Below are 57,671 nucleotides of genomic sequence, written 5' to 3' on the forward strand. Positions count from 1 at the left end.
CATGTACTCGGCCGGGTAGTTCGCCTTGAGGTACGCAGTCCAGTACGACACGAGTCCGTAGCCGGCGGAGTGCGACTTGTTGAACGCGTAGCCGGCGAAGGGAAGGACCGTGTCCCACAGCGCCTTGATGGCGGCTTCGCTGAAGTTGTTGTCCAACATGCCCTGCCGGAAGCCGGCGTAGGCCTTTTCCAGCTCGGACAGCTTCTTCTTACCCATCGCGCGACGCAGCAAGTCGGCCTGACCCAGGGTGTACCCGGCCACCTTCTGCGCCAGTTGCATGATCTGCTCCTGGTAGATGATCAGGCCGTAGGTCTCGGAGAGGATCTCCGCGAGCGGCTCCTCCAGTTCGGGGTGAATCGGCTTGACGTCTTCCAAGGCGTTCTTGCGCTTGGCGTACGAGATGTGGGCGTCCACACCCATCGGTCCCGGTCGATACAGCGCCAAGGCGGCGACGATGTCGCCGAATCCGGTGGGCTGCATCAGTTTCAGCAACTCGCGCATACCGCCGCCGTCGAGCTGGAACACACCGAGAGTGTCACCGCGGGCGAGCAGTTCGTATGTTGCCGCATCGTCCATCGGCAAAGTGTCGAGGTCGAGGTCGATGCCGCGGTTGGCTTTGATGTTCTCGAGCGTGTCGCCGATGACCGTGAGGTTTCGCAGACCGAGGAAGTCCATCTTGAGCAGGCCGATGGCTTCACACGAAGGGTAGTCCCACCCGGTGATGATTGCGCCGTCCTGGGCGCGCTTCCAGACCGGGATTGCGTCGGTGAGCGGTTCGGACGACATGATGACCGCGCAGGCGTGCACACCGGCGTTACGGATCAGCCCCTCCAGACCCACCGCAGTCTTGTAGATCTTCGCGACGTCCGGGCTGGAGTCGATGAGTGCTCGAACCTCGACGGCCTCCTTGTACCGCTCGTGCTTCGGATCGGTGATACCGGAGACAGAGATGTCCTTGGCCATGATGGGCGGCGGGAGTGCCTTGGTGATCTGATCGGCGATGGCGAAGCCCGGCTTGCCGAACTGGACGCGTGCCGAGTCCTTGATGGCAGCCTTGGTCTTGATGGTGCCGAAGGTGATGACCTGGGCGACCTTGTCGTTGCCCCACTTGTCCGTCGCGTAGCGAACCATCTCGCCGCGACGGCGATCATCGAAGTCGATATCGATATCGGGCATGGACACACGCTCGGGGTTGAGGAATCGCTCGAACAGCAACCCGTACGGGATGGGGTCGATGTTGGTGATACCCATCGCGTAGGCCACCAACGAACCGGCAGCCGATCCACGGCCGGGCCCGACACGGATCCCGACGTCCTTGGCGTGGTTGATCAGGTCGCCGACCACGAGGAAGTAGGCCGGGAAGCCCATTTCGTTGATGACGCCGATCTCGTAGTCGGCGCGGGCGAGGTACTCCTGCGGCGGTCCGCTCGGGAATCGGCGATCGAGTCCGCGCATCACCTCGGCGCGCAGGAAGGTCTGCTGCGTGTGTCCCTCCGGGACCGGGAAGATCGGCATGCGGTCGTGGAACGCCCACACGTCCTCGTACGACTGCACACGCTCGCCGATTGCAACGGTGTTGTCGCATGCCCCCGGTACCTCGTTGTCCCAGATGGCGCGCATCTCGGCAGCGGACTTGAGGTAGTAGCCGTCGCCGTCGAACTTGAAGCGAGTGGGGTCGGAGAGCGTCTTGCCGGTCTGAATGCAGAGCAGCGCCTCGTGATTCTCGGCGGCGTCCTTGGTGACGTAATGGCAGTCATTGGTGGCAAGTGGCGGAATACCGAGTTGCTTGCCGATGTCGAGCAGACCCTCTCGCACACGGCGCTCGATCGAGAGACCGTGATCCATCAGTTCGAGGAAGAAGTTGTCCGGGCCCCAGATCTCCTGCCACTTCGCGGCAGCTTCGAGAGCCTCGCGATCGTGACCGAGACGAAGGCGGGTCTGGATCTCACCGGACGGGCAACCCGTGGTCGCGATGATGCCCTCGGCGTGCGCGGCGATGAGCTCCTCGTCCATCCGTGGCCATTTACCGAGCTGGCCCTCGATGGACGCGAGCGACGACAGCTTGAAGAGGTTGCGGAGTCCGGTCGCGTTCTCGGCCACCATCGTCATGTGGGTGTACGCACCGCTACCGGAGACGTCGTCGGACTTCTGGCTGCGATCGCCCCACAGAACTCGCTTGGTGTTGAAGCGAGACTCGGGTGCGATGTAGGCCTCGATGCCGATGATCGGCTTGATGCCGGCGCTCTTTGCCTCGTTGTAGAACTGGCTGGCGCCGTACATGTTTCCGTGGTCGGTCATGCCGACTGCGGTCATTTCGAGACGAGCGGCCTCCTCGAACATGGCGCCGACCTTGGCCGCACCGTCGAGCATCGAGTACTCGGTGTGATTGTGAAGATGTACGAACGAGTCAGCCACGTGCGCCTCTCTGAAGGTCTGGGAGCGAGATCGAGTGTATGCCGCGCTGCCGACACGACCGGCGACCGACGTAGCGGAGTCGCCGTGCGCCGCCTCCGGTCACGTGACCGGAACCTCGGGTTCGGCGCTCGACCTCACCGAACGCCGCGAACGTCGACTGGCGACGAAGGTGTCTGTCGTGAAGATCACCAGTGCAGCCCAGATCAGAACGAAGCCGATCCACCGTGACGCCGGCATGTCCTCGTGCATGACGGCCACACCCCACGCCATCTGGAGCGCCGGGGTGAGGTACTGCAGCATGCCCATCGTCGCCAACGGAACTCTCTGAGCGGCGACGCCGAACAGGAGCAGCGGCAGCGCGGTGACCGGGCCGGCGGCAAGCAGCAACAGGCTGTGCCCGGTACCGCTGCTGATGAATGCACCGGCCCCGGTCAGGCCGAGAAACACGAGGTAGCCGACCGCGAACGGTGCGGCAACGACTCCCTCGGCAGTCAAACTGGTTCGAGGATCGAGCGGAACCACCTTCTTGACCAACCCATAGGTGGCAAACGAGCCGGCGAGCAGCAAAGCGACGATCGGAGGTTTCCCGAAGTCGACCGTGATCACCACAACTGCCGTGGCAGCGAGAACGAGCGCGGCGATCTGGGCGGGACGCAATCGTTCGCGGAAGATCACGACGCCGAGCAGAACGGTGACCAGCGGGTTGATGAAGTACCCGAGAGCCGCCTCCACGACGCGGCCTGACACCACGGCATAGATGTACGTCCCCCAGTTCACGGCGATCGCCGCAGACGCCGCGGTCACCAGCAGCCAGGTGCGTGCGCTGATTCCGCGAAGCGATCCGAGGCGGCCGGCAAAGGCCAACACGATCAGCATCAACAGAAGGGTCCACACCACCCGGTGCGCCAGGATCTCGACCGGATCGGCGAAGTCGAGTAATCCGAAGAAGGCCGGGAACGTTCCCCACAACAGGAAAGCCGCCACACCGTAGAAGATCCCCGAGGACGAACGGGACTCAGCGCGTTCGTCCTTGTTCACAGAACCGGAGTTCACGGGACCGGTCCGTCGTCGGGGCCGGGAGCAACGACGTCCACGTACTCCGGCAGCAAGGGACGGACGGCTGCCAACCACGGCGAGGCGTCGGACGGCAACGCTTCCACTGCACGGACGTTCGAGTCATGTTCGATCGCTTCGAGTCCTTCGGGAGTAGCTCGCACCAGCACGCCCACCGCGCAGGCGCACCCGGCGGACAATTGCTTCGCCGACGCGAGCGCCACCTGTTGCTGGCGATCGGTGTCGCCGCCGAGCGAGACCAGTCGCGTGGCTGCAACACCGGGCGATCTGCGCACTGCTTCGTCGTTGTCGGGAACGGGCACCGACATGAGCGGCGTCTGGACGCGCTCGATCGGAACTCGGAACATGACCCTGGACACGCGAACGCCCGAGACCTCAGCGCCCGGCACCTGAACACTGCTGGTCGACGTGATGACCTCGCCGACGGTGAGTGCCTTCGTGAACGAGACCAACGCCCACACCGGCCCGTCGACCGACGCAACAGAATCTCGCGCTCGGTCGAGGTAGTCCGGGACAGCTTCCCCACTGTCCGGACCCAGAGTGTCCGTCCGGATCGGCGGGGTCGGCACGGGATTCGCGAACCCCACGCCCACCACCGCCGCCACACCGACCACCACCGCGACGACGGCCAGCGCGGGGGTAAGCCCGCGCGGTGTCATGAGGACCGGAGAACTTCGAGTGCGTGTTCGAGATCCTTCGGGTACTTGCTCTTGATCTCGACCCAGCGACCGTCCGCCGGATGTGCGAATCCAAGAGACACGGCGTGCAGCCACTGGCGCTCGAGGCCGAGCCTTTCGGCAAGTCGAGGGTCCGCGCCGTAAGTCAGGTCGCCGCAGCACGGATGGCGCAACGCCGAAAAGTGGACACGGATCTGGTGTGTGCGACCGGTTTCGAGGTGCACGTCCAGCAGACTCGCTGCCTGGAACGCCTCGATGGTGTCGTAGTGCGTGACGCTGGGCTTGCCGTCGGCCGTGACCGTGAATCGCCAGTCGTTCCCGTGATGGCGTCCGATGGGCGCGTCGATCGTTCCGCTGCTCGGGTCGGGGTGTCCCTGCACGAGAGCGTGGTAGCGCTTGTCGATGGTCCGCTGCTTGAAAGCGCGCTTGAGCAACGTGTACGCGCGCTCGGATGTGGCAACCACCATGACACCCGACGTTCCGACGTCCAGGCGGTGGACGATGCCCTGACGCTCGTGGGCACCGGACGTCGAGATGCGGAAACCGGCCGCGGCAAGTCCGCCGATGACGGTCGGTCCCGTCCACCCGACGCTAGCGTGCGCGGCAACTCCGACGGGCTTGTCGACTGCCACGACGTCGTCGTCGGCGTAGAGGATCTCCATTCCCTCGACCGGTGTCGCTTCGATGGTCAGGGGCCGCGGCGGTTCGGGCAGGACTACCTCGAGCCACGACCCTGCGGTCAGACGATCGGACTTGCCGACGGCCACACCGTCGACGAGTACCGAGCCTTCTTCCGCGAGTGTCGCGACCACGGTGCGCGAGAGTCCGAGAAGGCGCGCGAGGCCGGCATCGACGCGCATGGCATCGAGACCGTCGGGCACTGGCATCGAACGGGATTCCCTCACTTGGTTTCTCCCTCGGCTGCAGCCTTCGATTCGGTGAGCTTCTTGTCGTCCGCCTTGTGATCACGCAGGCGTTCACCGTTGGGTTCGAAGCCGAACAGTGTCAGGACGACGAGCAGAATCGCGCCACAGACGATCGCGGAATCCGCGATGTTGAACACCGGCCACCAGCCGACGGAGACGAAATCCACCACATGTCCGCGCATGATTCCGGGAGAGCGGAAGAATCGGTCGACGAGGTTACCCAGCGCGCCGCCGAGAACGAGGCCGAGACCGAGCGCCCACCACGGTGATCGGAGCGTGCGACCGATCTTGATCACACCGATGACCACACCGATTGCGACGAGAGTGAGGATCCACGTCATCGACGTCGCCATCGAGAACGCTGCCCCCGGATTGCGCACCATCGTGAATGTGACCACGTCACCGATGATTTCGATCGGCTGCCCCGGTTTGACCGCGGCGACTGCCCACACCTTCGTGAGAATGTCCGAGAGCAGGATGACAGCGGCGATGGCAATGAGCATGGTCAGCCGGCGGGGCTTTTCGACCGGCGCAACCGCCAGGTCACCGTCTTCCGATTTCACGGCTTCCGGTTTCACGGTTTCGGGCTCGTCGGCCTTCGAGATTTCGGTAATCGGCTGATCCTCCGCGTTGACATCTCGGTCTGGGTGGTCTGTACTCACGCAACCATCATCCCTCATGTTCACCGCACCGGGTCACGCACTCTGCAACTGCGGCTAGCCTGGAGCGCGTGCCACTGCTGTCCACGACCGGCCGACGCGTTCCGTTCGCCCTCGCTGCCCTCGCTCTCACCACCGTTCTCACCGCTTGCGGCGACTCGGATCAACCTCCGAACACCCCGACCTCCTCGCCGAGTGAGGTGACTGTTCCGGTGACCGCCGCGACGGTCGAAGTTCTCGAGGCGGGAAGCGAGCCGCGCGAGGTTTTGCGTACGAACTTGCCTGTCGGCACCACGCAGACGGCGACGCTCGTCACCCAGGCCGTCGTGAGTCAGCAGATCGATCAACAACCGGCGCAGGATTTCTCTTCGCCGGAGATCACGATCCCGCTCTCGGCAAACGTGACCGCTGACGATCCCACCGCAGTCGTTGACCTCACGCTGTCGTCGATGACCTCGCCCGATGCAACGCTGCAGGCTGCGCTGAGCGGGGCCGACGGGTCTGCGGCCGGATTGTCGGTCACGGATTCGGGCGCCATCACCGCCCTACGGTTGAAGCCCTCCGCCAACTCGGCCAATGCTGCCCGCGCTGCAATCGAACAAGCGCTGGGCCAAGCGGTCTACCGGACCGTTGCACTCCCCGACGCTCCGGTCGGTGTCGGCGCACGTTGGGTGGTTCGGCAGCAAGTCAGCAGCGAAATCCTGCTCGATCAGACAACCACCGTCACGCTCACCGCGCGCGAGGGCAATCGGCTTTCGCTCGCGGTGGACGTATCGCAGACCCCGCAGAGCCCGGTCTGGAACCTGGCTGGTGACGCCGGAACGCTGAACATCGATCAGTACGTCATGGCCGGCTCCGGAAACCTCACCGTCGACCTCTCACTCCCCTTGCCGATCGACGGACAGATGACCGTCGGCGGCGACCAGGCATACGGCGACCCGGACAGCTCCTCGGTGATCCGGCAGACCATCTCCAACAGCATTCGGTGGGAATCGTGACACGCCGGTCGCTTCTCGCACTTGGTCTGACCGCAACGGCGGCACTGTTCGTCGTGACCGGTTGCGGCTCGGACGACTCGCCTGGTGCCGACACGACTACGCAGGTTTCCGCCCCACAGGTCGGCTTGGCGCCGTTCACGGCTGCTCCGGCCGCACCGCTGAGCGGGGCGTCTCTCGACCGTGACGGCCTGCAACGAGCCGCGCTCACCCTGTCCGAGCTACCTGCCGACTTCGACATAGTTCCCGACCCGGTCGACGACCTCGGCCTCGCACCGGCGCCGGAGAGTTCGGAGGCGGACAAGTCGAGCACCGACCCCGCCGTCTGCGCCCAGGTTCTGGCGCCGATAGCCACCCAGGCTCCCGGATCGGTCGCCGACCTCTCCGACATGTTCACCGGCCCCGATTTCACGAGCATCGATCAGGACTCTGCTTCGTACGCCGACGGCACCGCGGCAGCAGCAGCTTTCGAGAAACTTCAGACCACGCTGGCCGGGTGCGCGGAGTATTCGGGAACCGATGCCGACGGAACGACAATCACCTATCGCGTCGGCGGAGCGTCGGACCCGAACGTCGGCGACGCGTCTTTCGCTTTCCGAATCATCACGGAGAGTGGCGGTTTCACCTTGGTCGCCGATGCGATCGTGGCCGCAGTCGGGACCACGTTGACCCAGGTGTCCGCAACTGCGCCGAGTCCGATCGCCCCCGACGTGCTGCACTCGATGGCATCGGCCGCCGCCGATCGCCTGCGCGCACAAACGCCCTGACAACGAGCGGATTGGTCGCGTCTCGGCCTTTCGCGAATGATTCGGGACCACAGACCCTTTGACAACTGCCCGTCCACACTGAACGGTGAGAGTAGGTACGAAACAGACCAACGCGACACACTGATGTGAGGAGCCAGAGTTCATGCCGGAACCCAGAAGGTCAGATCACACCGATTACGTAGCCGTCAATCCGATCTTCTCGAGGCCTGGCGAGGATTCGGTTGCATCGAAGTACACACTCGAACCCGACGGCATGCTTCCCGAGACCGCGTATCAGATCGTCCACGACGAAACGATGCTCGACGGCAATGCGCGGCTCAATCTCGCGACGTTCGTCAGCACGTGGATGGACGATCACGCCACCAAACTGTATGCCGAGTCGTTCGACAAGAACATGATCGACAAGGACGAGTATCCGCAGACCGCCGCGATCGAAACCTATTGCTGGCGCATCCTTGCCGACCTCTGGCACTCGCCCTCCCCCAAGGACGCAATCGGCACCTCGACGATCGGTTCGTCCGAAGCCTGCATGCTCGGCGGCCTGGCGATGAAACGACGCTGGCAGCACGCACGAAAAGCCGCGGGCAAGTCCACCGAAAAGCCAAATCTCATCATGAGTTCCGCGGTCCAGGTGTGCTGGGAGAAGTTCTGCAACTACTGGGACGTCGAAGCGCGTTACGTGCCGATCAGCGAGGAACACCGCACCCTCGACGGTCACGATCTGGACAAGTATGTCGACGAGAACACCATCGGCCTCGTCGCGATCATGGGCGTCACGTACACCGGGATGTACGAGCCGGTCCTGGAAATCTCGAAGGCACTCGATGCGATCCAGGCGAAGACGGGACTCGACGTCCCCATCCACGTCGACGGCGCTTCCGGTGCGATGATCGCACCGTTCCTTCAGCCCGAACTCGAATGGGATTTCCGACTACCGCGCGTCCACTCCATCAACACCTCGGCGCACAAGTACGGGCTCGTCTACCCCGGCCTCGGCTGGGTGGTCTGGCGATCGCAGGATCTACTTCCCGACGACCTCGTCTTCAAGGTGAGCTACCTCGGCGGCAGTATGCCGACCTTCGCACTGAACTTCTCGCGTCCCGGCGCTCAGGTGATCCTGCAGTTCTACTTGTTCCTGCGTCTCGGCCACGACGGCTATCGCGCGATCCAGCAGTCCTCACAGGACGTGGCGAAATTCCTCGCCGAAGGAATCGGGAAGCTCGACGCCTTCGAATTGTGGAACGACGGTTCCGACATCCCGGTCTTCGCGTGGCGCCTCGCCGAGGGCCACACGTCCAACTGGACGCTGTACGACCTCTCGGACCGGTTGCGAGGCAAGGGCTGGTTGGTGCCGGCCTACCCCATGCCGGACGATCTCGCGGATCTGACAGTGCAGCGCATCGTGGTTCGTAACGGACTGAGCATGGACCTGGCGGCCAATCTGCTGCGCATCATCGAAGAGGAAACCGCGTTCCTCGACGAACTGGACAGCCCGATGCCGCGGCCGCGCGTCACCGAGGGATTCCATCACTGACGTCGCTTACCACGTGAAGAGCGGCCGCCCACTCCACTTCGGGAGTCGGCGGCCGCTCTGGTGTTTCAGGTGTTACCGAGAGATCAAGCAGCGCAAGCCGGCGAGGTCAGACCTGCAACGCCGACGATCTGGCAAGCGGTGGTCTTCGAGAGCTTCCAGACGCCGTCTTCGTAGACGAACGACGCCTGCAGGCCCTGCTGCAGCGGCTGGCCGTTGACGACGATGTTCAGCGAAGCTGCTGCCGTCTCGCTGCCCGTGTCGGTGACCGGGTCGAGGATCTCGACCTGGGCGCCGGCAGCCTTGGCGGCAGCGGCGACCTGGTTGATCAGCTCGGGATCCTGCTCGGCGCCCTGGACGAGGTTGACCTTGTCTGCGGCCGGAACGCTCTCGTCGAGTGCCTGAGCGACCTTGGCGTTGAGCTCAGCAGAGGTCGGGAGCTCGGGAGCGGGATCGCCGGAGGGCGTGGTGGTAGCCGTCGTGGTCTTCGATGACGTGGTGGGTGATGCTTCCTTTTCACCCGAGCTACAAGCGGTCATCGTGAGGGCTGCTGCGATCGCCACTGCTGCAACGGTCATCTTCTGAAGCTTCAACTTCTCAGTCCTATCCATTCGGGTGTTCACATTCGAGCGTCAGTCGAACATCGTGCTTGCTCGAGGATCGTCGACAACATTACCCAACGGTAAGCGGAAAAAGTCTAAGGACATCCTCAGAGAAGGCTGTCGACCGCATCTGCTACCTCGAGCACCTCATCCGATTCGGCGAAGGTTTTGGCGATTCCCGTTCCGCTGGAACGGGTTTCGAAGCGAACGGTGACCACACCGTGCCCGGCGCCCTGCACCCAACCGTGTCCGTATTCTGGATGCTTCACGTCCAAACCAGGGTGCCAGTAGCGCTGAGGGACGCGTGCGGCCACCGGAACGTCGAGTTCGGCCTCATCGAGGGCGCCCGTGAGAGTCTCGACCGGATAGCCGGGAACATCCTGATCCAACTCGGGAAAAAGTGATCCTTGCCGAACGGTGGACAAACCGGCGAATCCCACACCGACCAGGCGAATCGGCCCCAATTCCTGTGGATCGATGACCTGTTTCTGCGCAGTCGCGATGAGGATTTGGCGGTCGATGGTGGCAAACGGCAGCGTCACGGATCGAGTCAAGATACTCATATCGGACTTCTTGAGCTTCAGTACGACGGTGCGAGCAGCTCTTCCGTCCTTCTCCAGCCTGGAAAATGCTGCACGACCACTACTTTCGACGGCGGCGCGCAGTTGCGCCATCGTGACGATGTCTGCGGCGAACGTGGATTCCGCGCTGATCTGCTTGGATTCGGCACGCTCGGCGACCGGCCGATCGTCGATCCCCTGTGCGAGCCGATGCAACCCCGGTCCGACAGTGGTTCCCAGTATCGACGCCACCTCCGCTATGGGAGTGCGGGCAAACCCTCCGATGGTTTCGATGCCGAGACGCTTGAGCTTTTCCTCGGCAACAGGGCCGATCCCCCAGAGCTTTCGCACCGGCAGTGGATCGAGCAACTCGTGCTGCATCCCGGGAGGAATCACTGCGACGCCGTCGGGCTTTGCCAGTCCCGACGCGATCTTGGCCACCTGCTTACCTGCGCCGGCCCCGATCGAAGCGACCAACCCGGTCTCGGCTTTGATCAACGCCCGCAGGTCCTCGCAAAACGCGCGGACCTCGTCAGCTCCGACACCGGCCAACTCCACCGGTTCCCCGAAAGCCTCGTCCACCGACAGTTGCTCGAGGATCGGCATACGAAGGCGCAACGCGTCGAACGTGCGTTTACTGAGAACCGAGTACAGGGACATCCGTGGCGGCAATACCACCGCTCCACCACCGACCATCCGGCGTGCTTGATGCATCGGCATTGCCGATCGCGCACCGAAAACTCTCGCTTCGTAACTTGCCCCGGCCACCACCCCGCGCCCGCCCAAGCCGCCGACCAGCACCGGGCGACCTCGCAGAGTGGGACGCGTCAACTGCTCGGCGGAAGCGAAAAACGCATCCATGTCGAGATGCAGCACCCACCTACGACTTCGTGTGGGATCACCTTGATTCATCGGGCGTTACGGTTCTCTCAAAAGTAGGTGCAGAATTTACGTCCGCGCCTTCTTCTTCGGCGACTTCTTTTTCGGCAGGGGCAATACGTCGGCAGTCCGTTGAATGAAGGCGTGCAGGTGATCGAGGTCCTGCAACCGTTCCTCCGTCACCCGGTAATAATCCTTCGCTCCCGGGTACGGCGGAGCCAGATCGGCCTCTGATCCGAACTCCGTACTGACCTCGGTGGGTTTGACGAACAGAACGTCTCCGCAGATCAAGCCCACGATCTTCTCGTCGCAATACAATCCGTACTCGCCGAACATCGCCCTTGCCCGCACGTCGAGCGGTTCCAACTGCTCGAGAATGCGCGCCACGGTTTCCTTGCTCGTACTCATGAGAGCAAACTACTCCGGCACCCCGACATACAGACATTCATCGGAGAGCCGGAGTAGTCGCGTCGGTACTAGACCTTCGTGATTGCGGCGCGGATACCCTCACCGAGATCGACGGCGTCGTCTCCCGCTTCACCCACCGAGAAGGAGGTGGCCAGAACCTCACCGGCGATCAATTCGCGATGACGCTCTGCCCACTCCTTGCAGTCCTGCGGAACCTCGAGCACGACGTTGATCCGGTCCGAGACGTCCAAACCGGCGGCACGGCGCGCATCCTGCAACTGACGGATACGGTCCTTGGCCCATCCCTCGGCTTCGAGTTCCTCCGTCACAGCGGAATCGAGTACGACCAGTCCCGCACCGTCCGGCAGAGCAGCCGTCGAATCCGGCTCGGCCGCAACCAGTTTCTGCGTGTACTCCTCGGGCAGCAGTTCGATGCCCGCCGCAACCACGACGCCGTCCGCGTTCTCGGTCCAGTCGCCCGCCTTGACCGCCTTGATGACAGTCTGAACGGACTTGCCCAGACGCGGTCCTGCAGCACGCGCGTTGACCGCGATCTCGAAGCGCCCGTGCACGTCGACGTCATCGGTCAGATCGACCTTCTTGACGTTGACCTCGTCGGCGATCAGTCCGAGGAACGGACGCAGACGCTCGGCATCCGGCGCCGCAACCGTGACCTCGGGCAGCGGAAGACGAACACGCAGATTCTGTGCCTTGCGCAGGCTCAGCACCGTGGAGCACACGGTCCGGACGTCGTCCATCGCCGCTACCAGGTCGGGGTTCGCGGGGAGCTCCGACGCCTCGGGCCAATCAGCCAGGTGAACCGAGCGCTCCCCGGTCAACCCTCGCCAGATCACCTCGGACACCAACGGCAACAGCGGCGCAGCGAGACGCGTCACGACCTCGAGCACGGTGTGCAGGGTGTCGATCGCGTCGCGATCCTCGTCCCAGAACCGCGAACGAGACCGTCGCACATACCAGTTGGTGAGCGCATCACAGAACAACCGAAGCTCGTCGCACGCACCGGCGATGTCGTTGACCTCGAGGGCCTCGGTGATCACGTCGCGGGTGGTAGCGAGCTTGGCCAGGATGTACTGATCGAGGATGTTCTCCGAATCGGTACGCCACACCCCGGATTCCGGCGCGTACAACTGCAGGAAGCTCCAGGCGTTCCACAGCGGGAGCAATGCCTGACGCACACCTTCGCGGATGCCCTGCTCGGTCACGATGAGGTTTCCGCCGCGCAAGATCGGCGAAGACATCAGGAACCATCGCATGGCATCGCTGCCGTCGCGGTTGAACACCTCCTTCACGTCCGGGTAGTTGCCCTTGGACTTGCTCATCTTGAGTCCGTCGTCGCCGAGCACGATGCCGTGCGCAGCAACGGTTTTGAACGCCGGACGATCGAAGAGTGCGGTGGCCAGCACGTGCAGCGTGTAGAACCAGCCGCGAGTCTGCCCGTTGTACTCGACGATGAAATCGCCCGGGAAATGGCCCTCGAACCATTCACGGTTCTCGAATGGGTAGTGCACCTGCGCGTACGGCATCGAACCGGATTCGAACCAGCAGTCGAGCACCTCGGGAACGCGGCGCATCATCGACTTCCCGGTCGGGTCGTCGGGGTTCGGGCGGACCAGGTCGTCGATCATCGGGCGATGCAGATCGGTCGGACGCACACCGAAGTCTGCCTCCAACTGATCGAGCGATCCGTAGACGTCCGTACGCGGGTACTGCGGATCGTCCGACACCCACACCGGGATCGGGCTGCCCCAGTAGCGGTTTCGGCTGATATTCCAGTCGCGTGCACCTTCGAGCCACTTGCCGAACTGGCCGTCACGGATGTGCTCGGGCACCCACGTGATGTCCTTGTTCAGCTCGACCATGCGATCGCGGAACTTGGTGACCGCGACGAACCACGAGGGAACCGCCATGTAGATGAGCGGCTGCCCACTGCGCCAACTGTGCGGGTACGAGTGCTCGATCGTCTCGTGCCGCAGCAGCTTTCCAGCGGCCTTGAGGTCCTTGATGATGACCGGGTTGGCGTCGAAGACCATCAAGCCCTCGTACGGCGGAACCATCGAGGTGAACTTTCCACCCGGATCGAGCGGCTGCACGACCTCGATACCGTTGGCCGTGGCGACATCCATATCCTCCTCACCGAAAGCCGGTGCGAGGTGGACGATTCCGGTTCCGGAATCGGTTGTCACGTAGTCGGCCGAAAGCACGACGTGCGCGTTCGGATGTCCGAGGAAGAAGTCGAACGGCGGTGTGTACGACAGTCCGACCAACTCGGCGCCCTTGTGACGGGAAACGACCTCGGGGTCCTCCCCCAGCTCACGTGCGTAATGAGCAACCCGTGCTTCCGCGAGCACGTACCGCTTTCCGTCCTCGCCGAGCACCTGGACGTAGTCGACCTCGGGATGAACCGCAGTGGCCAAGTTGGACGGCAGTGTCCACGGAGTCGTGGTCCAGATGATCGCGTTTGCGCCGTCCAATGGTGAACCCGGAGCGACCAGCGGCATGTCGACCGTGACTGCAGGATCCTGACGCATCTTGTACGCGTCGTCGAGACGAGTCTCCTGATTGGACAGCGGAGTCTGCTCGTACCAGCTGTAGGGCAGCACGCGGAAGCCCTGATAGATCAGGCCCTTGTCGTGCAGCTCCTTGAAGGCCCACATGACGGACTCCATGAAGTCGACGTCCAGGGTCTTGTAGTCGTTGTCGAAGTCGACCCAACGTGCCTGGCGGGTGACGTAGTCGCGCCACTCGTCGGTGTACTTGAGCACCGAGGCCTTGCAGTACTCGTTGAACTTGGCCAGACCCATGACTTCGATCTCGGCCTTGTCCTTGATGCCGAGTTGCTTCTCCGCTTCGAGTTCTGCGGGCAGTCCGTGGCAGTCCCAGCCGAAGCGTCGCTCGACCTTGCGTCCACGCATGGTCTGGAAGCGCGGCACCAGGTCCTTGACGTACCCCGTCAGCAGGTGACCGTAATGCGGCAAACCGTTTGCGAAGGGCGGTCCGTCGTAGAAAACGAACTCTTCGCTGCCGTCCCGATTGGAAACCGACGCACGGAAGGTGTCGTCGTCGTCCCACTGTTTCAGGACTTTCTGTTCCAGTTCGGGGAACTTGACTCCGGTGTCGGCGGGGACACCGTAGTCGACTTTGGGATACCCGTTACTCGCCATGGCGATCTCCTCGTGCCAGTCGGACTCGGCACGGGGACGACGTGGCGCTTGTGCGCCGACACCGCGGTACCACCCCGTTTGCACCCCGTAGATCCGCGCTTGGATCCCGAGGTGCCACTCGATCGAGCTGTGACGGGCTCACCCGTTCGGTTCTACTGAGTTCTGGGCGCCTGAAGCGACAAGAACCGTTCTTCCGAAAGCTCCCCGGTGATTGCCGGATCACAGCCTGGTATTCGTGTTGGACAGTCTAATACTCGTCCTGGACCTTGTCGGAACTCGCCCTAGGACTTGTCGGGGCCACCCGGCGACTCGCCATGATTTCTCTGATTGTCATCGTTGGCGGTGGCTGCATCGTCGATCGACGAATTCGAGGAACTCTCGACTCGACCGTAAGGCGACGACATTCCGCTGCCCGATGCCGGGTCATCCAACGAAGGAACCGCCTTCCTGCTGGTCAGCGCACTGACCAGCAGGAGGACGGCACCTGCTACACAAATCGCGATACATGCCCACGCCCAGATCAGCGACCCTGTGGTCAGGGCGACGATCAGGAGAGCGAAACCAACTCCCGCGAGAACCAACGTCACGACCAGCACGTATCAACCTTTGTCCGGTCCGATAGCTGAGCCGACGGGGCGCTCTCGGTCAGCTGTTTCCCTTGGCGAAGGACGGGCTGTAGGAATCCTGTCCACCGTCGACCGGAACGGCCGAGCCGCGCTGTTCGAGCTCTTCGAGCTGCGATTCCAGGTAGGACTTCAGGCGCACCCGGTACTCGCGTTCGAACGTCTTGAGCTGCTCGATACGGCCCTCGAGGACCGAACGCTGCTGGTTGATGGTCGCCATGATTTCGGTGTGCTTCTTCTCGGCGTCCGCCTTGAGAGCGTCTGCCTTCTCCTGAGCCTGGCGAAGCTGGGTCTCGGAGCGAGTCTGAGCGTCGGTGAGCATCGCCTCCGACTTGTTGCGCGCATCCGCGATCATGCCGTCAGCCTTGCTGCGAGCCTCGCTCATGAGCTGCTCGGAGTTGGTGCGGGCACTGCCGAGCAGCTGCTCGGACTCGGTCTTGGCATCGTTGGTGAGGCGATCCGCCATCTCCTGAGCCAGTCCGAGGACCTTTGCGGCCTGCATGTGGGTGTCGCCACTCTGCGGCGCTGCAACGGCAGCGGCGGCGGGAACCGGCGCTGCAACAGGTGCAGGCTTGGGCGGTTCGACGACCCGAGCGGGCTCCGGCTTGGGCTGCGCTGCGACGGGTGCTGCCTGCTGAGCAGGTGCCGGCGACTTCTTGGCAGCCGCGAGCTCCTGATCCAGCTCACCTACGCGCTGGCGCAGGTCCGCATTCTCTTCGATGAGCTGCGACAGCGCCTGCTCGACGAGGTCGAGGAATGCGTCGACCTCGTCCTCGTTGTAGCCACGCTTGCCGATAGGCGGCTTGCTGAACGCAACGTTGTGCACGTCAGCTGGAGTCAGTTGCGGCATGGAAGGATCCCTTCACGCGTCATTTGGCGGTCTAGCAAGCATTCAGTTGCAACACAGTCTACGTAGTGGCGAACTACGTAGTGGCGAACCACTGGATGAGTTATGGCATCCATTCTGGCATACCACTCACTCGGACTGCGCTCAGCGAACAACCGACATCAGGATGATGACGATGAAAAGCAAGACCATGATGGATAGATCCAAGCGAACTCCACCGAGGTTGATCGGGGGGATCAACCTGCGGAGCAGTTTCACCGGAGGATCGGTGATCGTAAAAATGGTTTCGAGAATGACTGCGACCAATCCGGTCGGTCGCCAATCTCTGGCAAACGAACGAACGAACTCGACGATCACTCTGCCGATCAGCAACAGCCAGAAGACAACCAGCACCAGATAGATCACAGAGAGAAGCGCGTCCACACCCTCACTCTGCCTGACTTCTGCGGTGTGTCCAAAACAGACACACCGCAGCAATTCCGGAACCGGTCCGCATCGAGTCCGTCTTGTAACGGCCGGCGATGGGTCCGAATGCGGCGTCCGCCGAGGCGGGCCGCCGTTCGAATGTGCTCACGTCACCCCTGCTCAGGGGCCGGACTGCGGTCGAGACCATCATTTCTGGCTGTAGAAACCCGTCTCGGCGATCCGACGGCGCTCCTCGGCGGAAACGTCGATGTCGGCCGGTGAGAGAAGAAACACTTTGGTGGCTACCTTGTCGAAAGAACCACGCAATGCGAACGCCAGGCCGGCCGCGAAATCGACCAGACGCTTCGCGTCGGCGTTGCTCATGTCGACCAGATCCATGATGACGGGAGTGCCGTCCCGGAACCGCTCACCGATCGTGCGGGCCTCTGCGTAGCTCTGCGGACGCAGTGTCGTGATCTTGGCGAGCGGGCCGCCGTCGTCGACAACCGGCGCACGTCGCGCTTCGGGTCGCTCTGCGCGCGCGTCGACCGCGAGGTTGCCACGGCTTGCCGGGCGCGGCGCCATCGCCGGGCGGCTGCTGCGGCTGGGAACGGTGTCGACGCGGGGCCGGGAATCGTAGCGATCGAACTCCGCGTCCTCTTCGTCACGACGACTGGGCGCGTAGCTCGCCTTCGAGAAGGCAGGTTCGACGAACTCGCGGTCGTCGCGCTCGGCATAGCCGTCGTGACTACGACGGGGTGCGCGGCGAGCCTGATCGGGCTCCTCCACGTATTCGTCCTCGTAGTCATCGAGGGGAACCATGCCGAAGTAAGCCTTGAACTTATGCAGGTTGCTCATTGATCGACCTTCCTTGGCGCGGCGGAATCAATCCGACTGCGACCGGTCGCAGCGGTGTGGACGGGTTGGGCGATCACCTGAGCGATCACCTCGAGATTACTGGTCGTGAGCCGAGCAGTGCGGTTCCGACACGCACGCAGGTTGATCCGTGGCGCACTGCAGCCTCCAGATCGCCGGTCATACCGGCCGAGAGTTCGGTTGCCCGGGGATGCGATTCGAGGATCAAAAGATGTGCCCTGCGGAGGATTTCGAACTGCTCGTCCGGATCTGATCCAAGCGGCGGGACGGCCATCAGTCCCGCGAATTCGAGACCTTCGGCTGATTCGATCCGCTCGGCGAGAGGCGTTAGCTCGCCCGTCGGAACTCCGCCACGCGCGGGGTCTCCGTCGAGACTTACCTGGATGAGCGCCCGGAGCGGCTCCGTGCGCTCACCGTCCGACAAAGCACTCAGCGCAGCCCGATCGAGTGCATCGACCAGTCGCGCACTGTCCACCGAGTGAATTGCATAGGCCCACTTCGCTACCGACCGAGCTTTGTTGCGCTGCAACTGTCCGATCATGTGCCAGCGAACCGGATCATCGATCGCGCCCGTCTGTGCAGCGCCGTCGAAGTCCGCGACCTTCTCCACTGCTTCCTGCTCACGAGACTCACCGAATTCACGGCAACCCAGTTCGTACAGGATTCGAGCGTCGGACGCCGGAAAGAATTTGGTCACCGGCAGCAGTGCTACGTCGGAAACCTCGCGACCGGCGGCAAGGCAGGCGGCCGCCAATCGCGCCCTCACCGAGTCGAGTGCCGTCGATATTTCTGTCAGCCGCATTTCCGTCTCGCGCATTTCTGCCTAGACGGTTTCCTGCGCTGCGGGCGCTTCCATCCAGATCACTGCAGCTTGACGCCCGGTCAGAGATTCTCGGCGATGACTGAACAACGCGCGATCCTCGATCGTGCACCGCGGGTCCTCGGCGACACCGGACACACCCGCGGCGAGCAACTGCTTACGCAGTCCCGCACGCAGATCGAGCCCCGGCGTGCCCTTCTCGGTGCGAGTTGCGCTGCCCGGCAAGTGCTTTTCCACGTCCGCGCGCATCGCAGCGGGAACCTCGTACTGGCGTCCGCTCGCAGCCGGACCGAGGAAGGCGCCGATACGCGAAACGTCCGCGCCCTGACGCACCATCTCCGCGAGGACGCGCGGGACGATACCGATGCGGGCACCGATCCGTCCGGCATGAACGGCCGCGATCACACCGGCCTCCTCGTCGGAGAGCAGAACGGGAACACAATCTGCACTGAGGGTGGCGAGCGCCAGGCCGGGAACAGTGGTGACCAGAGCATCCGTCGCCGGAATCACTTCGTCGGTCGGTTCCGTCACGACAGTGACGTTGCGCGAATGGATTTGTTCCATCCACACGAGATGGTCAGGCTCGACGCCTATTTCGCGTGCCAGACGTCGGCGATTCGCATCGACGGCTGCCGGATCGTCTCCGACGTGATCGCCCAGATTGAACGACTCGTACGGTGACGCGGAAACACCACCGGCTCGGCTGGTCACGACGCGGCGAATGCGGGTGCGGGTGGTCGACTTCTCGGTACTCAAGATAAGTGTGCTCACAAACGTCGAAAGTTGTCGTCCGGCTCAGACGTGACCGGACATCCAGTCAAGAACAGGGTACCCAGAAATTCCGGGCACCCTGTTCTCGAAACTGTTTGTAGCCCTACGTCAGCGACGCATGAAGACCGGCACGTCGACGTCGTCGTCGCCCTCGTCTTCCTGGACCGGCGCATGGCGGGGGCCACCGATCGGAGGCAAGCTGCCCGAACCGGTGGTCTCGCGCGCTGCGGAAATCGGCTGCTCGCCAGCAGGTTCGGCGGCCACCGGCGACCGGCCGACCTCACCCGCGCGCCCGGCGCCGATAGCTCCACGTCCCTGCGCGGTCGACTCCACGGGACGACGAGCCGGAGCTCCTCCGTCGAATCCCGCAGCGATGACCGTCACACGAACCTCGTCACCGAGTGAATCGTCGATGACCGTTCCGAAGATGATGTTGGCGTCGATGTGGGCAGCTTCCTGCACCAGCGAAGCCGCCTCGTTGATCTCGAACAGACCCAGATCGCTACCGCCGGCGATCGACAGGAGCACGCCGCGGGCGCCTTCCATCGAAGCTTCGAGGAGCGGGGAATTGATCGCGGATTCCGCCGCCTTGATCGCGCGTCCCTCACCCCGCGAGGAACCGATTCCCATCAACGCACTACCGGCACCGGACATGACACCCTTGACGTCCGCGAAGTCGACGTTGATCAGACCCGGAGTGGTGATGAGGTCGGTGATGCCCTGGACGCCGTTGAGGAGAACCTCGTCCGCGCTGCGGAACGCGTCCATCAGGCTGACGGCCGCGTCACCCAGCTGGAGCAGGCGATCGTTGGGAATGACGATCAGCGTGTCGCAGGACTCGCGGAGCGCCTGGATTCCGGTATCCGCCTGTCCCCCACGACGCTTGCCCTCGAAAGAGAACGGTCGCGTCACGACACCGACGGTGAGTGCGCCCAGCTTCCGGGCGATGCTTGCCACGACAGGGGCACCACCGGTTCCGGTGCCACCGCCCTCGCCTGCGGTCACGAACACCATGTCGGCGCCCTTGATGACCTCTTCGATCTCGTCCTTGTGATCTTCGGCTGCCTTGCGACCCACTTCCGGGTCGGCACCGGCGCCGAGGCCACGGGTCAATTCACGACCGACGTCGAGCTTGACGTCGGCGTCACTCATCAGAAGGGCTTGCGCGTCCGTGTTGACCGCGATGAACTCGACTCCCTTGAGTCCCTGTTCGATCATGCGGTTGACTGCGTTCACGCCGCCGCCGCCGATGCCGACGACCTTGATTACGGCGAGGTAGTTGTGCGGGGGCGTCATCGGCTCTCGCCTTCCGTGTCGTGTTTCACGCTGCTTGTCAGTGCTGCTGTCTTTGTTACTGCTGTTTTTGTAGCTTCATGCTCTTCGAGAACAACCCTAAACCTCAACCACAGGGTTAGAGTTATGTCAAGTATTCGATCTGAAACGAAACGCTATGCACCGTCGTCGTGTTCCGCCATTAGGCGCGCCGAGACACACCGAAGTATTTGCTGCGCACTGACGCACGGCTGCACCGTGCGCTATCGGACCGTCGGCAGATCGGGACTGGACACGTCGTACGTCTGCCCCGGTTGGGTCAACAGCGGAAGCGTCACAGCAGCCTTACGATCCGAGTGCTCGACACCGCCCCAGTTTACGACGCGACCGTCGAGCAGAGTCAGCGTGACACTCGAAATCGACCGAGCGGCAACCTCTCCCACTTGAAATCTCAGATCCGGCGGCAACACCGACAACACCTCGAGCGCGGCAAGCGTCGGCTCGTCGTTCCACCCGGGCGTCGGTGTCACCAGACGCGGAACCCCGGGCGGCGGGACGCCCATCTCGAAGTCGACGCCCTTCTCGTCCAGCAGGTGTGCACCCTCAGGTGAGTCGACGAAGACGACCGGTACCCGTTCGGTGACGGTGACGCGGATAGTCGACGGATACATCCGCTGCACACGAGCCGAGGCCACCTTCGGAATCGTCGCCACACGTGCGGCGGCGGCGCCGGTGTCTACCCGCATCAACGGCTGACCGGTCGGTACGGCCAGGAGCGAAAGGATCTGTTCCTCACTGACGGTCGTCGCACCGAGAACTTCGGTGCCCCGGACCGAGAGCACCGGAGACAACCAAGCCGTCAACGCAATTCCCACCACCAGCACGATTGCCAGCGGTGCCACGATCAGCGGTCGCTTGAACCACTTACGAGTCGGTGTGGGTTCGGGAGCCGGCTCCGTCGACCGCGTCGAGTATCGCGATTCGGTGCGAGTACTGCGCCGACGCGTACTGGTGGCTTGTCTGGCTCGAGGATCTCGACGCCCGCGCCGACTTCGTGCGTCGGGTGTCATCGCGGCGCGGGATGCGGCGCCGAACGCAAAGCATCGAGGATCTGTTTGCCGAGCATGGTCACGTCACCGGCACCCATCGTGATGACGATGTCGCCGGGGTGAGCCAACGCCGCCACCTGCTTCGGCGCCTGTGACAGATCCGGTTGATAGTGAACAGGTTTCGTGACCGACTGAGCGACCAGCGCACCACTGACGCCCGGCATCGGCTCTTCGCGAGCGCCGTAGACATCGAGAACGACAACCTCGTCGGCCAAGTCCAGCGCCTGCGCGAACTCCTCGGCAAACGCGGCGGTGCGTGAATAGAGATGAGGTTGGAAGACCACGATCACGCGTCCGGCTGCCGAATTGGTCGACGACGAATCGTCCTCCGGTCGAACCAGATCCGCCGCCGCGCCGAGAACCGCACGAACTTCGGTCGGATGGTGGGCGTAGTCGTCGAACACCCGGACACCACGCTCGCGGCCGGTGAACTGGAACCGGCGGTGTACGCCACCGAATCCGGCGAGCCCCTCGACGATCTCCTCCGTCTCGGCGCCGGCGTCACGGGCAGCCAGTAGAGCCGCAAGTGCGTTGAGCGCCATGTGACGACCCGGCACTGCCATCCGCACGGTTCGCGCGGCGCTCTCGCCCGCCAGGTGGAACTGCAGGACTCCCCCGACGTCGTGCGCATGGAAGCCCAGTAGTCGGACTCCGACCTCGACACCGTCGACAGTCTCGAAGGCGGTGCCCGCCTCCACTTCCTGCGCGTCTGCCGATCCGTAACCGAGTACCCGGATGTCCGAACGGCCCGAGGCCACGATTCGCTTCGCGAGATCCGCCGATCCCGGGTCGTCGAGGCAAGCAATCAAGAGCCCACCCGGACGCAACTTGTCGACAAAATCGTCGAACACCTTCACATACGCTTCGACACTCCCGAAATAGTCGAGGTGATCGGCCTCGATGTTGGTCACGACGATCACGTTGGGGTCGTACTGCAGCAGCGACCCGTCACTCTCGTCCGCCTCCGCGACAAAGACGTCACCGCTGCCGTGATGGGCATTCGTTCCCGCTTCGTTGAGTTCGCCGCCAACGGCGAACGAAGGGTCGAAACCACAGTGCTGCAGGGCGACCACGAGCATCGACGTTGTCGACGTCTTGCCGTGTGTACCCGAAACCAGGAACGTGCGATTGCCCTGCATCAGTGATGCAAGGACAGCCGGACGAAGAATCACCGGGATTCCGCGGCGAGCGGCCTCGACGAGTTCCGGGTTGTCCTTCGGGATAGCCGCGTGCGTCGTGACGACGACGGTCGGACCACCCGGCAGCAGGTCGAGAGCATCGGCGTCGTGGCCGATCCGGACCTGTGCCCCGCGTGCACGAAGCGCCAGGACTCCTCGGCTCTCCTTGGCGTCCGAACCCGAGACAAGGCCCCCGCGGGAAAGCAGAATTCGAGCGATGCCGGACATACCGGCACCGCCGATTCCGACCATGTGTACTCGCTCGAGGTGGGCGGGCAGCGCGGTCATCGGTTTCCCCTTGCGTTTTCCTGGACGGCGTTTTCCTTTGCCGCGATGTCGAGCACGATCCGTGCGATCTCGGTTGCCGCGGTGCGGTGCCCGACGTTGGCAGCACCACTGCTCATCTTGTCGAGGCGCGCGCTGTCGCTCAGCATCGGGACGACGGTACCGGCGACGAACGTCGGCGTGAGCTCGTTGTCGGAGACGATGATCGCACCGCCCGCTGCGACAACGGGTTTCGCGTTGAGTTCCTGCTCACCATTGCCGTGCGGCAACGGAACGTAGACGGCCGGAAGCCCGACCGCCGAGACCTCGGCGACCGTCATCGCGCCCGAACGACAGATAGTCGCGTCGGCTGCGGCATACGCGAGATCCATCCGCGAAAGATAGGGAACAGCCACATACGGTGCCGTCTCCGAGTACTGCGTGACTTCGAGAGAGTTCTTGGGTCCGTGTGCGTGAAGGACCGAGATCCCGGCCTTCGCCAGTTCTTCCGCTGCTCCGGACACCGCGTCGTTGAGCGACTTCGCGCCTTGCGATCCGCCGAAGACGAGCAGAACGGGACCGTCCTGAGGTAGTCCGAAGTACTCGCGAGCTTGCGAGCGGAGTCCCGCTCGATCGAAATTGGCGATCGACGCGCGAACCGGGATGCCAACGATCTCGGCGTCCTGATCGCCGCGGTTCTTCACACCTGACCCCGGAACCGCGGCAAGCACCCGCGTCGCCAGGCGAGCACCGATCTTGTTCGCGATGCCGGCACTGGCGTTCGCCTCGTGGATGACGATCGGAATCTTGCGGCGGCGCCGAAGAACACCGCCACGTGCGGCAAGATACGCCGGAAGCGCGACGTAACCACCGAAACCGACGATCACGTCGGCGTCGACGGAATCGAGTACCTCACGGGTCTTGCGCACCGAGGCGAGGATGCGTGTCGGCAGTTTGACGAGATCCATCGTGGGCTTACGAGGAAGCGGAACCGGGGGAATGAGCTCGAGCGTGTACCCGCGAGCCGGCACCAAGGTGGTTTCGAGACCACGCGCCGTCCCGAGCGCAGTGATTCTGGTGTCGGGCGCAGCGGCCTTGACCGCGTCCGCGACAGCAAGTGCGGGTTCGATGTGACCAGCCGTGCCTCCCCCTGCCACCACTACCGACAGAGCCGATTTGTTGCCGCTCACCTACGAATTCCTCGCTCTCGAACTTCTCGTGGATCTTGTGCCCTACGTGTCGGCGCCTGCCGACGCTGACCATTCTGCCCTCCCGCGGTGCGCTTCCGTGACCCAGCGGCCGCACCTCGGTTGGAATCCGAGGAAGGGCGAGCACCTTGATCTGCCCGCTTGCGTCGATCGCCCGTCTCGATCGCGCGCCGGCCGTCGCGTCCGCGTGCCGGTTCGATCTGCCGTGCGGGCTTCGGTCGACGGATCGGCCGGCCCCCTGACGGCGGGTGGTACAGCACGGGCTTCGGCAGTCTGAGCAACTTCGAGATCTTGCCGTCCTGCCCGGAGTTCAGAGCGGCAACTGCTTCGGGCTCGTGGCGCGCTGCATTGGCGATGACACCGAACATGAACAATGTGATCGCCAAGGACGAACCGCCGGCGGAGACCAAGGGCAACTGGAGTCCGGTCACCGGCAGCAGTCCGATGACGTAACCGATGTTGATCATTGCCTGGCCGACGATCCAGGTAGTTGCAGTGGCCGACAGGAGCCGCCAGAACGGATCGATGCTGCGGGCTGCGATCCGCAATCCCGTGTAGACGAATACAGCGAACAAACCGATCACCACTGCGCAGCCGACAAATCCCAACTCTTCGCCGATGATCGCGAAGATGAAGTCGTTGTGCGCGTTGGGTAGGTAGTTCCACTTGGCGACGCTCTGACCGAGTCCGCGTCCGAAAAGGCCCCCGTCGGCGAGCGAATACAAAGCCTGCTTGGCCTGATAGTTGTTGCCCTGCAGGTCGTCGCTCTTGTTGAAGAAGGCTTGAACTCGATCGGAACGATAACCGGCCGTCATCGCCAGCACGCCCGCCACGACGACGCCCGTCACCGCGATCGAGCCGAAGAGCTTCAGCGGCAGCCCACCGAACCACAGCAGGGCCCCGACGATGATTCCCAATGCGATGGTCGTACTGAGGTTCGGTTGCGCGACGACCAGCGCGAAGACCAGCATTGCTGCGGGCACGAGCGGAATCAGGATCGACTTCACGGATCGGTCGTCCGGCCGCCGCGAAGCCAACAGATGGGCGCCCCAGATCGCCAACGCGACCTTCATGATTTCCGAGGGCTGCACCGAGAACCCGCCGACGTTGAACCAGCGACGCGCGCCCTGCGCTTCTGTGCCGATTCCCGGAATCAGGACGAGTACCAGCATGATCAGCACGACGACGAACAGCGGAAACGAATACTGCCGGAGCACTCTCGCCGGGATCCGCAGCGCGACGTAGAAGAGCACAGCTCCGAGAATCGCGAAGATCAACTGCTGGGTGAACAACGAATACGCCGAGCCACCGGACACGTACTGCTCGACGCTCGACGCCGACAGAACCATCACGAGCCCCAAGACAGTCAACATCGTGGCAATCGTCACCACCAGGTGGAACGACGCCAACGGCCGCGCCAACCAGGCACCGATTCGGGTCTTGGGACCCTTGGTCATAGCAAGTTCCCGGCTTGGCCAGGCGAATCCGTGAACGGATCGGGTAATGCGGCGACGGCGGCGGCGAAGCTGTCACCACGATGTCCGTAGCTGGCGAACATGTCCAAGGACGCGGCGGCCGGGGCGAGTACAACTGCATCACCGGGGGACGCCAACTCGGCAGCTTCGACTACCACTGCGGCCATGACGGCATCCGCGTCGGCACCCGACGGCAGCCGGATGGTGAGAGTCGAGTTGCTGCTGTTTTCGCTCACCACTGCATCGTCCCCCGCCATCACGTGCACCACGGGAACATCGGGCGCGTGTCGCGCGAGCGCGTCCTCGATCACACCAGCGTCACGCCCGAGGAGGACAGCGCCGGAGAGTCGAGGGCCGACTTCGCTCACCAATTGGTCGACGCTGGCTCCCTTGAGCAGACCGCCTGCAACCCAGACGACGCGATCGTGCGCGAGTATCGACGGTCTGGCTGCGTGCGGATTGGTGGCCTTGGAGTCGTCGATGTACACAACGGACCCGACACGGCCGACCAGCGCCCCTCGGTGTGGGCCGACCTTGTGTGCGGCCAGACCGCGTTCGACGACGTCTGCCTCGAATCCGAGTGCCCGCGCCAAGGCGGCGGCGGCCAGCGCGTCCATGACGCCTGCCGGGCCGGCGGGATCTATCGACGCTGCTTCGGCCAAGCGGACGTGATCGCCGAATGCGTTGTCCACGAGGTGTCCCGCTTCGACACCCAGTTCCCCTTCGCCCGGTTCACCCAATCTGAACCCGGTGACAATGTCTGCAGTTGCGCGAGTTCCCAGTTCGGAAGCGATCGCGTCATCGAGGCCGACCACCGCGACCTTTCCGCTCAGCGCCCGCGACTTGGCCTCGGCGTACGCGCTCATTCCGCCGTGCCAGTCGAGGTGATCCTCGGCGACGTTGAGGACCACGCCGGCATCCGGACGCACCGAAGGCGCCCAGTGCAATTGGAAGGACGACAGTTCGACAGCGAGGTACTCCACGCGCGGCGACGTCTCGGCGAGTGCGTCGAGTATCGGCAGCCCGATGTTTCCGCAGGCTCGGCCGACAACTCCAGCGGCGTCGAGAATCGAGGCCAGCATCGACGTCGTCGTGGTCTTTCCGTTCGTCCCCGTCACGACGAGCCATTTACGGGGTGTGCCGAAGTGCCCGCTGTGGTCGACGCGCCAGGAGAACTCGACGTCTCCCCAGATGGGAATCCCGTGACCGGCGGCGGCTGCAAGGATCGGTGCATCCGGCCGAAAGCCCGGACTGGTGACGACGAGCCCGTACTCGGTGATCGAATCCGGAGCATCCTCGATCGAGGTGGTGGTCACCATGTCCGCGCCGAGCTCCGCGCAGCGCTCCGCGAAGTCCAAGGTCGAATCGGCGACCGTCACGACAGCACCGAGGGCGACGAGAGGCTCGATAGTCGCTTGACCGGACACCCTCCCTCCGGCGACCAGCACGCGCGTACCGCGAAGCCAGGACAGATCATTCTCGGAAGCCGCTGAGCTGGTCATGGTTTTCAGCCTCCGAGCGCTGCGAGGTATTCGCTGTAGAAGAGTGCCAATCCGATAGCCGACGCAATAGCTGCCAACAACCAGAATCTGATGATCACCGTGGTTTCAGCCCACCCGGCAAGTTCGAAGTGGTGATGGAACGGCGCCATTCGGAAGACCCGCCGTCGGCTGGACCGGAACACCGCTACCTGGATCACCACCGACGCGGCCTCCGCGACGAACAGTGCACCGATGACCACCATCAACAGTTCCGTGCTGGTGGTGATCGACAATCCGGCGAGCATGCCGCCGAGGGCAAGAGAACCGGTGTCGCCCATGAAGATCTTGGCGGGTGCGGCATTCCACCAGAGGAAACCGATGCACGCGCCGGCGCCGGCCGCGCAGAGCACCGCGAGATCGAGCGGGTCTCGGACGTCGTAGCAACCCTTACCGGGATTCGTCTCGCACGAGTAGCGGAACTGCCAGAACGTGATGATGACGTAGGCGCCGAGAACGAAACTCATCGCTCCGGCGGCCAATCCGTCGAGGCCGTCGGTCAGGTTGACGGCATTGGACCAGGCGCTGACCAGTAGGTAGCAGAAGGCGATGAAGACCACGGAACCGAGTGAGACGGTGGCGATGTCGCGGACGTACGACAGATGAACACTGCCCGGAGTCAGCCCGTCGTCACCGCGGAACTGAAGGGCCAGGATTCCGAAGGCAATGGCAGCGACGAACTGGCCGACCAGCTTCGCTGTCTTGTTCAGTCCCAGATTGCGCTGCTTGCGGATCTTGATGAAGTCGTCGAGGAAACCGACTCCACCGAGCGCGGTGGTCAGACCGAGAACGAGTAGGCCGGACGCCGACGGTCCCTCCGCGTTGTCCATGCCGAGACCGATGAGGTGTGAGCCGAGATAGCCGGCCCAGATTCCGGTCAGGATCGCGACGCCGCCCATCGTGGGAGTGCCGCGCTTGGCCTGGTGACTGGCTGGACCTTCGGTTCGGATCTCCTGCCCGAAACCTTGTTTCGAGAACGCCTTGATCAGGATCGGCGTGAGCATGATGGAGACCGCCAGCGCGATGCCTGCGGCGAGAAGAATCTGGATCACTGCGAATCCCCGCCGTTCTCGCCATCGGTGTTCTCGCTGTCGGTGTTCTCGCTGTCGGTGTTGGGCGTTGCAGCCAGTATCGCTTCGGCGACCGTCCACAGTTCCACCGACTTGGACGCCTTCACCAGGACGAGATCGCCCGGTTCGAGTTCCGCTTCAAGAATGGCGATTGCCGCAGCTGCGTCGGGCACGACGACGGACTCGTCACCCCACGACCCCTCCATCACCGCACCTTGATGCATCGCACGCGAGGTGCGGCCCGTTCCGACGACGATCAACTTGCTGACATCGAGTCTGACGGCCAGGCGACCGATCGCGTCATGCTCGACGACCGATTCCGGCCCGAGTTCACCCATCTCACCGAGCACAGCCCAGCTACGGCGCCCGAAGTGCCGATCCGATCGCGCCATGGACACCAACGCTTTGAGGGCGGCGCGCATGGAATCGGGATTGGCGTTGTAACTGTCGTTGACGACGGTGACGCCGTCGGCGCGCTCGGTGACTTCCATCCGCCTCGCGGACGCTGCCTTCGTGCCCTCGAGGACACGTGCGATGTCTGCAACCGCGAGGCCGTTCTCGAGTGCGACGGCCGCCGCGGCCAGGGCGTTGCTCACGTGGTGTTCGCCGTGAACGGCCAGGCGAATACGTGCAGAACCCTGTGAACAGTTCAGTGTGAAGGAAGCCCTGGCCTGGTCGTCGACAACCACGTCGGTCGCCCGAACGTCGCAGTCTTCCGACTGGCCGACGAATACGATCCGGGCCTTGGTTCGACTCGCCATTGCGGCGACCATGCGGTCGTCGGCGTTGAGGACCGCAACTCCACCGTCGGCTGCCGACGGGAGTGCTTCCACCAGTTCACCTTTGGCGACCGCGATCGCTTCACGCGAACCGAACTCACCGAGATGGGCAGTGCCCACATTGAGAACTACGCCGATCTTCGGCGGCGCGATCTTCGTCAGTTCGCCGACATGACCGACCCCACGGGCCGACATCTCGAGAACGAGGAAGCGGGTCCTCTCGTCGGCGCGGAGCACTGTCCACGGCAGACCCAATTCGTTGTTGAACGACCCGGGGGGCGCAACCACCTCGCCGCACTCGCGCAGCAGCGCTGCTATCAGATCCTTGGTCGAGGTCTTGCCGGCAGAACCGGTGACACCGACCAGCGTCAGTCCACCATCGGCCGGTGTGCCATCAGTTGCCAGTTCGTCGACGACTGCTCGGGCCAGAAGGCCGAGGGCATGCAGGACCGCGGCTCCGGACCCGTCGGTGTCGTGTTCGAGCAGCATCACTGCACTGGGACCGTCGTTCGGCACCGATGGAACGACGATTGCCGGAACTCCGACCGGCCGCGCCGCGAGCACCGCCACAGCGCCCGCTGCCACCGCCGCTTCCGCGTGATCATGACCGTCGACACGCGCTCCGGGTAGGGCGAGGAAGAGCCCACCTGGAGCTACTTTGCGCGAATCGAATTCGACGGTTCCAGTCACCTGCGTCGACGAATCGTCGACGTCGTGCAGGGTTCCTCCGACGATCTCGGCGATCCGAGAGAGCGTCATCGGGATCATTGCTTGCCTCCATGTGCTGTGTTGATCGCGAATCGGCCGATCATTTCGCCCAACACCTCGCGGTCGTCGAACGGGTGTTTGACCCCGTCGATTTCTTGACCTACTTCGTGGCCTTTGCCTGCCACCAGGACGACATCTCCTGGCTGTGCCCACCGGACTGCTTGCTCGATCGCGGCGGCCCGGTCCCCCACTTCGCGAACCTCGCCGCGTTCGGATTCGGGCACGTCCATGGCGCCTTGCATCACCGAAGCGCGAATCTTCGCCGGATCCTCGGTGCGTGGGTTGTCGTCGGTGACGATCAGCAGGTCTGCGCCTCGCGCACCCGCTTCACCCATGAGTGCCCGTTTGCCGGCGTCGCGGTCACCGCCCGCACCGACCACCACGGCCACTCGGCCGGGAACCTGGTTGCGCAGCGTGGCGATCACGGCTTCGAGCGCTGCCGGCTTGTGGGCGTAGTCGACCACGGCGAGAAAGCTCTGCCCCCGGTCGATCCGCTGAACTCGCCCCGGGACGTCCACGGTCCCGAGCGCTCGAACAGCCGCGTCCGGGTCGAGTCCCGCAGCAAAACTGACGGTCAACGCCAGCGCAGCGTTGGCCACGTTGTATCGCCCGGGGAGACGAAGTGAGACTGGCCACGACTGTCCGTCCGGCCCGACCAACTCGAAGGTCTGCGAGCCGTCCTCGGCAACCTCGACTGCGCCGACCGTCCACTCGGCCTCGGCCGTCGAGGTCGAGACCGTGGTCACCGCGTCGCTCTCGTCGGTCGCGGCCAACTCGGCCATCCGTCGACCCCACACGTCGTCGACGCAGACGACGGCATGCTCGGCTCGCACCGTCGACTCGGGATCGAACAACCGCGCCTTGGCCTGGAAGTACTCCTCGAAGTCGCGATGGAAATCCAGGTGGTCCTGCGAAAGATTGGTGAACGCGCCGATGTCGAAGCGGATGCCGTCGACGCGTCCGAGAGCAAGAGCGTGACTGGAGACCTCCATGACGACGGTATCGATCCCCTGCTCTGCCATCACGGCGAACAGAGCATGCAGTTGCGGAGCTTCCGGCGTGGTCAGAGCGCTGGGCACCCGGCGGCCGTCGATTCGAGTCTCGATGGTCCCGACCAGGCCGGGCTTGCGGCCGGCTCCGGCAATCGCAGCTTCGAGCAAGTACGACGTCGTGGTCTTGCCCGATGTACCGGTAATGCCGACGACCTGCATCTTCTCCGAGGGCCGGCCGTAGATTTCCGCTGAGATCTCACCGAGCACATCCCGCGGGTTCGGATGAACGAGAACTGGGACGGACCGGTCAGGCGCCTTGTCCGCGGCCTCGATCAGTTCGAGGCCGGCCTCGTCGGTCAAGATCGCGGTCGCACCACGCCCCAGAGCGTCGACGGCGAACTGAGCGCCATGGGTCCGTGCACCGGGCAGAGCGGCGAAGAGGTCATCGGTCACGATTCCCTGCGCACGCAGGTCGACGCCCTTGACGACGACCTCCGAGGACTGTGATCCCGGTTGCCCCACCCATTCGAGGCGAGCCCCGGACAGTTCGGAGAGCGCCGTGATCGCGGTAGCAACCGGTTGTGTCGGACGCGTCCCGGGAGCGCCGTCCGAGTTCGACGATTGCAAACGATTCGGCACTGTCACTCGACTCCTGGCAATTGTCGTTGTTCTATCGCGGTCGTTGTCTATGGCGGTCGTTGTCTATGGCGGTCGCAACGCAAGCAAAGTTCGGCGCACTGCGATGAATGAGGTTACTGCGACGTTTGAGATTACCGTGTCCGGGATTCACCCGAAGACCGTGTCGAAACCGACACACCGCAATCAGTCCGCCTGCAACACCAACTTGCGACCGGGGTCCGGCGACATCGGGACACTGTCACGCTGGAGCATCCACGACGCGATGTTGTGGAACAACGGTGCCGCCGACTGACCGCCGCCGCCGTCCACGCCGCGAACCGGTGCGTCGAGCATGATTCCGATCACGAATCGAGGATTGTCCGCAGGCGCGATTCCCGCGAAGGTGATCCAGTAGTTGGAGTTGGAGTAGCACTTGCACGCGGGATCCACCTGCTGCGCGGTCCCGGTCTTTCCACTGACCTGGTATCCCTCGACGCCCGCGGCAACACCGGTTCCTCGTTGGTTGCCGGTGTCTTCCTGAGTGACCGACCGGAACATGTCCCGAACAGTCGCCGCTGTCTGGGCGCTGACCACCTCGACGCCCTCGGGCTGCGGCGTCTCGGTCCGCGTGCCGGAAGAGTCGACAGTCGACTTCACGATCCGCGGAGGAATTCGCACGCCGTCGTTGGCAATGGCCTGGTACATCCCGGTCATCTGCAGGGTTGTCATCGAGAGACCCTGCCCGATCGGCAGGTTCGCGAAGGTTCCGCCGGACCACTGGTCGCGACTCGGAACGCTGCCCGCGCTCTCGCCGGGAAGTCCGACGTCGGTGCGTTGTCCGAGGCCGAACCTGTTCAGCATGTCTGCGTAGCGATCCTCGCCCACTCGCTGAGCGAGCATCAAGGTGCCGACGTTCGAGGACTTTCCGAATACACCGGTAGAGGTGTACGGGGCCACACCGTGATCCCACGCGTCCTTGACTGTGGCACCGGACATCGTGATGCTGCCCGGGACCTGCAGAACTTCGTCCGGAGTTGTCTTACCGTCCTCGATGGCCGCTGCTGCGGTGACGATCTTGTTCACCGATCCGGGCTCGAACGGCGTACTGACCGACGGATTGCCCATTTCGGCTGTCGGCGCGTTCTTGTCGATGCCGATTGCGGGGTTGAAGGTGCTGTCGTTGGACATGGCCAACACCTGTCCCGTCTTGGAGTCCATGACCACAACCGAAGCGTTCTTTGCGCCCGACTTGTCCTTGGCGATCTGGACCTGCTGCTGAACGTAGAACTGGAGGTCCGAATCGATGGTCAGCTCGACACCCGAACCGTTGACTGCCGGTTGCTTGTCACGCCAGCTGCCGGGGATCACAGCGCCGTCGGAACCGCGGTCGTACGTTTCGGATCCATCGGTTCCGGCGAGCGTGGAGTCCATCGAATCTTCGAGACCGAGCAAACCGTGCCCGTCCCAGCCGGTCGCGCCGACGAGATTCGCGGCCAGAGAGCCACCGGGGTACTCGCGGATGTCCTGACGCTCGAGGCCGACCTCCCGGAACTTGTCCGAGATCTCGGCAGCAACCGCCGGATCCACGCTGCGCGCGAGGTACGTGAAAGTCTCGTTGCTGTTCATCTTCTGAAGCAGATCTTTTTCCGGAACGGTATCGCCGAGCTTGGCGTGGATTCCTGCGGCGATCTCGGCGAGGCGATCGCTCACTTCCGGCGCCTGCTTGTCACCCTCGGCGCCCTGCTCGATGCTCTTGGCGCGCGCTTCCTCGAGTTCCTTGCGTACCCGCACCGGCTGGAAAGTCAGCGCCTTGGCTTCCATGGTGAAGGCGAGGGGGTTTCCGTTGCGATCGGTTATCGAGCCACGTACAGCCGGATCGACCTGCGTCGTGGTTCGTTGATTGGCAGATTCCGCAGCCAGACTCGGCGCGTCGATTCCCTGAATCCACAAGAGCTGCAATGCCGCAACGGCGAGCGCACCACACATGGTGATACGACCGACTCGCTGACGAAACGGAAATGAGGCGGTGGCCGAGCGGCGCGGACGCCGACCGGGGTTGTTACGGGAGTTCTGACTCACCGACGTTCCTCAGGCGGAGCAGGCACCGCCGTCGTGGTGGCGGGTGCTGTCGTCGTGGGGATCACAGGAACCAATTGTTCACTCTGCGCGAGGTTTCGCGTGTTATTCGGAACGCTCGGCGTGGCTCCGGGAGCAACCGCCGTTGTGGTGCGCGGGGGTGTCGCAGTCGGTGCGGGCACCGATGTGGGCGCATCGAGCGGCGGCATAGCTCCGGCAGTCGCGGGAGTCGGCGTTCCGACGACCTCGACCGAACCGTCCGGATGAACTACCAGTCGTGCAGGGTCCTTGGCGGGGACCATGCCGAGAGCGCTTGCCTGATTTGCCAACTCCGGAGCCGAGTTACGCGACTGGAAGTCACGTTCGAGCGCTGCTTTCTGCTCGACCAAAGACTGGTTGTATGCACGTGCATCACTGAGTTGGTACGAATCCTCGGCAGCGCGAGTGGTCAGCAGCAGAGTCACCGCGAGACCGATGGACAGAAGTCCGATGACGGAGGCCACGAACGGCACTCTCCCCTTGAGCATCGCCCGAGGAGAGATAGACGGGCCGGCAGCAGCGACAGTTCCGGTCCGGCCTGCCGCCCGTGCGGTGCGCTTGTCGTATGCACGTTGCGCTGCACCGGATTTGCCCTGACGACTCATGCCCGCCTCCTGGAAATGCGTTCTGCGGCACGCAAACGCACCGGAGCTGATCGTGGGTTCTCTTCGATTTCCTGCTCTGACGCACGTTCTGCGCCACGGGTGAGAATGCGGAACTCCGGTCCCATACCCGGCAACTCGACCGGTAGTCCTTCAGGACTGGTGGACTTCGAGCGGGGAACCAACTCCGCCTTCACAACTCGATCCTCGAGCGACTGGTAGGACATGAACACCACTCGCCCACCGACTGCCAGTGCGTCGAGCCCGGCAGGAACGGCTGCACGAAGCGAATCCAACTCGGCATTGACTTCGATCCGCAGCGCTTGGAAGGTGCGCTTGGCCGGGTGTCCCCCCGTACGCCGCGTGGCTGCCGGGATTGTTCGGTACAGCAATTCGACCAGAGCTGCACTGGTGGTGAAGGGTTCACGCTCACGCTGCCGAAGGATCTCGGACGCAATCTTTCCCGCGAACCGTTCTTCGCCGTACGTGCTCAGAATGCGAGCAAGGTCGCCGTGACTGTAGGTGTTCAGGACCTCTGCCGCGGTCAGCCCGACCGTCTGATCCATCCGCATGTCGAGAGGAGCGTCGATCGAGTACGCAAAACCTCGGTCGGCTTCGTCCAACTGCATCGACGACACACCCAGATCGAAAAGGATCGCGTGAACCGACTCCGTCGACGGTAGACCTGCCTGTTCGAGCGCGTCCTCGATCCCGTCATACGTGGTGTGCACGAACGTCGTTCGGTCCGCGAATGGCGCCAGACGCTCGGAAGCGATCCGGAGTGCGTTGGTGTCGCGATCGAGACCGATGAGGTGAAGGCCCGGGTACTTGCCCAGGAAGAATTCGGAGTGGCCACCGAGCCCCAACGTCGCATCGATCATGTATGCGCCCGCTCCACCGTCACCGACGGCGGTGATGGCAGGGCCGAGAAGATCGTCGGCGCGGTGCAGAAGTACAGGGACGTGCGCGAAGCCATCGGCATCCGAGGGTTCGTTCACCTCGTGATCCACCATGATTGCTCCGGCTCCTACTTTCATGATTTCCGATGACTTTTCGAAAAGGTGCTGACTTTCCGAGAAGGCGATGACTGTTCGAGAAGGCGAATGCTTCGAGGTCCCTGCCCGAAGGAGAACCTGGCGCTGGGGAAGTGCGTCAGGGTCTTTCCGGGCAGAGGCCTCGCGGCATTCGCCGGGGGCTCTTCGCCTAGACGATCTCGCTGAGAGATTCGCCTGTTGCCTGCGAATAGTCCTCTTCGTTGTCTCCGAGATACCTCTCCCAGGCTGCTAGATCCCAGATCTCGAGGTAATCGACGGAGCCGGTCACTACGCATTCCTTGGACAGGTTTGCGTAACGCCGATGATCAGCCGAGAGGGTGATTCGCCCCTGGGCATCGGCGTGCTGTTCATCTGTGCCGGCGGCCAGGGCACGGACATACGCCCGAGCTGCCGGATCATTGCGTGGAGCTGCCGCTGCCTTTCGAGCAAGCTTGACGAACTCGTCCCGGGGGTAGATGGCGAGGCTGTGATCCTGACTCTTGGTGATCATCAATCCTCCTGCCAGTTCGTCTCGGAACTTTGCCGGCAAAGTGAGCCGACCTTTGTCGTCGAGCTTCGGCGTGAAGGTACCGAGGAACACTCGACACCTCCTGCGAGCTTGCGCTGAAACCCTCCCTATCGAGCGGATCGTGCTTCAGCTCTCCGCCCGAACCCACAGTACCCCACTTTCCCCCACAAACAAGGAGCACATGGTCCCTATTCAGCATCATTTGCTGATAAATAGCAGGTCAGCGCAGGTGGGGAGACGTGGGGGAAATTTGTAACCGTGTCCCGGCCCACACCGCCGTCAGATCGACCCTTTACGCCACGATCTGTTGCTCCCCCACACAAAATCGCAGTACAAGCGCGGTTTTCGAATAGACGTGAGCGGGACGAGGTCTGGTCGTGCGCTGCAGTTCGACCAGGGTGGAGGAAAGTGGAGGGCCGAGTGGAGCGAAGTGGAGGAAGCCCGCGGGCATGCCCTGAGGCAGCAGGAGTGGCGAGTGATTCGCTCGCACGTCACTGATTCACTCGATGGATTGCCGGCGCACATGTACAACACCCACAGCAACGGCGTGTGGCGGTCGGCAACCTTGGTTGCCGACCGCCACACGTGTGGTCGTCCGTGCCCTGAAGAGGGCGTCACGTCCGAACTGCATCACTCTCGAAGTACGCCCGAAGAAGGGCGGGAGAGCTAGTCCTGCTCGAACCTGCGTTTGAATCGATCTTCCATCCGCGACGAGAATCCGCCGCCGGACTTCCGGCCGCGTCCCCGCCCGGATCCGCCGGCACTACCCCTACCCGGCGGACCGGAGGGATGATTGCCACCTTCGGAAGCGGAGTCGGCGGCCGGCGCAGACTTACGTCCACCACCCCAGAGGAACAACACCCCTGCGCCGAACATGAACAAGAAACCGAACAGGCTGATGATCGGAAAACCGCCCGGCTTGAGCGGGAGTGCAACCCCCGCGATCAGCAGGACCAGACCCAGCACGAATAGAGCCGCTGCTTGGAACCGCCGTCTACTCGACGGCGCCCGCATACGGCCGCCCCTCACATTGGAGGCGAACTTGGGGTCTTCGGCATAGAGAGCGCTCTCGATCTGATCGAGCATGCGCTGCTCGTGCTCGGAGAGTGGCACGGTACCTCCCCCGGCACTGGAAGTTTGGCAACCACCCCACGGTGTGAGGCGGCGGGTAATCAAGTTGGACGATTACCTGTTTTCATAATACGAGCAGTTTAGGTCTCGGACCACCAACTCCGGGTACGAGTTCCGCCACAAGCGTACGTATTCGTGCCGAAGGGCCCCGATTCGGCTCCATTTGCCTGTGCGGACCAGGAAATTCCCCGGAAACAACTGCCGACACGGACCATTTGTTCACGACGCTCGCAAATGCTCGGACGCGTCCTGACCGATGAAATCTTCGACCGCCGTGAGAAAACGGCCGACCTCGGCGAAGAATGCGTCGGAATCGGAGTCCGTGATCACGATCGACACGCCGGTTTCCACGGCCGCACGCGTAGAGGACCACCCTGCGAAGAACTTCGACCACGCTCCGAACGCGGGCGCTGCGGCGTCCATCAGAACCCACGCGTTTCCGCTTCGCTTGCGCTTCGAGCCGGCACCGGCAGGAGCTGCGGCCAACACTGCCCCGGCACCACGTAGGGCCGCCAGGTAGGCACACCGGAACCGGTCGGCAGGATCGCCCGCCCCAATCGATTCCTCTAAAAGCGCATCCGCCTTCCGGAGCAGCCCCCACGCCACACCGGACTTTCCCACTCGAGCAGTGCGGTCGCTGGCGTCCCTCGCGCCGAAGGACCGCCTCGCCGACATCGGCAATCGAGAAATTGCGGCATCCGACGGACTCGACAACTCGGCAGGAAGAGTTCGTTGGCACTTCACACGTTCAGGCTTCACACGCTCGGACATCGGGGCACCTCCTGCACCGTGAGGATCCAAGACCAGGTGGGCCGGAGATGCCCGCTTCCCTTCGGGCATCTCCGGATCACCCACATCGAACATCTGTTCGACCTATTCAATATAACTGCACCCACCGACACGCCGTCAAGAGAAGAGGTGAGACCGGTCGACCCGCAGATCGCCTGGACACCACATACGGTCGACCTCGATCGCGCAGAATTCGCGAGTCGACTCCACGAGGCACTGGCCGTGTACGTCACCGCGATGGACTATCCGCGAGGAACCGAGTTCCATCGCGCACCGATGTGGCAGGAGCACGCGAACCGGCCTGGCTGGAAGGCAGTCGGCGCATTGGCGGTTCCTCAGCAACCGTCACACGAAAATCTGCCGCTGGTGGGGATCGCTTACGGGTATCGCGGGAGCCCGGACCAGTGGTGGCATCAACAGGTACTGCACGGGCTTCGGCGCTCGGGTCGTCCCCAGAGCGAGATCGACGCGATTCTGAGCGACTACTTCGAACTCACCGAACTCCACGTGCATCCGAACGGACAAGGTCACCGGTTGGGCGAATCGCTCTTGCGTCACCTCCTCGTCGATCGACCCGAACGCAGTGTTCTGTTGTCGACACCCGAGGTGTACGACGAGGACAACCGAGCCTGGCGGCTGTACCGTCGCCTCGGCTTTCGTGACGTGCTCCGCAGATTTCGTTTTGCCGGCGACAACCGGCCGTTCGCAGTCCTCGGCCGTGGACTGCCGCTGTGAGCGCGCTTCTCGACGCCGTCGTCGTCGGCTCCGGACACAACGCGCTCGTATCGGCCGCATACCTCGCACGCGAGGGTTGGTCGGTCGAGGTTCTGGAGAAGGACACGGTTCTCGGCGGCGCCGTCTCGACCGTCGAGCGATTTCCCGGATACAAGGTGGACCGGGGGTCGTCGGCACACCTCATGATCCGACACAGCGGCATCATCGAGGAACTCGGACTCGGCGCGCACGGACTGCGCTACATCGACTGTGACCCGTGGGCGTTCGCGCCGCCCGCCCCGGGCACCGACGGGCCGGGCATCGTGTTTCACCGCGACCTCGACGCAACCTGCTGGTCCATCGAACGAGCATGCGGGACAAAGGACGCCGACTCCTACCGGCGATTCGTCGCGGTCTGGTCGGAGCGCAGTCGACATGTCATGACAGCGTTTTCCGCACCGCCCACCGGATCGAACCTGATCGGTGCGTTCGGAGGTCTCGCCACCGCACGCGGCAACAGCGAACTGTCTCGGCAGTTCCTCGCGCCTGGCGACGCACTGCTCGACGAGTATTTCGACAGTGAGGCACTCAAAGCAGCGCTTGCGTGGTTCGGCGCCCAGTCCGGGCCTGCGATGTCGGAACCGGGAACCGCTCCGATGGTCGGCTTCGCGGCCCTCATGCACGTCTTGCCGCCAGGGCGAGCAGTCGGTGGAAGCGGCGCACTGAGTGCTGCGTTGGCCTCCCGGATGGCTGTCGACGGCGCCACGGTCGCGCTCGGTGACGGCGTGACGTCGATCCGCCGAAACTCGAGTCACTGGACCGCCACAACCGAGAGCGGTCGAGAAGTTCACGCTCGCAAGGTAATCGCCGGGTGCCACATCCTGACCACGCTCGACCTCCTGGGCCGAGGGGGCTTCGACCGAACCACGCTCGATCACTGGCGGCGGAAAATCAGGGTCGGCCCCGGCATCGGCGCGGTACTTCGACTGGCGACATCCGCGCTTCCGTCGTACCGCGGCGACGCCACGACACGGGAAAGTACCTCGGGATTGCAATTACTCGTCTCCGATCGCGCACACTTGCGCACGGCACACGGCGCAGCACTGGCGGGGGAACTTCCTCCTCGCCCTGCGGTTCTCGGAATGAGTTTCAGCGGAATCGATCCCACGATCGCCCCGGCCGGTCGGCATCAGGTGACACTGTGGTCGCAGTGGCAACCGTATCGCCTCAGTGGACATCGCGATTGGGCATCGGTCGCCGAGGCGGAGGCCGACCGGATCGTCGGCGAGATGGAGGCTTTCGCACCCGGGTTCGCCGATTCCGTCCTCGACCGGTTCATTCAGACCCCCCGGGACATCGAGTCGGAATTGGGGATGATCGGCGGAAATGTCATGCACGTCGAGATGTCACTCGATCAGATGATGTTGTGGCGACCGCTTCCGGAACTGTCCGGCCATCGCGTTCCGGGAGCAGACGGGTTGTATCTGACCGGAGCATCGACTCATCCCGGTGGCGGTGTGTCCGGAGCCAGTGGTCGCAGTGCGGCTCGAATCGCACTGTCGGACAGCCGCCGGGGCGCGACTCGTCGTTGGATGCGTCGTTCGAGCAGGTCGTGAAGGTCACCCGCCGAACTTCACCCGCCGACACGCCCCCGCCTCGATGACTGGCTACGCCACGGCTGGCACGATGACCACTGTGCAACAGTCCACCGATCCCGCCGCCAAGCCGACCAGTCGGAAACGTTTCCTGACGGTTGCCGCGCTCGCCCTCATGATTGTTCCCCTGCTTGCCGGGTGCATCCGCGTGCAGGTGTCGATGGGAGTGTCCGCGAACGATCGTGTGACCGGACAGGTGGTAGCTGCCGCTATTCCGGCGAACGAGGCGGACAAGGGTCCGCAGCTGACCCCACCTTCGTCGCTGGAGGACAAGATACGGGTTCAGGAGTACAAGAAGGACGGGTACGTCGGCAGCCAGGCGTTCTTCAGCGACTTGTCCTTCGGTGACGTCGCCCAACTGGGCTCCATGTACGCCGAGGGGTCCGGGTCGTTCCAGATCACCCTCAAGCGATCCGGGGACACCGTCACGCTCGACGGCAAGGCAGACCTGAAGACGGTTCCAACTCAGGGCGCCGACGTCCAGGTCAGCATCGCCTTCCCGGCACGGGTCGGCACGACCAACGGAACACGAGACGGCGATTCCCGGGTGTCGTGGACCTTGCCCGCCGGCGAGGTGTCGACAATGCGCGCCGAGGTCAACTACGCGGACCCAAGCACCCGAAGCTTCGCCGGGTGGGCAGGAATCATGGCCGGGCTGGCGCTCGGTGTCGCGATTGTCGTCGGTGCGATGGCCTGGATGGCGCGCAATCGAGCACCGATCAAGCGCGCGCCCGCCGCGAAAGCACCGGTCATGAAGACGCCTGTCACGAAATCACCTGCCAGCAAGCAAGCTGACAACAGGAATCCGAAAAACACCACGAAGTAGCGCCTGGCGATTGCCCCCACTCGATTGGTGTCGAGCGGGGCAACCGGGATCAGACGGCTTGCGCTGTCCCGACAGAGGTGTCGGGGGTGAGACCGAGTCGCTCGAGGACCTCACTGGTGGCGCGCGCAAAGTTCAACGTGATGAAGTGCAGGCACGGAGCGCCTTCGGCGATCAACCGCTCACCCATCTCGGTGGCCAGATCGATGCCGAGTTCGCGGACCGCTGCACGGTTCTCGTCCGGACCGCTTCCGGCCGCGGCGTCGAATCGACGCTCGAGAGCGGGGGGCAACGACGAGCCCGAGAGCTCGAGCATGCGCCGCACCGAGCGCAGCGACGTCACCGGCATGATCTCCGGGATGATCGGCTTGGCGCCCTGTTCTGCGTCGTACGCACTCACCCGGTCACGAAGACGCAGGTAGTCCTCCACGTCGAAGAACATCTGCGTGATCGAGTACTCGGCGCCGGCACGCAACTTCGACACCAGGTACTTCGTGTCGTATGCCAAGTCCGGAGCGCGGTAGTGCCCCTCGGGGAACGACGCGACGCCGACGTGGAAGTCGCCCAGGTCACGGACCATCCGCACGAGTTCCTCGGCGTACTCGACGCCTTCGGGATGCTTCTTCCATTCGCCGAGCGGATCGCCGGGCGGATCGCCGCGCAATACGAGGATGTTGCTGATCCCACGATCGGCGTAGGCACCGACCATGGCGCGAAGCTCTTCGGTGCTGTGTGAGACAGCAGTCAGGTGAGCAACCGGCAGCAGGGTCGTCTCTTCGGCAAGTTCGCCGGTGACACGCACCGTACGATCGCGCGTCGAGCCACCTGCGCCGTAGGTCATCGAGACGAATGCCGGTCCGAGCCGCTCGAAGGTACGCACCGCACGCCACAGGCGCGCTTCGGCGTCCGCGTCACGCGGCGGCGAAAACTCGACCGAGAACGGAATACGGCTACCTGTCGAGGAAGCGATCCGATCGACGATCGACGGTGTTCGGGTGGCCCATCCCTCGCTGGAGCGGCCCCTGACTGGATCGAATGTCACCGGTCAAGCATATGTTTTCCAGCTGCAAACAAGCTCATCGCCCAGTACTGCGTATCCCGAATGTCAGGATCGCGCAGTTCACGGCCCGACCCGCCGTTGATTCCAACCCCCACTAAGCTGGGCTCCAAGCTCGCTTCCGTGTAACCCTCCGGCGCGAGAACATACCGATCTTGGAGGCCACCCTGTCCGCAGGAACCGCGCGCGTTGGACAGAGTTCGACCAACACCGCACCGCATCCGACCTCACTCGAACTGCCGGGTCTGTTCGAAGCAGCGCTCCGCGACTTCTTCGATTCACGCCGCGAACTCGTCTCGAACATCGGCGGTGGATACGAGGAGGCCGTCAGCACCCTCGAGGCCTTCGTCCTGCGCGGAGGAAAGCGCGTCCGACCGTCGTTCGCCTGGACGGGATGGCTCGGCGCCGGAGGCGACCCGAACGGTAAGAACGCAGACGCGGTGATTCGTGCGTGCGCCGCCCTCGAACTGGTGCAGGCCTGCGCGCTCGTCCACGACGACATCATCGACGCATCCACGACCAGGCGCGGCTTCCCGACCGTTCACGTCGAATTCGAGAACCAGCACCGAGACGAGGAGTGGAGCGGCGATTCCGCGCACTTCGGCGAGGCCGTCGCCATTCTTCTCGGCGACCTGGCCTTGGCCTGGGCGGACGACATGATCCGAGAATCCGGGATCAGCCCCGAGGCGGCCGCACGTGTCAGCCCGGTCTGGTCGGCAATGCGCACCGAGGTGCTCGGTGGCCAATTCCTCGACATCAGCAACGAAGCCCGAGGCGACGAGACCGTCGAGGCAGCCATGCGGGTCAACCGCTACAAGACCGCCGCGTACACGATCGAACGCCCACTGCACCTCGGCGCCGCGCTGTTCGGTGCGGACGCCGAGTTGGTCGATGCCTACCGGACCTTCGGCACGGACATCGGTATCGCCTTCCAACTTCGCGACGACCTGCTCGGTGTCTTCGGAGATCCGTCCGTCACGGGCAAACCGTCGGGCGACGATCTCATCGCCGGTAAGCGAACTGTCCTGTTCGCGATGGCGCTTGCCCGCGCCGACGCCGCAGATCCGGCGGCAGCAGAACTGCTCCGCAACGGAATCGGCACGCAGCTGACCGACACCGAGGTCGACACTCTGCGCCAGGTGATCACCGATCTGGGCGCCGTCACCGACGTCGAAACGCAGATCGACACCCTCGTCGAGGCAGCTGCGAACGCCCTCGACTCGAGCACGGCAACGGCAGAGTCCAAGGCTCGCCTGACCGACATGGCGATCGCGGCCACGAAGCGAAGCTACTGACCGTGGCACACGTGCACCGCACTCGAACCGTCAGCTCGCCGACCGATCGAGTCGTGATCGTCGGCGCGGGACTTGCCGGACTGTCTGCGGGGTTGTATCTGCGTGGCGCCGGCCGCGACGTTACGATTCTCGAGAGCAACAGCTCGGTCGGTGGGCGAGTCGGTGTCTACCAGGGCAATGACTACAGCATCGACAACGGCGCAACGGTGCTCACGATGCCCGAACTCGTCGAAGACGCCCTTGCGGCCGTCGGCGCCGACCCAGCCTCGACAAACCCCAAATTCGTTGTGCACAAGCTCGATCCGACGTACCACGCGCGATTCGCAGACGGCACCGCTCTCGATGTCCACGCCGACCCAGAAGACATGGCTGCCGAAGTCTCCCGTGTCTGCGGGCCGGAAGAAGCGCAGCGATACCGTGCGTTGCGGCAATGGCTGAACCGGATCTTCGACGCGGAATTCGACCGCTTCATGGACGCCGACTTCGATTCTCCCCTCGGACTGGTCAATTCGCGTGACGCAGTCAAAGATCTGAGCCGGCTCGTCGCACTGGGAGGATTCGGGAAACTGGGCGGGCAGGTGGATCGCAAGATCCGCGACCCTCGCCTCCGGCGGATCTTCACCTTCCAAGCGCTGTATGCGGGCGTTGCTCCGTCTCGGGCCCTCGCGGTGTACGGGGCGATCGCTCACATGGACACCTCACTCGGCGTCTACTTCCCCGAGGGCGGGATGCGCACGATCGCCGAGTCGATGGCCGACGCCTTCACCGAGGCCGGCGGAATTCTGCATCTCGGCCGCACTGTCGAACGCCTCGAGGTGAGCGATCGGCGCGTGCACACCGTTCACACACGCGACGGCGAGCGCTTCGACTGTGACGCCGCCGTCCTCACTCCCGACATGGCCGTCACGGACTCGCTGTTGCGCCCGCATACGCGATTGCGTCCGCGCCCGGTGCGTACATCGCCGTCCGCTGTCGTGATTCACGGCACTGTTTCCTCCGCGGTCGCCGACGAATGGCCCGCGCAGCGACACCACATGATCGACTTCGGCGAGGCGTGGAAGCGTACCTTCGCCGAGATCACGGCACGCCGCGGCCGCGGGCGACTGATGAGTGATCCGTCACTGCTCGTCACCCGACCGGCACAGACCGATCCGAGCCTGGCCTTCTCGCGAGACGGCCGAATCCGTGAACCGCTGTCAGTCCTCGCGCCGTGTCCGAATCTGGACAGTGCAAGTCTCGACTGGTCGACTCTCGGCCCGCCCTACGTGCGCGAAATCATCCTCACGCTGCAGGAACGTGGCTACACGGGACTGGTCGAAGGGTTCGAGATCGATCACGTCGACACCCCGCAGACCTGGCTCGAGAAGGGCATGGCCGCGGGTAGCCCGTTCGCAGCGGCACACACCTTCACCCAGACGGGGCCGTTCCGACGCAAGAACCTCGCCCGCGGCTTCGACAACGTCGTTCTCGCCGGATCGGGAACCGTTCCGGGGGTGGGAGTACCGACCGTTCTGCTGTCCGGACGGCTCGCCGCCGAACGGATTACCGGTACACGGGAGCGAGCCAGCGCGGTGGGCACTCGTGCAAGCAACTAAACTAGCCCCTCGTAACCGACCATTCATCCACGATTCACCGACTCGGGCGCTGCATGCGCCGATCGACACCGATCTCCTCGGGGGAGGAACCTGCACCGATGACGTCCTCTGCCGCAGCCACTGAAAGACCGTGGCACCTAAGGGCCGCCAATTTCCTTCGGACTCCCGAAGGTCACAGTGCACTGCTCGGTTTCTTCGGCGCAGTCATGATCACTTTCGGCGGATTCGGTGCCGGTAGCGTCCGGCGCCAAGATCCGCTGCTCGAGTCGATGCATCTGTCCTGGCTCCGTTTCGGACACGGATCGATTCTGTCGGCGGCCATCGTCTGGATCGGTGTCCTGTGCATGATCGCCGCCTGGGTTCGACTGGGCCGCTCGACTCTGCGCGGTGACGTCTCGTTGCGCGGCCTGCGCTACGTCGTCCCGGTCTGGACGTTTCCGCTGCTGTTCGCGGTGCCCATGTTCAGCCGTGACGCCTACTCCTACCTGGCGCAAGGCGCGTTGTTGCGCAACGGCTTCGACCCGTATGCCGTCGGCCCCGTCGTCAATCCGGGAATCCTGCTCGACAACGTCTCCAACGTGTGGACGACGACAACTACCCCGTACGGTCCGGTTCACCTTCTCCTTGCCGACGCCATCGTTCGGCTGACCGGTGAGAACGTCATCGCCGGTACGATGCTGTTGCGGATCACGATGCTCCCCGGACTCGCCCTGATGATGTGGGCCGTTCCCCATCTCGCGACGAAGCTCGGCGGAAACACCTCGATCGCCCTGTGGCTCGCAGTGCTCAATCCCCTCGTCCTGATCCACCTGATCGGCGGCGTTCACAACGAGATGCTCATGGTCGGCCTCATGGCCGCAGGCATTGCGCTCGCTCTCGAACGCAAGCACCTCTTCGGGATCGGGCTGATCGCGTTCGCCGTCGCGATCAAGGCAACCGCGGGCGTCGCACTTCCCTTCATAGTCTGGATCTGGATGATCCACGAGCGGGAGGACGCGGCGGCGGCCGGGCGAGAACCGGCGTCACCGATCCGATCGTTCGTCAAAACGGCCGGTGCGGGTTTCGCGGTGTTCGTGGCGGTACTCGGATCCACCTCACTGATCGCCGGAGTCGGCCTCGGCTGGACGACGGCACTCTCCGGTTCGGCAAAGATCATCAACTGGCTCTCGCTGCCCACGCTCGTAGCGGAAATCAGTACCTTGGCTACCTCGTGGTTCGCCGGTAACCATTTCAACGAAATCCTCGAAGTCTCCCGGACCATTTCGGCAGTTGTGTTGATCGCGATCATCGCCGTCGTGTGGTGGCGTTACCGCAAGACCGAGCGCGACGCCGTCATGGGCATCGTGATCGTGATGGTCGCCATCGTCGTTCTGTCCCCCGCAGCACTCCCCTGGTACTACTCCTGGCCGTTGGCAGTAGCGGCCGGTTTCGCAATTTCGCCGACGACTCTCGCCGTACTGACGGGGCTGTCCACCTGGCTGATGCTGGTGTTCCAGCCGGACGGATCGCTCGGCCTCTACACCTTCCCGCACGTGGCTCTGGCCGTCTTCGTCGCCGTCGTCGCGGCGATGTCCTTGCAGACGGAAGACCCACTGCGACTTCGTGGACGCAAACACGAAAAACCGATCGACATGACGTCAGCCGCCTCGGCGCCCTCGACGTCAGAATCTGCGTGATCCGCGTGTCATGAACGCATTGTCTGCGTCCTATGAATTCTGCGAGGACGTGACGAGGGAACACGGCCGAACGTACTTTCTGGCAACTCGGTTGCTGCCCGAGCCTCGACGCCGCGCAGTTCACGCTCTCTACGCATTTGCTCGCGTCGTCGACGACATCGTGGACGAACCCTCGGGTCCGCATGAACGAGGCACGGTGCTCGCCGACGTCGAACGTGCAGCCGTCAACGCACTCGACAACCCCACTGTGACAGGTGACGTTCCGTCGACGGTTCCCCTCGACCTGACACGCGTACTCCCTGCCTTCGCGGATGCTGTGAAGACGTTCGACATCCCGCGCGCATACTTCGACGCCTTCTTCGAGTCGATGCGGATGGACGCCCCCGACACGGCGAAGTTTCGACCCGTCTACGACACGATGGACGAACTCAGCGAGTACATGTACGGTTCCGCCGTCGTCATCGGTTTGCAGATGCTCCCGATTCTAGGAGTGAGCGTTCCGCAGCAGGAAGCGGTAGTGCCCGCGTCGAATCTCGGTGAGGCGTTTCAGCTGACCAACTTCATCCGCGACGTCGGTGAAGACCTCGACCGGGGACGTCTGTATCTACCGGCAGGCGAGTTCGCCGCATTCGGGGTCGACATCGAGATGCTCGAGCACGGGCGCAGAACCGGAACGGTGGACGTTCGGGTCAAGCGCGCGCTGGCACACTTCATTGCCGTGACGCGGGGGCGGTATCGGTCTGCCGAATCCGGCATCCCGATGCTCGATCGGCGGGTCCAGCCGTCGATCCGCACGGCTTTCGTGTTGTACGGAGCAATTCTCGACCAGGTCGAGCGCGCCGACTTCCGGATACTGCATCGACGTGTGTCCGTTCCCGGGCGCACGCGACTTCGAGTCGCTGCGCCGGGTCTGGTCCGGTCGGCAACCTACGCGGCGAAAAACCGCATGCGGTGAGTTGTCAGAAGGCCGGCAGCTCAGAAAGCCATGGCCTGTGCGCGGCGGATGACCTCACGCGCGAGATCACCATGCAGTGCGTCCACCGGGCGCCCCGGCAGGGAATCGTCGGCCAGGAACAACCAGCGGAGGATTTCGACATCGGTGTAGCCGCCGTCGTGCAGCACCGCCAGCAGACCGGGCAGCCACTTGACGATCTGGCCGTCCTCGCCGAAGAACACTTCGGGGACACCGAGAACGCCATGCCGCTTGACTGCGATGATCTTGTGATCGCGAAGCAACTGGTGAACCTTGCTCACCGGCAACCCGACGTTCTTCGCCACATCCACCAGCTGGAACAGGGAAACCGAAGAATCCAGGACATCATCACAATAAGGAATCGCGCTCACCGCGAGAAGTTTATCCGGTCCGGCGAGCCCGCTGTGTACCGCCCGGTGCAGTGCTCGAAACTGCCGCTCCGCTCAGGTCACAGCGCCCTGTGACGTTCTCGAGACTTCCGCGTCGGTATCGCTGGCTACGATGGACGGGATGCGGCGTATCAGTAACCGGGATTTCGCGGTGGATGTGAATCGGTGCTGCGGGAACCGGTACGCGGTATACAACCACCCACATGCTGACAGCTACCACCCAGACCGCAAGCAGACAGATCGCAAGCACGGAGGAACAGTCATTACGGAGGTCGAGGGTTGATCGGCGAAATGCTCGAGCGCCGCTATCGAGTGGACGCACCGATCGCGCGCGGCGGTATGTCGACCGTGTATCGAGGCCTCGATACACGGTTGGATCGACCTGTCGCGATCAAGGTGATGGATCCGCAATTCGCCGGCGATCCAGCGTTCCTGACTCGTTTCGAGTTCGAGGCCCGGGCCGTGGCCCGACTCAAGCATCCGGCCCTTGTGGCCGTCTACGACCAAGGCAGCGATCGCAATCACGTGTTCCTCGTGATGGAACTCGTCGACGGTGGAACCTTGCGTGAACTCCTTCGTGAGCGCGGACCGATGCCGCCACACGCAGTCGCTGCAGTCGTGGCACCTGTCCTGGACGCGTTGGCGGTGGCGCATCGAGCGGGACTGGTTCACCGTGACGTCAAACCCGAGAACATCTTGATCTCGGACACCGGCGAAGTGAAGATCGCCGACTTCGGATTGGTGCGTGCAGCTGCGGCAGCAACCACCACCTCCAACAGCGTGATCCTCGGCACCGCGGCCTATCTGTCGCCGGAACAGGTGACGTCAGGAATTGCCGACACTCGAAGCGACGTCTACTCCACCGGCGTGTTGATGTTCGAACTTCTCACCGGTACAACACCGTTCACCGGCGATACGTCACTCTCCATCGCCTACCAACGCATCCACGACGATGTCCCGCGCCCAGGTTCACGTATCCCCGGTGTACCGGCGCAGTTCGATCGTCTGGTTGCCGAAGCCACTCACCGCGAGCCCGCACATCGTTTCGCCGACGCCGGTGAGATGGCAGCTGCACTTCGCAGTGTGAGCGAGCAACTGGAACTTCCGTCATACCGCGTTCCCGCTCCGCGTCGAAGCGCCCAGCACCAGAGCGCGCAAGTTGCCCCGGCCCGGCCACAACCGGCGCCTGCGCCTCCCACGGAGGTACACCCGAACTCTGCTGCGCGCCCGAACCCTGCTGCCACGACGGTATTGGCGTCCGGCGTGGCCCCGGCTGTGGCAGCCACCACTGCGCTCGGCACGGGCTCTCCTCCCCCTGGCGGTATCCAGCACACTCGCGCGGTCACCGCACAAACTGCTCGTCCGGCGACGGTCGACGGCGACTCGGATTTCGACGACGGTTCCGATTTCGGCGACGACCACCCGGGGCACGACGATCCGCATGCTCATTTTGTCGAGGCACGTCGTAAATCGCGACGAGCCACCCTGATCTGGCTGCTCGTCATCGCGGTCCTCGCGCTCGCGTTGGGCTTCGGCGGATGGTGGATGGGCTCGGGCCGCTATACAGCTGTTCCCTCGATCGACGGGCTGACCAAGGACACTGCGGTCACCGCTCTGCAGGACGCCGGGCTCTCCCCCGACGTCCAGGGTCAGTACTCCGACGCCCAACCCATCGACACGGTGATCGGGACGGACCCGGCCTCCGGCTCGAGGGTTACCAAAGGCTCGACCGTCGCGCTGCTGACTTCGCTCGGGCGTCCGACTGTCCCGCCCATTCCGGCCGGCGGCGACGTCTCGGCCCTGGGCGCACAACTCGCCGACCGCACTCTCGTCGCGGTCGACGGCGGGGACACATTCAGCTCCAAGATCCCGATCGGCGGCGTGGCCGCGCTCGACCCGGCACCGGGAACCGAAGTTGCCGTGGGCTCCTCGGTCAAGGTCATCACATCCAAAGGGTCACCGCCCGTGGACATTCCCGATGTGAAGGGCATGTCCGAGAACGCTGCGCGCGCCGCCCTCGACAAGGTAGGCATCTCAGTCAGCACCACCAGAACAACGTTCGACGACGCCGTCGAGGGCGGTAGCGTAATCGGCACCGATCCCGCAGTCGGGTCCTCCGTCAACGCCGGCACCTCCGTGGTTCTGCTCATCTCCGACTCCGTCAAGGTTCCCTCGCTGATCGGCCGCTCCGTCTCCTCAGCACGCGAAGAACTCGGCCGCCTCGGCCTCGAGATCACCGTGCGTCAGCTCACCCAGAACGACAGCTCGGTAATCATCAGCCAGAGCGTCAAGAACGACCTCGTTGCCAAGGGCACCGACATCAGCGTCGTCGCAATTCCCTGACAGTCCGCTTCGGCCTAATCTGAATTCATGGCCACGTGGGAACCCGAGAGCATTGGGATACTCGACTTGCCGTCGGGGAGATCGATTCGGGGTCGAGGACTCCGCAATCCACTTCCTTCCGGACCTCTCCCCACCTTCGGCGTCTATCTGACCGGTAAAGAACCTCCCGACACCGAGTGGGAGTCGGAGTGGGTCCGCTGGCGAGATTTCTGGTTGCCGAGCGATCCCGATGCGCTGCGCAGGGCCTTGCACGAAGTGTGGGTGCGCTCGGAAACCGAAAGAGTCGAGATCGCGTGCGGTGGTGGATACGGCCGCACCGGAACAGCGTTGGCCGCTCTTGCCGTCATGGACGGAGTGCCCAGTAAGGACGCCACCGCGTACGTTCGCGCACGTTACTCACCTCGCGCCGTCGAAATGCCCTGGCAGCGCCGATTCGTCACACGATTCACGCAATAGCGAACGCCCCCACCTGCGCGAGCGGGTGAGGGCGTTTGCCGAAAATCTATGCCGGCGCGAATCAGCTTCGGCGAAGCAGGGTTTCAGCCTCGCAGCATCTCGGCCACGAGGAACGCGAGCTCCAACGACTGTTGGGTGTTCAATCGGGGGTCGCACGCCGTCTCGTAGCGACCGCCGAGATCGAGGTCGGAGATGTCCTGCGCGCCGCCGAGGCACTCGGTGACGTTCTCACCGGTCAGCTCGACGTGGATGCCACCCGGATGCGTGCCGAGACCGTTGTGGACCTCGAAGAATCCCTGGACCTCGTCGACGATGCGGTCGAAGTGGCGCGTCTTGTACCCGGTGGAGGCTTCGTGGGTGTTGCCGTGCATCGGATCGCACTGCCAGATGACCTGGTGACCGGTGGCTTGGACCTTCTCGATGATCGCCGGCAGCAGGTCGCGGACCTTGCCGTTGCCCATGCGCGAGATCAGAGTCAGACGACCTGGCTTGTTGGTGGGGTCGAGACGCTCGACGTATTCCACCGCCATTTCCGGCGTCGTGCTCGGGCCGATCTTGAGGCCGATCGGGTTGGACACCAACTCGGCGAAGGCGATGTGCGCGCCGTCGAGCTGACGAGTGCGGTCACCGATCCAGAGGAAGTGAGCCGACAGGTCGTAGAGCTTGGGGTGATCGCTGTCGTTGTCGAGACGCAGCATCGCGCGCTCGTAGTCGAGAACCAGGGCCTCGTGGCTGGCAAAGATCTGTGCCTGGTGCAGGCTCGGATCGGTGACGCCACACGCGTTCATGAACTGCAGGCCGCGGTCGATCTCGGCTGCCAGTTGCTCGTAGCGTGCGCCCGCGGGCGACGCTGCGACGAATTCGCGGTTCCAATCGTGCACCTTGTGCAGGTCGGCCATGCCGGCGCCGGTGAGTGCGCGAACCAGGTTCATCGCGGCGCTGGCGTTGGCGTATGCACGCACCAGTCGCGAAGGATCGTGGGCGCGGACTGCCTCGTCGGCGACGAGCGAGTTGATCATGTCGCCGCGGTAGGACTTCAGACCCAACGAGTCGATGTCGGCAGAGCGCGGTTTGGCGTACTGGCCGGCGATGCGAGCGACCTTGACGACCGGCATCGAGGAACCGTAGGTGAGCACGACGGCCATCTGCAGCAACGTGCGGATGTTTCCCTTGATGTGCGGCTCGGTGTTGTCCGCGAAGGTCTCGGCGCAGTCACCGCCCTGAAGCAGAAATGCCTCACCACGCGCGACCTGCGCGAGACGCTCTTGCAGCGCCTCGACTTCGCTGGCCACTGTGATGGGAGGCACGCTCTCGAGCACAGTCCGCATGGCGGCCGCCTGGTCAGCAGGCCACGAGGGCTGCTGAGCAGCGGGCTTCGCGAGCGCCTCGTCGAGCTGCTTACGCAGTCCGGCAGGCAGCGGCGGGAGTTCGGGCAAGCGGTCGATCGGCACGTCGACAGTCCAGTTCACCTCTACAGGATATTCGCTCGCTCGTCGGCGCGTCACACAGGCTCTCGATCGCAGCCCAATCGGAACACTTCCCGCGCACCGAAACCGGGGTCAGCGAAGTGACCGTGCAGCCGAAATGGCGTCGAACTTCACGAGGTTGTGCCTGGCGTCGGCAAGTGCGTCGTGTGCGTCGGCGGGCGCCGACGGGAGGGCAGGACTGCCGTTGTCTTCCCAGAACTGTCGGAGTTCGCGGGTGTACCGCGGCATCGACTGCGGTAGTTCGGTCATATCGCCCCACAACTGGCACAGCGCGACGTGGTCGTAGGCGGCGACCCACGCCCAGAGCTCCGGAACCACCATCGGCCGCGGAACGAAGAATTTCAGAAGATCGTCGCGGATCTTCTCGCGTGATTTCCACAGCGGCGACGAAGGCTGCGGCAACTTCGGCAGCACGTTCTTGCGCACCCAACTACCGGCACGGGCGGGATCGAACTCCGTCGAGACAGCGTAATACTCTCGGCCGTCCTCACAGACAACGCCGATGGACACGAGATCGATGGTTCGACCGTCTTCGATGAATTCACAGTCGTAGAAGTAGCGCACGTCCGAAAACTATGCCGCACGCGCAGGCTCTGGAGCCAATGCGCGTGCGGCCGGTGTGGGAAATCTCTAGCTGGCTTGTGCGTCCGGGAGCGAATCCTTGTCGGACTTCGCGGATTCCTTCGACTCGGCCGAGGCCACGAGATCGACAACCGACTCGCCGCCTTCCGCCGGAACGTCGACGGCAGCTTCGGGTTTCGTGGGCGCCTGGTTCTTGAGGCTCGCCGCGTAGATGTCCACGTACTCCTGGCCGGAGAGTTTCATCAGCTTGTACATCACCTCGTCGGTCACAGCGCGCTCGACGAAGCGGTTTCCGCCCATGCCTTCGAAGCGGGAGAAATCGATGGGTTCGCCGACGATCACGGTGACCTTGGCGGGACGCCACATCCGTGAGCCGATCGGATTCATCTTGTCGGTGCCGACCATCGCTACCGGGATCACCTTGACGCCCGATTCAAGTGCGAGGCGCGCCATTCCGGTCTTGCCCTTGTAGAGGCGACCGTCAGGCGAGCGCGTCCCCTCGGGGTAGATACCCAGCAGGCTGCCCGAACCGAGGACCTTGAGACCGGCGTTGAGTGCATCCTGCGCCGCGTCTGCACCGGTTCGGTCGATGGGGACCTGACCGACCGCGGTGAAGAACCACTTCTGGAAAGCGCCCTTCAGACCGGAACCGGTGAAGTACTCACTCTTGGCAAGGAACGTGATGCGGCGGTTGACGCGAAGCGGAAGGTAGAACGAGTCCAGAACCGCCTGGTGATTGCTGGCCAGAATGGCCGCCCCGTCAGTCGGAATGTTCTCGTGACCCTTGACCGTCGGACGCCCGAGCAGCCAGAGAATCGGCCCCAGCAACACATACTTGAAGAGCCAATACCACACGGCGTCCCTCCCATTCACAGCTGAATTTCGCTGAGTACGACCTTACTGCCGACCGGTAACCCCCGCTACACACGCCCCTGCAGGATCGACCCGATCACAGTCCGGCAGACGTGGTTCCAGCGCCGTCGACCCCACCGAGATCCTGAGGCACTACCGATCGGGCCAATGCGGCGGCGCCGACCATGCCCGCAGCTTCGCCCAGCTGAGCGGAACGGATGCGGGCCAGTGGGCGGTGCTTCGCCCCGGTCAACAATGTCGCGTACTGCTCGCGGGCGTCGTCGAGAAACAGTGGGGCAGAACTCGCGACGCCGCCGGCGATCACGACCAGATCGGGATCGTAGACGTCACCGACCATGGCCAGACCCACGGCCAGCCAACGGGTGAACTCGGCGATCGTTGCCAGCGCGAGTGGGTCACCGTCCTGCGCGGCGTTGGCGATCCGGCGACCGGTGAGCGAACCAGGATCCACCGCAACCTCACGCGCCAGGACCGTCGACGCGGCCGGGTCGGCGGCAAGCAGTTCGATTGCCGTGTCGACGAGCGCCGTTCCGCTGCAATAGCGCTCCCAACACCCACGTTTGCCACACGCGCACTGACGCCCGCCCGGAACGACCTGGATGTGGCCCAGTTCGGGGGCGACGCCGTGACTCCCCCGGTACAGCTCACCGTTGATCAGCAGCGCTCCACCGATTCCGGTCCCGATTGCCACCATCACGACATTGCGGCCACCTGCGGCCGCGCCGAATCGGTGCTCCGCGAACGCCGCTGCATTGGCGTCGTGTTCGAGAACGACCGGCAAGCCGAGCCGCTTGCTCAAGTCACTTCCGACCGGCGCGTCCACCCATGGCAAGTGCGGAGCGAACCGAACCGAGCTTCGATCGGAGGTGATGAAGCCGGCGACCGCCAACCCCACGGCCGATACCTCATGCCTGGTGACCAATTCGCGCACGACGCGATCGAGACCGTCTTCGAGTGCCCTGGCCGACTGCGGGGTCGGGGCTTGAATCATCTCGAGCACTTGTCCGTCGACGTCCACGACGGAGGCCCTGATACTCGTCCCGCCGACGTCGATGCCGACCGTCAAGATGTCGTCCATGGTGGAGTCGGAGACCGCTTTCAAGCGGCGCGCGCTCATCGCGACGATTCCCGCGCGAGCGGCGTCCGCTGGAGTGCGCACCCTGAATCGGTGCCTCGTGCGTCGGTGACCATTGTGTCGATTGTGCTCATCTCGGGCCGTTCGCTCTACCCGGGGTACTGAGTCAGTCCTTGACCGTCACGTTGATCGGGACAAATGCCGCCGTGCGAGTTCGCTCCGCACCTGGCGTCGTCGGACCGCCGTCCGGTCCACGATCGGGACCTGACGGCCCCCCGAGAAACTCGTCGAGAATCTCACGAAGCAACGCAAGGAATGCTGCTGCTTGACCCGCGAGGAATGCCAACAGTTCGTGGTGCTCACCGCGAACCAGTGCGGCGAGGGCGCACACCGGGCACCAGCTGCAGCCGGTGAACACCGGCTGCGTGTCCGTGGACGCCGAGTCACTCGCAACGTCTGCCGTCGCTGCTGCGGCCTTCTGCAGCACCGGTTCCAGGCGCGTCAGAACGGTTTCCGCCAGCGCGCGAAACTCCGCGACGAGGCGCTCGTGCTCTTCGCTCATACCGGCCACACCGCGGGATCCGGGCTGAACCGGATGATCAGGTAACTGCCGTCCAACTCCGCCCCGTTCACGACACAACGACGCAGCACCGACGCCAAACGAACTCTGCGTCGTACGCCGTCTGCTCCCACCAGCACATCGTCCTCCACCCGGCCCAACGACAACGACGACGGATCCACGAGCGGAAGGTACATCCGCATCACGTACACCGAATCGACTCCGGTCCCGGACTCCAACGACACCACGATGTTGTCCGCGGTACCGACGGTGCCCGAATCCGTGCCCGCTCCACCCTCGAACGTGGCCGCGATCTCGCCCAGAGCGGCCAACCCTACCGGTTCGGCGCAAGCGCGTTCGACCGTTGTGACGGACATTCCATCGGTTGATCCACGCAGTTCGTCCACGACGAGTGCCTGAGCCGCCCGGATCGACGCGAGCCACTGCGCCGCCGGTGAATCGTCGACACCCTTCCCGGCGGACGAGTTGAACTGCGGGACAAGGTTGTTGACCACAATCCCGTCAACTCGCAACCCGGCCAGAGCCAGCCCGGACAACGTCCGACGAGTCGCCGCGACCGACACGCCGTCGGCCGACGTCACCACACGCACGCCGGTGTTCTCCCGATCCGAGAGGTGAACCGCGATCCGATCCACCGACGCGAGCACGCGTTCGACGACGGACACGAGCAGGAGCAGCCGCATGTCCGTACCTGTCACAGCGACCATCCGCCTGTGCCGCGGCCACAATCGCTCGAGATACTCCGACACCATCGACGGCGAGCCGAGTATCCGCAGCGCTTCGGCGGCGGCCGGACAGTCCACGATCACGAGGTCGTAGTCGCCGCTGTCCGAGAGGTCGACGATCTCGGCGAGCCCGAGCATGTCTTGGATGCCCAGGGATCCCGTCAACTCTTCCGGTTCCAAGCCCTCGAACGACGAACCGTGTTCGTGATCTCCCGCTCCGAAAGTTCCTGCAGCGTCGATCAACCCCGACAATCCTCGGAACTTGTCCTCGAGGAGCGCTGACGTGTCGAGTTGCCGGACGTCGAGACGCTCGGTGAGAGATGTGGTCGTTCGCGGATTCGGCACGCCCAGGACGTCTGCAAGAGAACCTGCCTGATCGATCGACACGAGCAGCACTCTCGCCCCATCGGTCGCAGCCGACACAGCAGTCGCTGCGGCAAGCGTCGTCGTGCCTACTCCGCCTTTACCGACGAACAGTTGGACGCGCGATCGTTGCTCCGGCACTCAGCCCTCGACTCGCTTCTTCAGTTCCTTCAGAGCTGTGTCGGTGATGATCTTCTCGGCCTTGCGCTTGAACAGTCCGATCATCGGAATCGTCAGGTCGACCGTCAACTCGTAGGTGACCGACGTGGTGCCGTTCGGGCCGGGCTCGAGTGTGTACGAACCGAATTGGGACTTCTGAATCTCGCCCGAGATCAGCTCCCAACTCACCGCCATACCGTCCGGTGCCCACGAATACTGCAGTTCGTAGGTGTCCTTCACCATCCCCGCGTCGAGGACGAAACGTACTCGGTCCGCGCGGCCGCCCTGTCCCGGCGCCGTCACCTCGACGGACTTCGCCGCGGCCACCCACTCGGGGTACCGCTCGAAATCGGCGATGACGTCCATCACGGCGTCGGCAGGAGCGTCGATGCTGATCAACCCCTTGGTCTTCTCGGCCATACGACTGCGCTACCTTCCTTCGTCAAAAGTCCAGAACCTGCACAACGTGCAGTGCTTCGATTATCAGTCCGGTGCTACTCCGGCGGCACGTCCCGCTTCGAGTTCGCGCTTGAGCTGGAACGACATGACCTTGCCGTCGACCCGACGCTTGCGGTTCATCCCGGCGAGGTCGAGGGTCGCCAGATCGGACGGCGATACGCCGACCGGCTCACAGTGCAGGAAGTAGTGCGCGATCGTCCCGTCCATGACCGGTTCGAGCCACACCTCCATGGTGCCGACCAGCTGACCGGACACTCCCCAACGGAATCCTGCGGGACCGCGATCTTCCCGGACTTCGAGCTCGAGATCACTGAACCAGCGACGCCACTGCGCGCGCGAGGACAACAGTTCGGCGACCCGCTCGGGCGGGGCGGCGATGAAAGTCTGGTCTGCGACCTGAATGCTGCTCACCGAAGTAGCTTCACATATCGCGTCCGCGAAGCGTCGAGGGGTGTCGCAACACTACATACCGGACAGACTGTAAGCCTGGCCACAACTGCGTCGGACATGCGACTACAGTAGGAGACGAAAACCCTACTCGTCAGTATTTCGCAGTGTCGGAGGTATTTCGTGCCTGAGTTCAGCGCACCCCAGACGTTCACCATTCCCGAGGATGCCTCCGCGGTCGACTCGGTCTTCGCCTTCGCGAAGACGAAGCCGGCGGCGGTTGTCTACAAGCGCAAAGTCGGAAATGCATGGGTCGATGTCACTGCAGGCGATTTCGCTGCTCAGGTGACTGCCGTCGCCAAGGGCCTGATCGCGATCGGAGTCGAGCAGGGCGATCGCGTCGGCCTCATGTCGGCGACGCGTTTCGAATGGCCGCTCGTCGACTACGCCATCTGGGCGGCCGGCGGCGTGACGGTTCCGATCTACGAAACCTCCGCAGCCGAGCAGGTTCGCTGGA

At 63.8% G+C, this 57,671-nt stretch carries 53 protein-coding genes (2 of these 53 cut by a window edge); 13 read left to right on the forward strand and 40 right to left on the reverse strand.

Annotated elements, in window-relative coordinates:
• The 5 genes from dnaE to lspA form a co-directional block, all read right to left on the reverse strand.
• Positions 1 to 2,415: the 5' portion of a DNA polymerase III subunit alpha gene (dnaE, locus tag PCS43_RS26910; RefSeq protein WP_003941755.1), read on the reverse strand. 1,122 nt of this gene lie to the left of the window's left edge; 2,415 of the gene's 3,537 nt are visible here — the first part of the coding sequence; the start codon lies at positions 2,413 to 2,415; its stop codon lies off the left edge, out of view.
• A gap of 99 nt (positions 2,416 to 2,514) precedes the next feature.
• On the reverse strand, positions 2,515 to 3,468 hold the full coding sequence (rarD, locus tag PCS43_RS26915; protein ID WP_371735110.1) for an EamA family transporter RarD: 954 nt from the start codon (positions 3,466 to 3,468) through the stop codon (positions 2,515 to 2,517).
• On the reverse strand, positions 3,465 to 4,148 hold the full coding sequence (locus PCS43_RS26920; protein WP_073512223.1) for a hypothetical protein: 684 nt from the start codon (positions 4,146 to 4,148) through the stop codon (positions 3,465 to 3,467). Before PCS43_RS26920 ends, rarD begins: the two co-directional genes overlap by 4 nt.
• A complete protein-coding gene (locus tag PCS43_RS26925) occupies positions 4,145 to 5,071 on the reverse strand; it encodes an RluA family pseudouridine synthase (RefSeq protein ID WP_007733161.1) in 927 nt (308 codons plus the stop codon). The genes PCS43_RS26920 and PCS43_RS26925 overlap by 4 nt, the downstream gene beginning before the upstream one ends.
• Positions 5,068 to 5,754, reverse strand: a complete 687-nt coding sequence (gene lspA, locus PCS43_RS26930) for a signal peptidase II (RefSeq protein WP_003941684.1) — start codon at positions 5,752 to 5,754, stop codon at positions 5,068 to 5,070. Before lspA ends, PCS43_RS26925 begins: the two co-directional genes overlap by 4 nt.
• Positions 5,755 to 5,822: 68 nt before the next feature.
• Here lspA and PCS43_RS26935 point away from each other — a divergent pair, with 68 nt between their 5' ends.
• The 3 genes from PCS43_RS26935 to PCS43_RS26945 all read left to right on the forward strand — a co-directional run bounded on the left by PCS43_RS26935 (position 5,823) and on the right by PCS43_RS26945 (position 9,047).
• Positions 5,823 to 6,749, forward strand: a complete 927-nt coding sequence (locus tag PCS43_RS26935; RefSeq protein WP_003941753.1) for a hypothetical protein — start codon at positions 5,823 to 5,825, stop codon at positions 6,747 to 6,749.
• Positions 6,746 to 7,513, forward strand: a complete 768-nt coding sequence (locus tag PCS43_RS26940) for a sensor domain-containing protein (protein WP_270923137.1) — start codon at positions 6,746 to 6,748, stop codon at positions 7,511 to 7,513. The genes PCS43_RS26935 and PCS43_RS26940 overlap by 4 nt, the downstream gene beginning before the upstream one ends.
• Positions 7,514 to 7,655: 142 nt before the next feature.
• Positions 7,656 to 9,047, forward strand: coding sequence for a glutamate decarboxylase (locus tag PCS43_RS26945; RefSeq protein ID WP_209908893.1), 1,392 nt, complete (start codon positions 7,656 to 7,658; stop codon positions 9,045 to 9,047).
• 83 nt (positions 9,048 to 9,130) lie between these two features.
• Here PCS43_RS26945 and PCS43_RS26950 read toward each other — a convergent pair whose 3' ends face one another.
• From PCS43_RS26950 to PCS43_RS27070, 25 genes are all read right to left on the reverse strand, one after another.
• Positions 9,131 to 9,622 carry a hypothetical protein gene (locus PCS43_RS26950; protein WP_245361455.1) on the reverse strand — a complete coding sequence of 164 codons (492 nt, stop codon included), beginning with the start codon at positions 9,620 to 9,622 and terminating at the stop codon, positions 9,131 to 9,133.
• 131 nt (positions 9,623 to 9,753) lie between these two features.
• Complete coding sequence (locus tag PCS43_RS26955; protein ID WP_042452844.1) at positions 9,754 to 11,118, reverse strand: DNA polymerase IV; 1,365 nt, start codon at positions 11,116 to 11,118, stop codon at positions 9,754 to 9,756.
• Positions 11,119 to 11,154: 36 nt separating this feature from the next.
• Positions 11,155 to 11,493 carry a TfoX/Sxy family protein gene (locus PCS43_RS26960; protein WP_003941748.1) on the reverse strand — a complete coding sequence of 113 codons (339 nt, stop codon included), beginning with the start codon at positions 11,491 to 11,493 and terminating at the stop codon, positions 11,155 to 11,157.
• Positions 11,494 to 11,561: 68 nt separating this feature from the next.
• A complete protein-coding gene (ileS, locus tag PCS43_RS26965; protein WP_073512233.1) occupies positions 11,562 to 14,675 on the reverse strand; it encodes an isoleucine--tRNA ligase in 3,114 nt (1,037 codons plus the stop codon).
• Between the two features lie 281 nt (positions 14,676 to 14,956).
• Entirely contained in the window at positions 14,957 to 15,271 is a 315-nt protein-coding gene (locus tag PCS43_RS26970; protein WP_007733197.1) for a hypothetical protein, read from the reverse strand.
• Between the two features lie 49 nt (positions 15,272 to 15,320).
• The gene (wag31, locus tag PCS43_RS26975) at positions 15,321 to 16,148 is read right to left on the reverse strand and encodes a DivIVA-like cell division protein Wag31 (protein ID WP_003941722.1); all 828 of its coding nucleotides are present in this window, start codon (positions 16,146 to 16,148) and stop codon (positions 15,321 to 15,323) included.
• 141 nt (positions 16,149 to 16,289) lie between these two features.
• On the reverse strand, positions 16,290 to 16,568 hold the full coding sequence (locus PCS43_RS26980) for a YggT family protein (protein ID WP_003941780.1): 279 nt from the start codon (positions 16,566 to 16,568) through the stop codon (positions 16,290 to 16,292).
• 189 nt (positions 16,569 to 16,757) lie between these two features.
• A complete protein-coding gene (locus tag PCS43_RS26985) occupies positions 16,758 to 17,408 on the reverse strand; it encodes a cell division protein SepF (RefSeq protein ID WP_003941752.1) in 651 nt (216 codons plus the stop codon).
• An 85-nt stretch (positions 17,409 to 17,493) separates the two neighbouring features.
• Complete coding sequence (locus tag PCS43_RS26990; RefSeq protein ID WP_007733204.1) at positions 17,494 to 18,243, reverse strand: YggS family pyridoxal phosphate-dependent enzyme; 750 nt, start codon at positions 18,241 to 18,243, stop codon at positions 17,494 to 17,496.
• 6 nt (positions 18,244 to 18,249) lie between these two features.
• Positions 18,250 to 19,017: a peptidoglycan editing factor PgeF gene (pgeF, locus tag PCS43_RS26995; protein ID WP_051649556.1), complete on the reverse strand. Its 768-nt coding sequence runs from the start codon at positions 19,015 to 19,017 to the stop codon at positions 18,250 to 18,252.
• A 108-nt stretch (positions 19,018 to 19,125) separates the two neighbouring features.
• Positions 19,126 to 20,313: a cell division protein FtsZ gene (ftsZ, locus tag PCS43_RS27000; RefSeq protein ID WP_003941788.1), complete on the reverse strand. Its 1,188-nt coding sequence runs from the start codon at positions 20,311 to 20,313 to the stop codon at positions 19,126 to 19,128.
• 239 nt (positions 20,314 to 20,552) lie between these two features.
• Positions 20,553 to 21,191, reverse strand: coding sequence for a cell division protein FtsQ/DivIB (locus tag PCS43_RS27005; RefSeq protein WP_007733212.1), 639 nt, complete (start codon positions 21,189 to 21,191; stop codon positions 20,553 to 20,555).
• A 164-nt stretch (positions 21,192 to 21,355) separates the two neighbouring features.
• Positions 21,356 to 22,864 (reverse strand): UDP-N-acetylmuramate--L-alanine ligase, encoded by a 1,509-nt coding sequence (gene murC / locus PCS43_RS27010; RefSeq protein WP_209908896.1) that lies wholly within the window; start codon positions 22,862 to 22,864, stop codon positions 21,356 to 21,358.
• Positions 22,861 to 24,030: an undecaprenyldiphospho-muramoylpentapeptide beta-N-acetylglucosaminyltransferase gene (gene murG / locus PCS43_RS27015; RefSeq protein ID WP_003941767.1), complete on the reverse strand. Its 1,170-nt coding sequence runs from the start codon at positions 24,028 to 24,030 to the stop codon at positions 22,861 to 22,863. The genes murC and murG overlap by 4 nt, the downstream gene beginning before the upstream one ends.
• Positions 24,027 to 25,505, reverse strand: coding sequence for a putative lipid II flippase FtsW (ftsW, locus tag PCS43_RS27020; RefSeq protein WP_007730088.1), 1,479 nt, complete (start codon positions 25,503 to 25,505; stop codon positions 24,027 to 24,029). Before ftsW ends, murG begins: the two co-directional genes overlap by 4 nt.
• On the reverse strand, positions 25,502 to 27,025 hold the full coding sequence (murD, locus tag PCS43_RS27025; protein ID WP_209908899.1) for a UDP-N-acetylmuramoyl-L-alanine--D-glutamate ligase: 1,524 nt from the start codon (positions 27,023 to 27,025) through the stop codon (positions 25,502 to 25,504). Before murD ends, ftsW begins: the two co-directional genes overlap by 4 nt.
• Positions 27,026 to 27,030: 5 nt before the next feature.
• Positions 27,031 to 28,113: a phospho-N-acetylmuramoyl-pentapeptide-transferase gene (gene mraY, locus PCS43_RS27030; protein WP_003941699.1), complete on the reverse strand. Its 1,083-nt coding sequence runs from the start codon at positions 28,111 to 28,113 to the stop codon at positions 27,031 to 27,033.
• Entirely contained in the window at positions 28,110 to 29,678 is a 1,569-nt protein-coding gene (locus tag PCS43_RS27035; RefSeq protein WP_209908902.1) for a UDP-N-acetylmuramoyl-tripeptide--D-alanyl-D-alanine ligase, read from the reverse strand. The genes mraY and PCS43_RS27035 overlap by 4 nt, the downstream gene beginning before the upstream one ends.
• Positions 29,675 to 31,309 (reverse strand): UDP-N-acetylmuramoyl-L-alanyl-D-glutamate--2,6-diaminopimelate ligase, encoded by a 1,635-nt coding sequence (locus PCS43_RS27040; protein WP_042921840.1) that lies wholly within the window; start codon positions 31,307 to 31,309, stop codon positions 29,675 to 29,677. The genes PCS43_RS27035 and PCS43_RS27040 overlap by 4 nt, the downstream gene beginning before the upstream one ends.
• 183 nt (positions 31,310 to 31,492) lie before the next feature.
• Entirely contained in the window at positions 31,493 to 33,367 is a 1,875-nt protein-coding gene (locus tag PCS43_RS27045) for a peptidoglycan D,D-transpeptidase FtsI family protein (RefSeq protein WP_003941764.1), read from the reverse strand.
• On the reverse strand, positions 33,364 to 34,008 hold the full coding sequence (locus PCS43_RS27050) for a hypothetical protein (protein WP_209908905.1): 645 nt from the start codon (positions 34,006 to 34,008) through the stop codon (positions 33,364 to 33,366). The genes PCS43_RS27045 and PCS43_RS27050 overlap by 4 nt, the downstream gene beginning before the upstream one ends.
• Positions 34,005 to 35,018: a 16S rRNA (cytosine(1402)-N(4))-methyltransferase RsmH gene (rsmH, locus tag PCS43_RS27055; RefSeq protein ID WP_007730079.1), complete on the reverse strand. Its 1,014-nt coding sequence runs from the start codon at positions 35,016 to 35,018 to the stop codon at positions 34,005 to 34,007. Before rsmH ends, PCS43_RS27050 begins: the two co-directional genes overlap by 4 nt.
• 190 nt (positions 35,019 to 35,208) lie before the next feature.
• Positions 35,209 to 35,640: a division/cell wall cluster transcriptional repressor MraZ gene (gene mraZ, locus PCS43_RS27060; protein WP_003941779.1), complete on the reverse strand. Its 432-nt coding sequence runs from the start codon at positions 35,638 to 35,640 to the stop codon at positions 35,209 to 35,211.
• 594 nt (positions 35,641 to 36,234) lie between these two features.
• Entirely contained in the window at positions 36,235 to 36,681 is a 447-nt protein-coding gene (locus tag PCS43_RS27065) for a DUF3040 domain-containing protein (protein WP_003941660.1), read from the reverse strand.
• Between the two features lie 237 nt (positions 36,682 to 36,918).
• Positions 36,919 to 37,470: an SAV_6107 family HEPN domain-containing protein gene (locus PCS43_RS27070; RefSeq protein WP_245361456.1), complete on the reverse strand. Its 552-nt coding sequence runs from the start codon at positions 37,468 to 37,470 to the stop codon at positions 36,919 to 36,921.
• A gap of 147 nt (positions 37,471 to 37,617) precedes the next feature.
• On the opposite strand from PCS43_RS27070, the gene PCS43_RS27075 reads away from it, so the two are divergent.
• The 3 genes from PCS43_RS27075 to PCS43_RS27085 all read left to right on the forward strand — a co-directional run bounded on the left by PCS43_RS27075 (position 37,618) and on the right by PCS43_RS27085 (position 40,683).
• Positions 37,618 to 38,223 carry a GNAT family N-acetyltransferase gene (locus PCS43_RS27075; RefSeq protein ID WP_003941672.1) on the forward strand — a complete coding sequence of 202 codons (606 nt, stop codon included), beginning with the start codon at positions 37,618 to 37,620 and terminating at the stop codon, positions 38,221 to 38,223.
• On the forward strand, positions 38,220 to 39,818 hold the full coding sequence (locus tag PCS43_RS27080; RefSeq protein ID WP_081557982.1) for a phytoene desaturase family protein: 1,599 nt from the start codon (positions 38,220 to 38,222) through the stop codon (positions 39,816 to 39,818). The genes PCS43_RS27075 and PCS43_RS27080 overlap by 4 nt, the downstream gene beginning before the upstream one ends.
• A 70-nt stretch (positions 39,819 to 39,888) precedes the next feature.
• The gene (locus tag PCS43_RS27085) at positions 39,889 to 40,683 is read left to right on the forward strand and encodes an LppM family (lipo)protein (RefSeq protein ID WP_245219712.1); all 795 of its coding nucleotides are present in this window, start codon (positions 39,889 to 39,891) and stop codon (positions 40,681 to 40,683) included.
• A gap of 49 nt (positions 40,684 to 40,732) precedes the next feature.
• Here the strand turns inward: PCS43_RS27085 and PCS43_RS27090 are convergent, their stop codons facing one another.
• The gene (locus PCS43_RS27090; protein WP_003941803.1) at positions 40,733 to 41,722 is read right to left on the reverse strand and encodes a methylenetetrahydrofolate reductase; all 990 of its coding nucleotides are present in this window, start codon (positions 41,720 to 41,722) and stop codon (positions 40,733 to 40,735) included.
• A 170-nt stretch (positions 41,723 to 41,892) separates the two neighbouring features.
• Here PCS43_RS27090 and PCS43_RS27095 point away from each other — a divergent pair, with 170 nt between their 5' ends.
• From PCS43_RS27095 to PCS43_RS27110, 4 genes are all read left to right on the forward strand, one after another.
• Complete coding sequence (locus tag PCS43_RS27095; RefSeq protein ID WP_003941696.1) at positions 41,893 to 43,032, forward strand: polyprenyl synthetase family protein; 1,140 nt, start codon at positions 41,893 to 41,895, stop codon at positions 43,030 to 43,032.
• Positions 43,033 to 43,034: 2 nt separating this feature from the next.
• A complete protein-coding gene (gene crtI / locus PCS43_RS27100) occupies positions 43,035 to 44,627 on the forward strand; it encodes a phytoene desaturase family protein (RefSeq protein ID WP_003941668.1) in 1,593 nt (530 codons plus the stop codon).
• Between the two features lie 98 nt (positions 44,628 to 44,725).
• A complete protein-coding gene (locus tag PCS43_RS27105) occupies positions 44,726 to 46,303 on the forward strand; it encodes an alpha-(1->6)-mannopyranosyltransferase A (RefSeq protein WP_245361457.1) in 1,578 nt (525 codons plus the stop codon).
• A gap of 10 nt (positions 46,304 to 46,313) precedes the next feature.
• Positions 46,314 to 47,258 carry a phytoene/squalene synthase family protein gene (locus tag PCS43_RS27110; protein ID WP_209908915.1) on the forward strand — a complete coding sequence of 315 codons (945 nt, stop codon included), beginning with the start codon at positions 46,314 to 46,316 and terminating at the stop codon, positions 47,256 to 47,258.
• 20 nt (positions 47,259 to 47,278) lie between these two features.
• Here PCS43_RS27110 and PCS43_RS27115 read toward each other — a convergent pair whose 3' ends face one another.
• Complete coding sequence (locus PCS43_RS27115; RefSeq protein WP_003941747.1) at positions 47,279 to 47,647, reverse strand: Rv2175c family DNA-binding protein; 369 nt, start codon at positions 47,645 to 47,647, stop codon at positions 47,279 to 47,281.
• Positions 47,648 to 47,944: 297 nt separating this feature from the next.
• Here PCS43_RS27115 and pknB point away from each other — a divergent pair, with 297 nt between their 5' ends.
• Entirely contained in the window at positions 47,945 to 50,008 is a 2,064-nt protein-coding gene (gene pknB, locus PCS43_RS27120; protein ID WP_003941667.1) for a Stk1 family PASTA domain-containing Ser/Thr kinase, read from the forward strand.
• A 27-nt stretch (positions 50,009 to 50,035) separates the two neighbouring features.
• A complete protein-coding gene (locus PCS43_RS27125; RefSeq protein WP_003941706.1) occupies positions 50,036 to 50,464 on the forward strand; it encodes a protein-tyrosine phosphatase family protein in 429 nt (142 codons plus the stop codon).
• A gap of 83 nt (positions 50,465 to 50,547) precedes the next feature.
• On the opposite strand, the gene PCS43_RS27130 is transcribed toward PCS43_RS27125, so the two are convergent.
• The 8 genes from PCS43_RS27130 to PCS43_RS27165 form a co-directional block, all read right to left on the reverse strand.
• Positions 50,548 to 51,933, reverse strand: a complete 1,386-nt coding sequence (locus tag PCS43_RS27130; protein ID WP_007730070.1) for a class II 3-deoxy-7-phosphoheptulonate synthase — start codon at positions 51,931 to 51,933, stop codon at positions 50,548 to 50,550.
• A gap of 90 nt (positions 51,934 to 52,023) precedes the next feature.
• Complete coding sequence (locus PCS43_RS27135) at positions 52,024 to 52,515, reverse strand: polyadenylate-specific 3'-exoribonuclease AS (protein WP_003941683.1); 492 nt, start codon at positions 52,513 to 52,515, stop codon at positions 52,024 to 52,026.
• A gap of 66 nt (positions 52,516 to 52,581) precedes the next feature.
• Positions 52,582 to 53,388, reverse strand: a complete 807-nt coding sequence (locus PCS43_RS27140; RefSeq protein ID WP_003941692.1) for a lysophospholipid acyltransferase family protein — start codon at positions 53,386 to 53,388, stop codon at positions 52,582 to 52,584.
• Between the two features lie 94 nt (positions 53,389 to 53,482).
• A complete protein-coding gene (locus tag PCS43_RS27145; protein WP_020969875.1) occupies positions 53,483 to 54,523 on the reverse strand; it encodes an ROK family protein in 1,041 nt (346 codons plus the stop codon).
• A gap of 124 nt (positions 54,524 to 54,647) precedes the next feature.
• Positions 54,648 to 55,043, reverse strand: coding sequence for a hypothetical protein (locus PCS43_RS27150; RefSeq protein ID WP_042453569.1), 396 nt, complete (start codon positions 55,041 to 55,043; stop codon positions 54,648 to 54,650).
• On the reverse strand, positions 55,040 to 56,290 hold the full coding sequence (locus PCS43_RS27155) for an ArsA family ATPase (protein ID WP_125051256.1): 1,251 nt from the start codon (positions 56,288 to 56,290) through the stop codon (positions 55,040 to 55,042). The genes PCS43_RS27150 and PCS43_RS27155 overlap by 4 nt, the downstream gene beginning before the upstream one ends.
• The gene (locus tag PCS43_RS27160; protein ID WP_003941701.1) at positions 56,291 to 56,728 is read right to left on the reverse strand and encodes an SRPBCC family protein; all 438 of its coding nucleotides are present in this window, start codon (positions 56,726 to 56,728) and stop codon (positions 56,291 to 56,293) included.
• A gap of 63 nt (positions 56,729 to 56,791) precedes the next feature.
• Positions 56,792 to 57,178: a hypothetical protein gene (locus PCS43_RS27165; RefSeq protein ID WP_003941776.1), complete on the reverse strand. Its 387-nt coding sequence runs from the start codon at positions 57,176 to 57,178 to the stop codon at positions 56,792 to 56,794.
• Positions 57,179 to 57,337: 159 nt separating this feature from the next.
• Here PCS43_RS27165 and PCS43_RS27170 point away from each other — a divergent pair, with 159 nt between their 5' ends.
• Positions 57,338 to 57,671 carry the 5' end (the start) of an AMP-dependent synthetase/ligase gene (locus PCS43_RS27170; RefSeq protein WP_042452808.1) on the forward strand. The gene runs 1,478 nt beyond the window's last position, so 334 of the gene's 1,812 nt are visible here — the first part of the coding sequence; the start codon lies at positions 57,338 to 57,340; its stop codon lies off the right edge, out of view.

It is taken from the genome of Rhodococcus sp. C-2, from assembly GCF_027854095.1.
Classification (GTDB): Bacteria; Actinomycetota; Actinomycetes; order Mycobacteriales; family Mycobacteriaceae; genus Rhodococcus_F; species Rhodococcus_F qingshengii.

What these genes read in the sequence shown, in the direction of transcription:
- PCS43_RS26920 (WP_073512223.1), bottom strand. Translation starts at nt 4,148, where the DNA reads ATGACACCGCGCGGGCTTACCCCCGCGCTGGCCGTCGTCGCGGTGGTG.
- PCS43_RS26945 (WP_209908893.1), top strand. Translation starts at nt 7,656, where the DNA reads ATGCCGGAACCCAGAAGGTCAGATCACACCGATTACGTAGCCGTCAAT.
- PCS43_RS26950 (WP_245361455.1), bottom strand. Translation starts at nt 9,622, where the DNA reads ATGACCGTTGCAGCAGTGGCGATCGCAGCAGCCCTCACGATGACCGCT.
- PCS43_RS26955 (WP_042452844.1), bottom strand. Translation starts at nt 11,118, where the DNA reads ATGAATCAAGGTGATCCCACACGAAGTCGTAGGTGGGTGCTGCATCTC.
- PCS43_RS26960 (WP_003941748.1), bottom strand. Translation starts at nt 11,493, where the DNA reads ATGAGTACGAGCAAGGAAACCGTGGCGCGCATTCTCGAGCAGTTGGAA.
- ileS (WP_073512233.1), bottom strand. Translation starts at nt 14,675, where the DNA reads ATGGCGAGTAACGGGTATCCCAAAGTCGACTACGGTGTCCCCGCCGAC.
- wag31 (WP_003941722.1), bottom strand. Translation starts at nt 16,148, where the DNA reads ATGCCGCAACTGACTCCAGCTGACGTGCACAACGTTGCGTTCAGCAAG.
- PCS43_RS26985 (WP_003941752.1), bottom strand. Translation starts at nt 17,408, where the DNA reads ATGAGCAACCTGCATAAGTTCAAGGCTTACTTCGGCATGGTTCCCCTC.
- PCS43_RS26990 (WP_007733204.1), bottom strand. Translation starts at nt 18,243, where the DNA reads ATGCGCGAGACGGAAATGCGGCTGACAGAAATATCGACGGCACTCGAC.
- ftsZ (WP_003941788.1), bottom strand. Translation starts at nt 20,313, where the DNA reads ATGACGCCCCCGCACAACTACCTCGCCGTAATCAAGGTCGTCGGCATC.
- murC (WP_209908896.1), bottom strand. Translation starts at nt 22,864, where the DNA reads ATGACCGCGCTGCCCGCCCACCTCGAGCGAGTACACATGGTCGGAATC.
- ftsW (WP_007730088.1), bottom strand. Translation starts at nt 25,505, where the DNA reads ATGACCAAGGGTCCCAAGACCCGAATCGGTGCCTGGTTGGCGCGGCCG.
- murD (WP_209908899.1), bottom strand. Translation starts at nt 27,025, where the DNA reads ATGACCAGCTCAGCGGCTTCCGAGAATGATCTGTCCTGGCTTCGCGGT.
- PCS43_RS27035 (WP_209908902.1), bottom strand. Translation starts at nt 29,678, where the DNA reads ATGATCCCGATGACGCTCTCTCGGATCGCCGAGATCGTCGGAGGAACC.
- PCS43_RS27050 (WP_209908905.1), bottom strand. Translation starts at nt 34,008, where the DNA reads ATGAGTCGTCAGGGCAAATCCGGTGCAGCGCAACGTGCATACGACAAG.
- rsmH (WP_007730079.1), bottom strand. Translation starts at nt 35,018, where the DNA reads ATGGTGGATCACGAGGTGAACGAACCCTCGGATGCCGATGGCTTCGCG.
- PCS43_RS27070 (WP_245361456.1), bottom strand. Translation starts at nt 37,470, where the DNA reads ATGTCCGAGCGTGTGAAGCCTGAACGTGTGAAGTGCCAACGAACTCTT.
- PCS43_RS27085 (WP_245219712.1), top strand. Translation starts at nt 39,889, where the DNA reads ATGACCACTGTGCAACAGTCCACCGATCCCGCCGCCAAGCCGACCAGT.
- PCS43_RS27105 (WP_245361457.1), top strand. Translation starts at nt 44,726, where the DNA reads ATGACGTCCTCTGCCGCAGCCACTGAAAGACCGTGGCACCTAAGGGCC.
- PCS43_RS27110 (WP_209908915.1), top strand. Translation starts at nt 46,314, where the DNA reads ATGAACGCATTGTCTGCGTCCTATGAATTCTGCGAGGACGTGACGAGG.
- PCS43_RS27125 (WP_003941706.1), top strand. Translation starts at nt 50,036, where the DNA reads ATGGCCACGTGGGAACCCGAGAGCATTGGGATACTCGACTTGCCGTCG.
- PCS43_RS27145 (WP_020969875.1), bottom strand. Translation starts at nt 54,523, where the DNA reads ATGAGCGCGCGCCGCTTGAAAGCGGTCTCCGACTCCACCATGGACGAC.
- PCS43_RS27150 (WP_042453569.1), bottom strand. Translation starts at nt 55,043, where the DNA reads ATGAGCGAAGAGCACGAGCGCCTCGTCGCGGAGTTTCGCGCGCTGGCG.
- PCS43_RS27160 (WP_003941701.1), bottom strand. Translation starts at nt 56,728, where the DNA reads ATGGCCGAGAAGACCAAGGGGTTGATCAGCATCGACGCTCCTGCCGAC.